Raw genomic sequence first — 56,514 nt, 5'->3', positions numbered from 1 at the left:
CATTACCATGGGTGCTGCACCGGGCGGCCAGGCCCTCCCGGTGTCCATGTTCTGGTGGTTCCTGTTCTGTGGGGTGGTGGTCGCGGTGGCGGTCGGAACGATTCTCAGCTTCGACGACGTGAAGGGTTACGGCTTCATCAGGCCGGAGGGCGGTGGTGAGGACGTCTTCGTACACGCGAACGACTTCGGTGACCAACGGCCGTCCGTGTCGGCGGGCATGCGCGTGGAGTTCGACTCGGTGGAGGGCAACCGCGGCGTCAAGGCGTTGTACGCGCGTCTGCTCAATCCCGGCGCGGGAGCGCCGGTGCGGTCGGTGACGGCGTCCGGCTCGACCTCCTCGACGAGGGTGGCGGCCGACGACCGGGGCGAGGACGACGAGTGCGACGTCCTGACCCCGGCCGCCTTCCGCGCCGCCATCACCGATCTGCTGGTGGAGCAGGTCCCGACGCTGACCGGCGGGCAGATCGGCCAGATCCGGCAGCACCTCGCGCAGTTCGCCCGCTCGCACGGGTGGATCGAGGACTGACCTGCCCGGCGTCACCCTGGGTCCACGGCGTGGACCCAGGGTGACGCCGGCTAGGCCGCGCGGCAGGGCCGAGGCCGGCCGCTCTCGCCGTCCTGCCAGGCCTTCACCATCGTCCGCCCGGCGGCCCGGGACGGCCGGCGGCGCACCTGGCCACCAGCCCGTGACGGGAGGCCGGGGACGGCCGGCGGCGCATCCCGCCTCCGGGCGTGACGGGAAGCGCGGGTCGTTTCGTCGATACTTGACGTCATCGATGTCAGCGATAACGTACGGGGGTCAGTGTCGCCCTGCCGCCCGCCCCGAGGTGACCCGTTGAAGCGTCGTACCCTGCTCTCCGCCACCGGCGCCGCCGTCGCCGGGGCGACCCTGTGGCGTCCCGGGGCCGCGTCCGCCGCCGCCGGTGACGGCTACGCCATGGCGTACTTCACCGAGTCGCCGAGCATGACCGCCGCCAGCTACGGCCTGCACCTCGCCGTCAGCACCGACGGCCTGAACTGGACCCCGCTGAACCAGAACCGGCCCGTCGCCACGCCGACGCTGGGCAGCCGGGGCCTGCGCGACCCGTTCATCCTGCGCCGGCAGAACGGCGGGTTCGTGGTGCTGGCGACCGACCTCAACGGCACCGACTGGAACTACCAGAGCCAGTACCTGCACGTCTGGGACTCCGCCGACCTGCGGACCTTCACCGGGTACCGGCTGCTGAAGGTGCACTCCCTCGCCACCCACGCCTGGGCGCCGGAGGCGTACTGGGACGCCGGCCGCGGCCAGTACGCGGTGGTCTACTCCGCGGTCACCGGCGGCCACAACGTGCTGATGGTGAACTACACCAGCGACTTCGTGACCGCCTCCGCCCCGCGGACGTTCTTCGACCCCGGTTACGACGCCATCGACGGCAGCTTCGTCAGCGTCGGCGGGGTCAACTACATGTACTTCAAGAACAACACCAACAGCACCCTGCTCGGCACCCGCTCCAGCACCCTCGACCCGGGCAGCTTCAGCGTCCACACCACGGCGATCGGCCCGGGTCGCGGGGTCGAGGCGCCGCAGATCGTCAAGTCCCACACCGCGAACACCTGGTACCTGTGGGGCGACACGTGGAGCCCGAACGGCAGGTTCTTCTGCTGGCAGACCACCAACGTGGCGGGCGGCTCGTGGAGCCTGCTCAACGACCGGTCGTACACCCAGCCGCTGAACTCGAAGCACCCGGGGATCATCCCGCTGACCGCGGCCGAGGTGACCGCGCTCACCGGCACCTGGGGCCTGCCCGCGTGGAACCGGGTGAAGTCGTACAACTTCCCGGACCGCTACCTGCGGCACGCCAACGGCGTCGGGCGTATCGACCCGTACCCCTTCGAGCCGTACCAGGACCAGTTGTGGACCCTGGTGCCGGGCCTGGCCGACCCGGCCGGGGTGTCGTTCCGCTCGGTGAACTACCCGGACCGGTACCTGCGCCATTACGACTACACGATCCGGCTGGCCGCGAACGACGGCACGAGCGCGTTCCGGGGTGACGCCACCTTCTACCGCACGGTCGGCCTCGCGGACGCCTCGTGGACGTCGTTCCGGTCGTACAACTACCCGGACCGGTACCTGCGCCACTACGACTACCTGCTGCGCATCGACCCGATCGGCACCGGCTCCCCGGCCACCGACAGGCAGGACGCCACCTTCCGGATCGGATACTGACCGCACCGGTCCCGGCCCACCCGAAGGGACCGGTGCGGTCGGCCCTATCCTGGCGCGGTGCCGTACGCCGATCTCCGTTACGACCAGTGGAACGACCTGTCCGACGAGGCCGCCGGCCGGCTGGCCCGGGAGATCGCGGCCCGGCACGGGCTGAGCCCGGTGGGCCTGCGGGACACCAGCTACGCCGGACGCGCGCACCGGACGGCGCTGTTCGACCGGGACGGGCTGCGGTTCGCGCTGGTCCCCGGCGGCCGGCCGACGCTCGGCCACGACGCGGCCCGGTTCCACCCCGGCGCGGGTCAGCTCGCCAGCTACACCGACAGCGCCGAGGAGTACGGCCTGCCGTCGCTGACCGAGCACGTCGACGCGATGACCTCGCCGGTGCGCGTCGTGGACCTGCCGGCGATGCTGGTCGCGGTGGAGGCGTTCGTCCCCGACGAGCTGCCGCTGCCCCCCGACGACCCCCGGGTCCGCGAACTCGTCGCGGCCACCGGGATCCGCGGCGGCGGGGCCGCCACGGTGCGCTCGGCCGACGGGTTGACCGTCGAGCTGGACCCGGCCGGCCGGGTGCTGCGGGCCTGGGTGGTGGAGGAGGCCGACCACGACCAGGCGATGGCCGCCCTCGCCGCCCTCGGCCTGCGCACCGCCACCGCTGACGAATGGGAGTGGGCCTGCGGTGCCGGGGCGGACACCCTGTTCCGCTGGGGCGACGACAGCCCCGACGACGGTTACCCGGTCGAGCACCCGACCGGGGCGCACCGTACGGCGAACCTCTGGGGGCTGGCCATCGGCCAGGACCCCTACCGGTACGAGGTGACGACCGATCCGACCGTGGTCTGCGGCGGCGACGGCGGTGTCACCGCCTGCGGCGGCAGCGGCTACTTCCTGGGCTGGCTTCCCCTCGCGACCGCCTACCGCGACGAGGAGTTCGGCCGGTGGCTCGCCTCCGCCGACGGGTACGCCGACGAGATCCTCACCCGGCCCGTACTCGACCTGGGCTGACCGCGACCGAACGGCGGTCAGCCCTTCAGCGGGTACGGGACGAAGGTGCTGCGGTTCTCGTCCAGGTCGAGCCGGCCGCTGATCGGCGCGGCGGCCCGCTGCGGGCAGGTCAGCCGGTCACAGGTCTTGCAGCCGGGGCCGATCGGCGTGACGGCGTCGGTGGCGTACAGGTCGATCCCGGTGGCGTAGACCAGCCGGTCGGCGTGCCGGGTCTCGCAGCCCAGCCCGATCGCGTAGACCTTGCCCGGTTGGTTGTAGCCGCCGTGGTGCCGGGTGATGGTGCGGGCGATCCACAGGTAGCGCTGCCCGTCGGGCATCGCGGCGACCTGCACCACCACCCGGCCGGGCGCGCCGAACGCCTCGTAGACGTTCCACAGCGGACAGGTGCCGCCGGTGAGCGAGAACGGGAAGCCGGTGGCGGACTGGCGTTTGGACAGGTTGCCGGCCCGGTCGACCCGGACGAAGGAGAACGGCACCCCGCGCGCTCGGGGCCGTTGCAGGGTGCTGAGCCGGTGGCAGACCGTCTCCCAGCCCATGCTGAAGTGTTGGGTGAGCAGGTCGATGTCGTACCGACGCTGTTCCGCCGCCGCCAGGAACGGCTCGTAGGGCAGGATCAGCGCGGCGGCGAAGTAGTTGGCCAGGCCGACCCGGGTGAGGATCTGGGTCTGCGGGTCGTCGAAGCGTTCCTCCTCGACGATCTCGTCGATCACGTCGGCGTACTCCAGCAGGGCGATCTGGGCGGCCATCCGCATCGCCTCCTGCCCGGCCCGCAGCGAGGTCGACAGGTGCAGGGTGCGGGTCTGCGGGCGGTAGCGGTGCAGCTCGTCGCCGAGCAGGGTGGCGTCGTCGTGACGGACCTGTACCCCGTGCCGTCGGGCGAGCCGCTCCCGCAACCCGGACCGGATCTCGCCGCGGCGCAGCCCGACGGTGGTGGCCAGCCGTTCCGCCGCCTCGTCCAGGTCGGGCACGTAGTTCTGCCGCCGGTAGAAGAACTCGGTCACCCGGTCGTGCGGGCTGCGGCCGACCGTCTCCCGGTCGCCCAGCAGCTCGGCGAGCTGCTCGTCGGCCTGCCGGTAGCGGCGGTGCAGGTCGAGGACGGCCTCGGCGACCTCGGGCAGCCGGGTGGCCAGCTCGGTGAGGTCGGCGACGCCCGGCCGGCCGGGCAACGCCTCGCGCAGCCCGGCGACCAGTCGTGGGGTGTCCCGGGGGGCGAACACCGTCGGGTCGACGCCGAACACCTCGGTGATCCGCATCAGCACCGGCACGGTCAGCGGCCGGGTGTCGTGCTCGATCTGGTTGAGGTAGCTGGGCGAGATGTTGAGCAGCCGGGCCAGCCGGGACTGGCTCAGGGCGCGGTCCTCGCGCATCCGGCGCAGTCGGGCACCCGCGAAGGTCTTGCTCACCAGGCCCACCTCCCATCGCTCTTCCCGCAGCCCAGCGCGCCCTTGGCAGAGTGCGAATATACCTGTTCGCAACTTCGCAAAAGTGGGGGTGAACTTCTCAGAACTTGGCTTCTTCCGTCCCTCGACCCGGCTCCCGACACCGTGTGACCGTGGGTGACACGCCGGCCGGGCGACACGCCGCACCACCGGGCGGAACGACGGTCCGGTGCCGGCGTCACGACATCCGAGGAGACGACATCATGCAGAACGCCGTGGAGCGGTTGCGGACCGAGTGGGAGACCGACCCCCGCTGGCGGGGAGTGCGCCGCAGCTACCGCGCCGAGGACGTGGTCCGGCTGCGCGGGGCCGTCCAGGAGGAGCACACCCTGGCCCGACGCGGGGCGGAACGGCTGTGGGAGCTGCTGCACACCGAGGACTACGTCCACGCCCTGGGCGCGCTCACCGGCAACCAGGCCGTGCAGATGGTCCGGGCCGGGCTCAAGGCCATCTACCTCTCCGGCTGGCAGGTGGCCGCGGACGCCAACCTCGCCGGGCACACCTACCCCGACCAGAGCCTCTACCCCGCCAACTCGGTGCCCGCCGTGGTGCGCCGGATCAACAACGCGCTGCTGCGCGCCGGCCAGATCACCACCGCCGAGGGCGACGACGGCGGCACCGACTGGCTCGCGCCGATCGTCGCCGACGCGGAGGCCGGCTTCGGCGGCCCGCTCAACGCCTACGAGCTGATGACCGCCATGATCGGGGCGGGCGCGGCCGGGGTGCACTGGGAGGACCAGCTCGCCGCCGAGAAGAAGTGTGGCCACCTGGGCGGCAAGGTGCTCGTCCCGACCGGCCAGCACGTCCGCACCCTGGAGGCGGCGCGGCTCGCCGCCGACGTGGCCGGGGTGCCGTCGGTGGTGATCGCCCGCACCGACGCGCAGGCCGCCACGCTGCTCACCACCGACGTGGACGAACGGGACCGGCCGTTCGTCACCGGCGAGCGCACCGCCGAGGGGTTCTACCGGGTGCGCAACGGCGTCGAGCCGTGCATCGCCCGGGGACTGGCCTACGCCCCGCACGCCGACCTGCTCTGGATGGAGACCTCCACCCCCGACCTGGCGGTGGCCCGCCGCTTCGCCGAGGCGATCAAGGCCGAGTACCCGGACCAGCTCCTCGCCTACAACTGCTCGCCGTCGTTCAACTGGCGCAGGCACCTCGACGACTCGACCATCGCGAAGTTCCAGCGGGAACTCGGCCACCTGGGCTACCGGTTCCAGTTCATCACCCTGGCCGGCTTCCACGCCCTCAACTACTCGATGTTCGACCTGGCCCGGGGCTACGCCGCCGACGGCATGTCCGCCTACGTGGCGTTGCAGGAGCGGGAGTTCGCCGCCGAGCCGGCCGGCTACACCGCCGTCAGGCACCAGCGTGAGGTCGGCACCGGCTACTTCGACCTGATCAGCACCGTGCTCAACCCGGCCGCCGAGACCACCGCCCTGCGCGGCTCCACCGAGGAGGAGCAGTTCGCATGAGATACGAGATCATCGGCCCGCTGGCCGACCGCTTCGACGAGGTCCTCACCCCCGACGCGCTGGCGTTCCTGGTCGCGCTGGACAGCGAGTTCGCCGCCCGCCGGGTGGCCCTGCTGGACACCCGCCGGGCCCGCCGGGACCGGTACGCCACCGGCCAGTTCCCCGACTTCCTGCCGGAGACCGCCGCGGTCCGCGCCGATCCGGACTGGCGGGTGGCCCCACCGGCACCCGGCCTGGTCGACCGCCGGGTCGAGATCACCGGGCCGACCGACCGCCGGATGACCGTCAACGCGCTCAACTCCGGTGCCCGGGTGTGGCTCGCCGACTTCGAGGACGCCACCGCCCCGACCTGGCACAACGTCATCTCCGGCCAGCTCAACCTGATCGACGCCCTGGACCGGCGGATCGACTTCACCGACCCGCGCGGCAAGCGGTACGCCCTCGGCGCGGAGCTGGCCACCATCGTCGTCCGGCCGCGCGGCTGGCACCTGGTGGAGAAGGGTGTCGTGGTGGACGGGCGGCCCATCTCGGCCAGCCTGGTCGACTTCGGCCTCTACCTGTTCCACTGTGCCCGCCGGCAGCTCGACGCGGGCTCCGGGCCGTACTTCTACCTGCCGAAGCTGGAGAGCCACCGCGAGGCCCGGCTGTGGAACGACGTCTTCGTCTTCGCCCAGCAGCGGCTCGGCCTGCCCCGGGGCACCATCCGGGCCACCACGCTGATCGAGACGGTCACCGCCGCCTTCGAGATGGAGGAGATCCTCTACGAGCTGCGGGAACACTCGGCAGGGCTGAACGCCGGCCGGTGGGACTACATCTTCAGCATGATCAAGAACTTCGGGCAGTGGGCGGACTTTGTCCTGCCGGACCGCGCCGAGGTCACCATGACGGTGCCGTTCATGCGGGCGTACACCGAGCTGCTGGTGGCCACCTGTCACCGGCGGGGGGCGCACGCGATCGGCGGGATGGCCGCGTTCATTCCGAGCCGGGATCCGCAGGTCAACGAGGCGGCCCTCGGTCGGGTGCGGGCGGACAAGCGGCGGGAGGCCGGCGACGGGTTCGACGGCTCCTGGGTGGCCCATCCCGGCCTGGTCGACACCTGCCGGGAGGAGTTCGACGCGGTGCTCGGCGACCGCCCCCACCAGCTCGACCGGCTGCGCGACGAGGTCAGCGTGACCGCCGTCGACCTGCTCGCCGTCGACAAGACCCCGGGCCAGGTCACCGCCGCCGGGTTGCGGGCCGACATCGCCGTCGCCGTGCGCTACGTGGACGCGTGGCTCGGCGGCACCGGCGCGGTGGCCCTGGAGAACCTGATGGAGGACGCGGCCACCGCCGAGATCGCCCGCTGCCAGGTCTGGCAGTGGCGGCACCACGGTACCCCGCTGGCCGACGGCGGTCGGGTGACCGACGAGCTGGTCCGGTCGATCCTGGCCGAGGAGCTGGCCGCCCTGCTGACCGGACGCGGGGGAGCCGACCGGGAGCGCGCCGAGCGGGCCGCGCGGATCATCGAGGACACCGCCCTCGGCGAGGACCTGCCGGCCTTCTTCACCACCGTCGCGTACGCCCGGCACCTCGATCCGACCCGCCGGCCCGCCGGGTCGGCCCGCTGACGATCCGGACCGGGCGGCCGGGACGGGTCGACCGGCCCGTCCCGGCCCGCCGACGGCTCCGTTGCCCGTGCGCCGCGCCGGGCCGTGCGGGGCGGGCCGGTCGCGGGTGGTGCTCAGCCGGGTTCCCGGCCGGCGGAGGTGCGGCGCAGCTCGCGCAGCACGCCGTGGCGGCGCAGCGCCCAGGTGAGGCGGGGGACGCTCGGGTGCCGGACGAACAGCACCACCGCCCGGCGGACCAGGCCGCCCCGGTTGTCGTCGACCTGCTGCTCCACCGCCTGCCAGACCAGCTCGCGCACGCCGGGGCTGTCGAGCACCGCCCGCACTCCGCGCCGTACCTCGGGATCCTCGGCCGCCGAGGCGATGGCCGCCGCCCGACCCGGCCGGCTGGCCAGCGACGCCGTGACCGCCGCGACGAGTGGCCGGCGCACCTCCTCGCGCTCCAGCGCCAGCAGCACCGCCTCCCGGATCTCGGTGGTGTCCAGGCCGGACCGCAGCAGGCCGAGCAGGCCGCGCTCCACCGCGCGGTCGTGCCCGGGGGCGGACAGCGCGGCCAGCAGCACCGCCACCTCGTCGAGATCGACGAGGTGGTGCACCCCGCTGCGGAACTCGGGCAGTTCCCAGACCGCCAGCAGGGCCGTGACGAGATCGCGGTTCACCCCCCTGCGCTACCCGGGGACGGCCGGCGGCGAAACCCGGCCGGCCGGGTGCACCGGGGAGGGCGGTACCGCCCGGCCGCCTGTGACGGCAGCCGGACCCGGTGCGGTCGGGCGGCTGTCGGGCCGGGTCAGGCGGGCGGGGTGCGGGGGATGCCGGCGAGCCGGCACACGGCGGCGAAGCCGTCCGGGCTGCCCGGCCAGTGCCGTCGCACCGCGTCGATGCCGGCGCGGCGGACCACGGAGCGCAGCACGGCCGCCACCACGATGGCGTCGTCGGCGTAGCCCAGCAGCGGGATGATGTCGGGGATCAGGTCGACCGGGCTGGCCAGGTAGGCGATCAGCAGGTAGAGCCGCACCCGTACGCCGGTCGGCAGGTCGGGGTCGGCGGCCAGGCGGCGTAGCGTCCGCAGCAGGTCGGGCAGGATCCGGATCGCCTCGGCGAGCAGGGAACCCTTCGGCCGCACCAGCAGCAGGCCGATCGTCAGCGCCGCCCAGGAGGCGGCGAGCGCGACGCCGACGCCCAGGACGACCTTCCACGTCATCAGCCGAGTATCCCCGCCGGCCCAGGCTGTCGTACGGACGGCCCGGTGGCGGGCTTTCGAATGTTTCGGCCCCGGTGACCCGGACGGTCGGTGTGCTCGTCCGCCACCCGCCGACCCCGGCCGGGTGGTGCCCGATCCCCTGTGTCCCACCTGCGCAAACGCTTTCCCCGGCGGGCCGGGAGTTTTCCGGAACATTTCCGAAAGTTGTTGACAGTGTGGCCGACCGGTATCGATACTGACCCTTCGATGGGAATACACGTGCATCGATTGTTGGCACCGGATGGCAGGGAGGCCCCGTGAGTAGCAGCCAGAGGCAGCGCAGGAGAGTACGCCGGTTGGCGCTACCGGCAGCGGTGTTGTTGCTGGTCGGCGGCGCGGTGACGATCCAGTCCACCGCCCCGGCTGCCGCCGCGGAGACCACGCTGCGGGCCGCGGCGGCCAAGGCCGGGCTGTTCTTCGGCACCGCGTCCTCACCCAACCGGCTCTACCCGATCCTCGCCCAGGAATTCGGCCAGCTGACTCCCGAGAACGACATGAAGCCCGACCGCATCGCCACGTCGAGCGGCGGGCTGCAGAACACCAGCGGCGCGGACCAGTTGGTCAACCACGCGCAGAGCAACAACATGGTGGTCCGGGGGCACACGCTGGTGTGGCACTCGCAGGCCGGCGCGCTGCAGGGCGCGAGCCAGTCGACGCTGAACACCTTCATCGGCAACGCCATCAACCGGTGGGGCAGCAAGATCGCCTACTGGGACGTGGTCAACGAGTCGCTGGAGGACAACAACACCGGCCGCCGCCGCAACCAGTGGCCGCACACCATGAACCGGGACGCCAACGGCGACGGTGACTACTTCGACGCCGGCGACACCGACGTCATCCGGGACTCGTTCATCCGGGCCAAGCAGGTCGTGCAGGCCGGCGGCTACTCCACCAAGCTCTGCATCAACGACTACGACGTCGAGGGGCTGACCGTCAAGGGCGGTGGCCCGAACCGCAAGGCCAACGCGCTGTACGACATCGTCCGCACCTACCGGCAGTACATCGACTGCGTCGGGTTCCAGTCGCACTTCAACGACAACCCGAACAGCATCATCACCAACGACCTCCAGGCCAACATCCAGCGCTTCGCCGACCTCGGCGTCGAGGTGCACCTCTCCGAGGTGGACATCGACGACGACCTGAGCAACAACGACATCGGCGCCGGCCAGGCGGAGAACTACCGCAAGGTCGTCCGGGCCTGCCTGAACGTGGCGAAGTGCACCGGCATCACCGTCTGGGGCATCTCCGACAGCGAGTCGTGGCGCTCCTCGGAGCGGGGCCTGCTGTTCACCGGCGGCAACGGCAACTACCAGAAGAAGTCGGCGTACTACGCGGTGCTCGACGAGCTGAACAAGGGCCGCGGCACCACCACTCCGCCGCCCACCACCACCCCGCCGCCGACCACCCCGCCCCCGACCACTCCGCCGCCGACCACGCCCCCGCCGACCACTCCGCCCCCGACGACGCCCCCGCCGACCACGCCCCCGCCGACCACGGGCTGCACGGCCACGGTCTCGCTGAACTCGTGGACCGGCGGTTTCGTCGCCACCGTGCGGGTCACCGCCGGCAGCGCACCGATCAGCGGGTGGAACGTCCAGCTCACGCTGCCCTCCGGCGCCGCGGTGACCAGCGTGTGGAGCGCCAACCGCACCGGCACCAGCGGCAGCGTGCAGTTCAGCAACGTCAGCTACAACGGCACTGTCACCGCCGGCCAGTACACCGAGTTCGGCTTCCAGGGCACCGGGGCCGCCAGCGGTCTGAACCCGGTCTGCACCGCCTCCTGAACACCACCTGTCCTGGACGGGCGCGGGCCGCCCGTCCAGGACAGGTCCGGCGCGTCGACCAGCGTCCCCCGCACTCCCGCCCGGCGGGACACCCGCCCCCAGCGCCCCGCCCCAGCACCCCGCACCGCCGGAACCGCTCGACCGGTCGTGGACCCCGGCGCGGGCGGGGGAGCGGACCACCCCGCCCGGGGCGCCGGTGTCGGCGGCGGGCGGAGCTGCCGGGGTTCTCTATATTGGTGAGGCCCGCCCCCGCCGGTGGAGTTGTCGTGCCGGGGCTCGACGGGTCGGCCAGAGGGGGACGTGGATGGCACTGACCGACGACGCGATCGCCAGAATCCGGAGCATGATCTCCAGCGGTGAGCTGCCGCCGGGCGCGCGTCTCCCCCCGGAGCCGCAGTTGGCCGCGCAGATGGGGTTGTCCCGCAGCGGCGTCCGGGAAGCGGTCAAGGTGCTCGAATCGGCCCGGGTGCTCGACGTACGCCGCGGCGACGGGACGTACGTCACCAGCCTCGCCCCCCGGCTGCTGCTGGAGGGCCTGGGTGTCGCGGTCGAGCTGCTGCGCGACGACACCCTGCTGGAGGTCATGGAGGTGCGCCGGATGCTGGAGCCGATGGCGACCGGGCTGGCGGCGCTGCGGATGACCGAGGCCAGGCTCGACGAACTCCGGCACATCCTGGCGGAGATGCGGGCCGCGGCCGACGACGCGGAGAAGCTGATCGGCTTCGACGCGGCCTTCCACCACACCGTCGTGGCGACCACCGGCAACGAGACCCTCACCTCGCTGCTCGACGGCCTGTCCAGCCGTACCCTGCGCGCCCGGGTGTGGCGGGGGCTGATCGAGGGCAACTCGGCGCACCAGACGATCGACGAACATCACGCGATCTATCTGGCGCTGCGGTCACGCGACCAACTGCTCGCCCAGGCGAGTGCGCTGATCCACGTCAACACCTCCGAGGCGTGGTTGCGCACCGTGCTCGCGGCCCAAGCGGCCGACGCCTGACCACCCCGGCGGCCCGGATCACCCGGGCCGGGCCCGGAGCAGCCGGCGGCCGGGTCTCACGCGGTCGACGCTCCGGCCGCCGCCACCGCCCACTGTGGGCCGTCCGGGAAGCGGAAGGCGGCCAGGGACGCCGGCAGGATCTCCGCGCTCATCCCCGGTGCGGTGGGGGCCAGGTACCGCCCTGCGCTGACCCGCGCCGGGTCGACGAAGTGCTCGTGCAGGTGGTCGACGTACTCGATGGCCCGGTCGTCGGTGCTGCCACTGAGCGCCACGAAGTCGAACATCGCCAGGTGCTGTACCAGCTCGCACAATCCGACCCCACCGGCGTGCGGACAGACCGGCACCCCGAAGCGCGCGGCGAGCAGCAGGATTGCCAGGTTCTCGTTGACCCCGGCGACCCGGCAGGCGTCGATCTGCACCACGTCGACCGCGTCGGCCTGGAGCAGTTGTTTGAACATCACCGCGTTGTGCACGTGCTCGCCGGTGGCCACCCGGATCGGGGCGAGCGCCGCGCGGACGGCGGCGTGCCCGAGCACGTCGTCCGGCGACGTCGGCTCCTCGATCCAGTACGGGTCGAACACGGCGAGTTCGCGCATCCACCGGATCGCGTCGGGCACCCCCCAGATCTGGTTGGCGTCGACGGCGAGGCGGATCTCCGGCCCGACGGCCCGCCGGGCGATGCCCATCCGGCGTACGTCGTCGGCGAGGTTCCCGCCCACCTTCAGCTTGATCAGTCGGTAGCCGTCCCGCACCGCCTCCGCGCAGAGCCGGGCCAGCTTCTCGTCGTCGTAGCCCAGCCAGCCCGGGGTCGTGGTGTAGGCCGGATAGCCCTCGGCCCGCAGCCGGCGCTCGCGGTCGGCCCGGCCGTCGCCGGCCCGACGCAGCAGGGCGAGCGCGTCGTCCTCGGTGAGCGCGTCGCGCAGATAGCGGAAGTCGACCTGGCCGACCAGCTGTTCCGGGGTGAGGTCGGCCAGCAGCTTCCACAGTGGCTTGCCCGCCCGCCGGGCCGCGAGGTCCCACACCGCGTTGACCAGGCCCCCGGCGGCCATGTGCACGACCCCCTTCTCCGGGCCCAGCCAGCGGATCTGGCTGTCGCCGACGAGCCGCCGCGCGAGCGCGCCCGGGTCGGCGGTCAGCTCGTCGACCGGCTGGCCGACCACCATCGCGGCGAGCGACCGGACGGCGGCGACCTGGATCTCGGTGCCGCGTCCCACGGTGAAGACCAATCCGTGCCCCTCCGCCCCGGCCGAGGTCCGCAGGACGACGTAGGCGGCGGAGTAGTCGGGGAACGGGTTCATCGCGTCGGATCCGTCCCGGTGGACGGAGGTGGGGAAGCGTACGTCGATCGTCTCTACCGACGAGATGCGCTCAGTCAACGGGACTCCTGGTCCTGGGTGGGAACGGTTGTCGGTCTGCCGCCCGGCTCGTGGGCGTGGCTCGCGGGTCCGGCCGACGGACCGCGCGGGTTCAGGTCTGTGCCCGGCCGCCGGTGATGCGCGACACCACCAGGGCGACCAGGATGACCGCGCCGTTGAGGAAGTTCGTCCACTGCGCGGGCACCCCGGCCAGGGTCAGCACGTTGATGATCATGAAGAGCAGCAGGACGCCGGTGAAGGCGCCGAAGACGCTGCCCTTGCCGCCGTTGAGGCTGACGCCGCCGATCACCGCCGCCGCGAAGACCTGGAAGATCGCGCCGTCGCCCTGGGCCGCCGGCACCGCCGCCAGCCGGCCGCTGATCAGCAGCCCGGCGAGGGCGGCGAGCACACTGGCCACGACGAGCGCGATCCACAGCACCCGGTCGGTACGGATGCCCGCGGCGCGGGCCGCGTCGACGTTGCCGCCGATGGCGTACAGCGACCGGCCGGCACGGGTGTGACCGAGGACCACGATCCCGACGGCGAACAGCAGCAGCGACAGCCAGATCGAGGCCGGTATCCCGAACCAGCTGGTGGAGCCGAGATACGTCATCGACCCGGGCAGCGCGAAGAAGGTCTGCCCGCCGGAGATCCCGGTGAGCAGCCCGCGCAGGATGATCAGCATGCCCAGCGTCACGATGAAGCCGTTGAGGCCGAACCGGACGATGAGCAGCCCGTTGAACGCCCCGACCAGGGCGCCGACCAGCAGCACCACCGGCACCGCCCAGGCCTCCGGGAGCAGGCCCAGCCCCAGCCCCCGGGTGAGCTCGGGGTCGACGACCAGCCAGGCGGCGATGCCCGGGGCGAGCCCGAAGGTGGACTCCAGGGAGAGGTCCATCTTGCCGGTGATCAGCACGATGGTCTGGGCCAGCACCAGGATGGCGATCTCCGACATGCTCTGCAGCACGTTGACGACGTTGTCGGTGCTGAGGAAGACCGGGCTGATGATCCACCCGACAATCGCCACCGCGACGATCGCCGGCACCAGCGCCAGGTCGCGCAGCCGGGCGAGCGCCAGGTGCCGCGACGGCGGGCGGGCCGGTGGCGGCGCCGGAGGCGACGCCTTCCCGGTGGACAGCGTCTCAGACATGGTGGAGGTCCACCCCTTCCATGGCGGCTACCAGATCGTTGTCGCGCCAGCCGTGGGCCAGCTCGCCGACCACCCGACCCTGGAACATCACCAGCACCCGGTCGCAGATGCGCAGGTCGTCGAGTTCGTCGGAGACCACCAGCACCGCGGCGCCCCGCCGTCGCACGTCCTCGACGACCCCGAGCAGGGTCTGCTTGGCCCGCACGTCGACCCCGGCGGTGGGTGTGACGAGCACCAGCAACCGCGGGTCGTTGGCCAGCGCCCGCCCCATGACGACCTTCTGCTGGTTGCCGCCGGACAGCTCGGAGACCGGCACCTGCGGGCCGGCCGCCTTGATCGTCAGGTCGGCGATCGTCCGCCGGGCCAGGGCGTCGCGGCGGGCCGACGAGATGAGGCCGTACCGCCCGACCCGGTGCGGCACCGTCATCGTGACGTTCTCCGCGACGGACAGGGACGGCACCAGACCCTCCCGGTGCCGGTCCTGCGGCACCAGCCCGACACCGGCGGCGAGGGCGTCGGGCACACTGCCCGGCCGCAGCACGCGGCCGGCGAGGGTGACCGTGCCGCCGGCCGGACGGGCGAGACCGACGATCGCCTCGGCGACCTCGACCTTGCCGCTGCCCCCGCTGCCGGCCAGGCCGACCACCTCGCCCGCCCGGGCCTCCAGCGACAGCTCGGCACCGGACGCGGTGACCAGGTCGCGCACCGCGAGCAGCACCGGCGCGTCGGCCGTCGGCGGCCGGTGGTCGGCCACCGGCATCGTCACGTCCTCCCCGGTCATCGCGGCGACCAGCGCCTGCCGGCTCAACGCGGCGACCGGCGCGGTGACGATGTGCCGGGCGTCGCGGAAGACCGTGACCCGGTCGCACAACTCGTAGATCTCCTGGAGGTGGTGGCTGATGAACAGGAACGTCACGCCGTGTGCCCGCAGGTCCCGGATCCGGGTGAACAGCCGGTTGATGCCCGCCGCGTCGAGCTGGGCGGTCGGTTCGTCGAGGATGATGAACCGGGCGCCGAAGGACAACGCGCGGGCGATCTCCACGAACTGCCGCTGCTCGACCGAGAGCGCCGAGGCCGGCTGGCGCACGTCGACGTCGACCGACCAGTCCGCCAGCAGCTGTTCGGCCTCCCGACGCAGCCGCGACCAGTGGATCAGGCCGCTGCGGGAGCGCGCGTGCCGGTGCAGGAACAGGTTCTCCGCCACGGTCAGGGTCGGGATGATCGTCGACTTCTGGTAGACGCACGCCACCCGCTGCCGCCAGGCGTCGCGGTCGCCCAGCGGGGGCGCCGGCCGCCCGGCGAAGGCCACCGCCCCGCCGTCGGCGGCCTGCAACCCGGTGAGGATGCTCACCAGCGTCGACTTGCCGGCGCCGTTGCGCCCCACCAGGGCGTGCGCCTCACCGCGGCGGACGGTGATCTCGGCCCGGGACAGGGCGAGGGTGGACCCGAACCGTTTGGTGATCTCCACGGCCTCGACGACCGGCGGGTCGTCGCCGACCGGCCCGCCGTCCGGGCGGCGCGCGCTGGCACTCATCCCTGACGACCCCACAGCGACGTGTCGTCGAACTTCACCGTGGGCTGGCCGCCGACCGGTGCGCCGTCCAACGTCACCAGCGGTGCGGGAAGCTGGTCCTCGAGCAGGCCCTCGCGCACCCGGATGATGGTGCTGCCGTGTTCGGTGGGGCCGGGTTGGAACGTCCTGCCCTCGATCGCCGCCTTGGCGTACTCCAGCCCATACCGGGCGTAGAGGTCCGCGGGCTGGCTGACGGTGGCGTCGATCAGGCCGTCGCCGATGTTCTTCAGCTCCTCGGGGATGCCGTCGTTGGAGACGACGAAGACGTGCTTCGGGTCGGTCGGCGGCACCTGGAGGCCGCGCTGCTTGAGGATCTGCAGGGTGCCCGACAGGGCGAACGAGGACTGCATGTAGATGCCCTTGACGTCCGGGTCGGAGGCGAACCGGGTCTGCAGCTTCGAAGCCGCCACGTCGGCCTTCCAGTCGGTCGCCTCACCGAACACCGTGATGCCGGGGAAGTCCTTGGCCATGCACTCCTTGAACGCCTCGGTGCGGTCCCGCCCGTTGATCGAGTCCAGGCCACCCTGGAGCATGACGACCTTGCCCCGACCGCCGAGCTTGCTGCCCAGGAACTGGCAGGCCTTGGTGCCGTAGGCCCGGTTGTCGGCGCGGACCACCATGAACACCGTGCCGGTGTCGGGGCGGGTGTCGATGGTGACCACCGGGATCTTGCGGCTCTCCAGCTGGCTCAGCGTCGGCGCGACGGCGGCGGTGTCCTGCGGGGCCATCACCACCCCCTTGACGCCCTGACTCATGAAGGTCTGGGCGTTCGAGATGAGGTTCGCGATGTCGTTCTGCGAGTTGGTGGTCTTGAGGTCCACCCCGAGTTCGTCGGCGGACTGCGGCACGTACCTGATGTAGGAGTTCCAGAAGTCGGTGTCGGAGCGCGGGTAGTCGACCCCGATCAGCGCCCGGCCGCCCCCCGCGGCTCCGTCGCCGTCCCGGTCACCGCAGCCGGCGGCGAGGGCGACCGTCGCGCCGAGCAGCACCGTCAACCCCGCGCTGAGCAGCTGTCTGTGGTTCATTGGGTCTCTCCGTTTCCCCGGGCGTGGTCCGCGCGCCTGCTGGGGCGGGACGGGTGGTGGGTGTCGTGCGTGGAGGATGACCCGCCCGGCGTCGATACATCAGACGTTAGAGTTTACAATGGTCAACGTCAATGCTTGCCAATTCCGCGCGGCGCATCTTGCGCGGTTGTCCCGTGCCGCGGTGCCGGTGCGTGGGAACGGGTAGACGTCAGACCAATGCCGGTGTCGTGCCCCGGGCGGAGCCGGCGGCCCCCGGGTTCCGTCGGCCCCCGCCCTTGTCGGCCCGACGGGGACCGGACCGGAGGTCCACCGTCCGGGTCGCCCACCTTCCATCCAGTGGAAGACGCCGTCCCCGCCGCCCACACCGCACGGGATGATGCGGTGACATCGACCCTCGTCAAGAAGGAGGTCCGTCGGATGGCGTTCGCCCGGGACCAGTGGTACGTGGCGGCCCACAGCGACGAGGTCGGCCGGGGGCTGCTCGCCCGCACCGTGCTCGACGAGCCGTTGGTGCTCTACCGCACCGGGGCGGGGCAGGCGGTGGTGCTCGCCGACCGGTGCGTGCACCGGCGCTACCCGTTGTCGCGGAGCCGGCTCGACGGCGACACGGTCGTCTGCGGCTACCACGGCTTCACCTACGATCCGACCGGCGCGTGCGTCCTCGTACCCGGTCAGCGGCGCATCCCGCGGACCGCGCGGGTCGCCGCCTACCCGGTGGTGGAGCAGGACACCTTCGTCTGGGTCTGGATCGGCGACCCGGACCGGGCCGACCCGGCCACCATCCCGCGCGCGCCGTGGCTGGCCGACCCCGGGTACGCGGTGGTCCGCGGGATGGCCCCGCTGGACGCGCGGTACGAGCTGCTGGTCGACAACCTGCTGGACCTGTCGCACGAGACCTACCTGCACGGTGGTCACATCGGCACGCCGGAGGTGGCGGACACCCCGATCACCACCGAGGTGGACGAGGACCGGGCCATCGTCTACGTCAGCCGGCACATGGACGACGCCGAGTGCCCGCCGTTCTACGCCCGCTCGACCGGGATCCAGGGCCGGATCACCCGCTGGCAGGACATCGAGTACCACCCGCCCTGCCTCTACCTGCTGCACAGCCGGATCGCACCGCAGGGGGTGCTGCCGCCCGCCGAGGGGGCGGACAGCCAGGCCTTCCACGCCGAGATCGTGTACGCCATCACCCCGTCGACCGCGCACACCACGTACGACTTCTGGGCGGTGGCGCGTGACTTCGCGGTCGACGACGAGTCGGTCAGCGAGTACCTCCACCAGAGCAACCACACCGTGGTCATGCAGGACGTGGCGGCGCTCAACATCCTGGAGCGGGTGATCGCCGCCGAGCCTGACGGCTACCGGGAGCTGAGCATCAACATCGACACCGGTGGCCTGGCCGCCCGGCGGTTGCTGGCCCGGATGGTCGGGTCCGCAACGGTGGGAGCGCCCCGGTGACCTCCTTTCCGGCCGGGCCGCCCGCCGGGGACCGCGTCCACCGGATCCACTGGCTGCCGGGCACGGACACGCTGCGCGGGGTCTGCCACTGCGGCGCGGAGCGGGTCGCCGTCGAGCCGGTCGCGTTGTGGGAGTGGCTGCTCGGCCATCCGCGGGACCACCAGGATCCAGCGGTGCCGGGGGACCGACCGGTGGCGTCGGCGGGGGACCGACCGGTGGTGCGGGCGTGACCGAAGAGGCGGTGACCGAAGAGGCGGTGGCCGGGGAGGCGGTGACGGACGAGGAGCCGGCCGGGGAGGCGGTGGCCGGGCTGGAGTTGACGGTCGTGGCCCGCGACCGGGTGGCGGCGGAGGTGGTGGCGCTCACCCTGGGCCGCCCGGACGGCGGTGAGCTGCCCGGCTGGACCCCGGGCGCGCACGTCGACCTGGAGCTGGGGCCGGGACTGGTCCGTCAGTACTCGCTGTGCGGCGACCCGGAGGAGCGGACCACGATGCGGATAGCCGTGCAGCGTGAACCGGACGGGCGCGGGGGTTCCCGGCTGGCCCACGAGCGGCTCACCGTCGGCGCGACCGTCCGGGTGCACGGCCCCCGCAACACCTTCCCGCTGGTCGCGGCCCGGCGCTACCTCTTCGTCGCCGGTGGCGTCGGCATCACCCCGATCCGGCCGATGGTGGCCGCCGCCGACGCCGCGGGCGCCGACTGGCGACTGGTGTACGGCGGACGCAGCCGGGCCACCATGGCCTTCGCCACCACCCTGCGGCAGCGCTACGGCGACCGGGTGAGCCTGCACCCGCAGGACGAGACCGGGCTGCTCGACCTGGCCGCCGTGCTGGCCGGTCCCGACGTCGGCACGGTCTACTGCTGCGGCCCGGAATCCCTGGTCACGGCGGTGGAGGAGCACTGCCGTGGGTGGCCGCCCGGCAGCCTGCACGTCGAGCGGTTCGCCCCGCGCGGCGGCGGGTCGGCGACGGCGATCGAGGACGACGGCGGACCAGCGGGGACGACCGACGGCGGCGGGTCGGCGGCGACGTTCGAGGTCGAGCTGGCGCTGTCCGGGCGGACGGTGACCGTGCCCCCGGGCACCTCGATCCTGCGGGCCGTCGAGGAGGCCGGCGTGCCGGTGCTGTCGTCGTGCCGGCAGGGCACCTGCGGCACCTGCGAGACCCCGGTGCTGGCCGGGGTGCCGGAGCACCGCGACAGCCTGCTCGGCGCCGCGGAACGGGCCGCCGGGGACGTCATGCTGATCTGTGTCTCCCGGGCCCGTACGCCCCGGCTGGTGCTGGAGCTGTGAGCCGCCGTCGTCGGCGGGGAGGAGGGCGGGGTGCGCGGGCAACCGGGACGGTCGGTGACCAGCAGGGTGCTGGCGCTGCTCGACGCGTTCACCCCGGCCGGTCCGGCGCTGACGCTGAGCGAGCTGGCCCGGCGCACCGGCCTGCCGCTGTCCACCGTGCACCGCCGGGTCGCCGAACTGCTCGCCTGGGGGGCGCTGGAGCGCGGCGACGACGGGCGGTACCGGATCGGCCTGCGGCTGTGGGAGGTGGGCTCGCTCGCGCCACGCGGGCTGGGGCTGCGGGAGGTGGCCCTGCCGGTGCTGGAGGACCTGTACGAGGTGACCCACGAGAACGTCCAGCTCGCCGTCCGGCAGGATCTCGAACTCGTCTTCATCGAACGCATCGCCGGGCGGCACGCGGTGCCCGTGCTCACCAGGGTGGGTGGCCGCTTCGCGTTGCACGCCACCGGGGTCGGGCTGGTCCTGCTCGCGCACGCGCCGGCCGGGGTCCAGGAGCGGGTGCTGGCCGCGCCGCTGGAGCGCTACACCGCGCTGACCCTCACCGACCCGGCGCGGCTGCGCCGCTGTCTGGCCGAGGTGCGCCGGGTCGGGTACGCGGTCAGCGACCGGCAGGTCACCATGGACGCCCTGTCGGTGGCCGCCCCGATCCGTGCGGCGGAGGGGGTGGTGGCGGCGATCTCGCTGGTGGTCGCCCACGACCGGGCGGATCCGGTGGCGCTGGCCCCGCTCGTCCAGGCGGCGGGCCGGGTGCTCTCCCGGGCGCTGGGCGGCAGGTACCGCTGAGCGTCGGGCGCGGTGACGGCTCCGGCCGTCAGTCGGGGAAGGCGAGCAGTCGCAGCAGGCGGGCCAGCCGTTCGTGTTCCCGGGGCGTCACGGCGGGCAGCGAGCCGAGCCCCACGGCGCGGACGCTGTCCTGGGCGCGGGCGAACAGTTCCCGGCCGGCGTCGGTGGCGACCAGCACGTTGGCCCGGCGGTCGGCGGGGTCGGCCCGGCGCTCCACCAGTGCCCGCTGGGCCAGCCCGTCGATGAGGGCGACGACCTGGCTGGGGTCGAGCCGCAGGAACTCGGCGAGTTCCCGCTGGGTCGGGCGGACGTCGTCGGCGGCCAGGGCGAGCACCGAGTAGGAACGGGCCTTCAACCCGTGCTCGGCGAGCGCGGCGTTCGCCGCGGCGAGGGCCAGGGCGTTGGCGCGGGCCAGCAGGAAGCTCAGGTCCCCGGCGAGCACGCTGTCCCGGAGCCGGTCGCGTCCGGTCGACCGGGTCCTGTCGACAGGGGACATGGCGCGATGGTAGCAAGCATCCCGAATAATTGACATTCTCAACGGTCCGTGCTCAGATCGCATCGACGAAAGGGAGTGCCCATGTCACTGGACGGCAAAGTCGCCATCGTCACCGGATCCGGGCGGGGGCTCGGTCTCGCCTACGCCCAGGAGTTGGCGCGGCGCGGCGCGGCCGTCGTGGTCAACGACGTCGACGCCGAGGCCACCGCCGGGGCCGTGGCGGCGATCGAGGCGTCCGGTGGCCGGGCCGTCGCGGTGACCGCACCGGTCGGCCCGACCGCGACGGCGGAGGCACTCGTCAGGGCCGCGGTGGAGCACTTCGGGCGGTTGGACATCCTGGTCACCAACGCTGGCGTGCTGCGCGACACGGTGCTGTGGAAGATGAGCGACGACGACTTCGACACCGTGGTCAACGTGCACCTGCGCGGCACCTTCACCACGGTGCGCGAGGCGGTGCGGCAGATGCGGCAGGCCGGCGGGGGCGGCCGGATCATCTGCATCGGGTCGCCCACCGGCCAGCGCGGCACCTTCGGCCAGACCAACTACGCGGCGGCCAAGGCGGGCATCGTCGGCATGGTCCGCACCTGGGCGCTGGAGCTGAAGCGGGCCGGCATCACCGCCAACACCGTCGTCCCGGTCGCCGCCACCGCGATGACCGCCACCGTCCCCTACTTCGCCGCGGCGGTACGCGCCGAGGCGGACGGCGACCCGATGCCGACGTTCTTCCGGCACGATCTCGGCTTCGGCACCGCCGCCGACGTCGCCGGGCTGGTCGCCTTCCTCGGCTCCGACGCGGCGGCCCAGGTGACCGGGCAGGTGATCGGGGTCGGCGGTGACCGGCTCCAGATCTGGACCCATCCGGAGGCGGCGGTGACCGCCTACCGGGAGGGCGGCTGGACGTACGACGCGCTGGTGCAGGCCTGGCCGGCGACGTTCGCCGGGGCGACGCAGAGTGTCGGCGAACGCTTCCCGGAGCTGCCCGCCCAGTTCCAGCCGGCCACCCCCTGACCCACCCGGCCCGCGAACCGACCCCCGGCCCGCCGGACCACGGACCCGCCCGACGGAGGCTGCCGCCGATGTACCAGCCCGCGATCGACCTGGCCACCGTCACGGCGATCGACATGCACGTGCACATCGAGGTCGACGACCACGGTCACACCTCGCTGCCCGAACCGCTGGTGGCGGCGGCGTCGAGGTACTTCCGGACGGACGGACCCCGGCCGGCGGTCGACGCGGTGGCGCGGTACTACCGCGAGCGCGCCATGGCCGCCGTCGTCTTCACCGTGGACGCGGGCACCCAGCTGAGGCACCCGCCGCTGTCCAGCGTCGACATCGTCCGGGCCGCCGCCGAGCACGCCGACGTGCTCATCCCCTTCGGGTCGGTCGATCCGCGCACCGGCGGGGCGGCCCTCGAACTGGCCGACCGGCTGATCACCGAGGAGGGGGTACGCGGCTTCAAGTTCCACCCCACCGTCCAGGGCTTCGACCCCGGCCGCGACGAGTACGCCCCGCTGTGGGGCCTGATCGAGCGGGCCGGGCTCCCGGCGATCTTCCACACCGGGCAGACCGGCATCGGCGCGGGCACCCCCGGCGGTCACGGCCTGCGGCTCGGCCTGTCCAACCCGATGCTGCTCGACCCGGTGGCGGCCGACTTCCCGGACCTCCAGATCGTCATGGCCCATCCGTCGGTGCCCTGGCAGGACGAGGCGCTGTCGGTGGCCACGCACAAGCCCAACACCTGGATCGACCTGTCCGGCTGGAGCCCGAAGTACTTTCCGGCAGAGCTGGTGCGGCACGCCAACTCGGTGCTCCGGCACCGGGTGCTCTTCGGCACCGACTACCCGTTGCTCACCCCCGACCGGTGGTTGCGCGACGTCACGACCACCGACCTCAAGCCGGACGTGCTCCCGGGCATCCTCAAGGACAACGCGGTCCGGCTGCTGGGCCTCGCCGGGGAACGACGAGAGGAAGCACCATGACCACGACCATCAGCTACGACCAGCTCCCCGACCTCGCCGGCACCGATCTGGGGCACACCGGGTACCGGACGGTCACCCAGGACCAGGTGAACCTGTTCGCCGACGCCACCGACGACCACCAGTGGATCCACGTCGACCCCGAGCGGGCGGCGGCCGGGCCGTTCGGCGCACCGATCGCGCACGGCTTCCTCACGCTGTCACTGGCCGTGCCGTTCTGGACCGAGCTGCTCGAGGTCAAGGGCGTGTCCACGAAGGTGAACTACGGGCTCGACCGGGTGCGCTTCCCCGCGCCGGTGGTGGTCGGCGCGCGGGTGCGGATGCGGGCCGCCGTCGCCGAGGTGACCGGGGTGCGCGACGGCTACCAGCTCACCGTCGACCAGACCATCGAGATCGAGGGCGTGGCCAAGCCGGCGGTCGTCGCGCGGGGGTTGTACCGCTTCCACGCCTGAGCCGGGGGCGTCCTCCCCGCCTGAACCCCGTGGGGGGCGTCCGGGCCGGCCGCGCACACCACCACCAGGAGGCTGCTGATGCACCAGCACGGGATCGGCGCGTGGGTGGCCAAGCGCCGGCTCACGTCCCCGGACCGGATCGCCCTGATCCACGGCGAGGGGTCCACCGTCACGTACGCCCAGTTCGCCGACGCGGTGGACCGCGTCGGCGCGGTGCTGCGGGAACACGGCGTCGGCGTCGGCGACGCCGTGGCCTACCTGGGCGAGAACAGCCCGGAGTTCCTGGAGGTGATGTTCGCGGCGGCCCGACTCGGTGCGGTGTTCGTGCCGGTGAACACCCGGCTGGCGCCCCCCGAGATCGGCTACCTCCTGGCGGACTGCGACGCCCGGGTGCTGGTCCACGACCCGGAGTTCGCGGCGTCGGTGGCCACCGCCCTGCCGGCCGCCCGGGTCCGGCAGGTGGTGGTCACCGGCGAGGGCACCCCGGACCGGCCGGGGCTGGCCGCGTTGGTGCGGGAGGCCGACCCGGAGCGCACCGGCCGGGCCGACCCGGGCCTGGCGGACCCTGCGGCGATCGTCTACACCTCGGGCACCACCGGTCGGGCCAAGGGCGCGGTGCTGACCCACGGCAACCTCACCTGGGTCGCGCTCAACTGCGTGGTCGACTACGACGTCGTCTCGACCGACGTGGCGCTGATGATCTCGCCGCTGTTCCACGTCGCCTCGCTGGGGATGGGTGCCCTGCCGGTCATCCTCAAGGGCGCCACGATGGTCGTCGAGCGGGGCTTCGAGCCGGGGCGGGCGCTCGCCCAGATCGCCCGGCACGGCGTCACCATGCTCAGCGGCGTGCCGACCACCTACCAACTGCTGGCCGACCATCCCGCCTGGGCCTCGACCGACCTGTCCACGCTGGCCAAGCTGACCTGCGGCGGTTCGGCGGTGCCGACCCGCATCCTGGACGCGTACGAGGCGCGGGGCCTGTCCTTCTCGCAGGGGTACGGCATGACCGAGGCGTCGCCGGGCGCGACCGCGCTGCCACCCGCGTTGACCCGGGCCAAGCAGGGCAGCGTCGGCCTGCCGCACTTCTTCACCGACGTGCGGATCACCGACCCGACCGGTGCCGTGCTGCCCGCCGGTGCGGTCGGCGAGATCGAGGTGGCCGGTCCCAACGTCTTCCCCGGCTACCACGGCCTGCCGGCGGCGACCGCCGAGGCGTTCACGGCCGACGGGTGGTTCCGCTCCGGCGACCTGGGCCACCTGGACGCCGACGGCTGCCTCTACGTCACCGGCCGGCTCAAGGACATGATCATCTCGGGCGGCGAGAACATCTACCCGGCCGAGCTCGAACTGCTGCTCGGCGAGATCGACGGAGTGGTCTCGGCGGCCGTCATCGGGGTGCCGGACGACCGCTGGGGTGAGGTGCCGTGGGCGATCGTGACCGTCCGGGAGGGGGCCGCCGTGGACACCGACGCCGTGCGCGCGTACCTCGACGGCAGGATCGCCCGCTACAAGCTGCCGAAGAACGTGGTCATCGTGGACGAGCTGCCGCGGACCGCGTCGGGGAAGGTGCGGAAGGCGGAGCTGCGGGCCCGGTTCGCCGGCTGACCGTGGGCCGGGCCGCGACGAGCGCGGCGAACTCCGCCGTGGACGCCTGGGCCAGCGCGCGGTGCGCCCGGCGGTAGGTCTCCACCGACCGGGCGGCCGGCCACTGCGCGTCCATGAACTCCGCCGGCAGCCGGGGGTCGGCCCGCAGCAGGGCGAGCCAGTCCGCCACCAGCATCGTCCGTACGGTGAGGGCGCTCGTCGCCGTGGCCGTCGCGGCCGGGTCCGCCCACCGCTCGATGAACGCCAGGTGCTCGCGGCGGATCGCCTCGATGTCCCAGGCGGCGCGGACGCTCCCGCCGATCGGGAAGCCGGCGAGCTCCCGGGCGTGGAAGGCGACCACGGCGTGCGGTGCGAGATCCTGCCGCAGCGGCTCCAACGACCCGGCCAGGTCGACCTCGCCGGGTGCCAGCCACAGCCCGTCGCGGATCGGCGCGAAACCCTCCCAGGTGAGGGTGGACCGCAGTCGGTGCCGCAACCTGCGGTGGTCCTCGGGGATCGAGAAGGTGACCAGCGTCCAGCCGCCGCCCTGCGGGTCGAACGGCCGTGGCCCGCGTACCCGGTGGGTCGCCTCGCGCAGCACCGCCGTCCCGTGCTCGGTCAGCGCGAACAGCGTCTCCCGGCCGCTGCGGCCGCGGGCGAGGACGCCGCTGCGCACGAGCCGGTCGAGGGTGGCCCGGGTCGCCGGTGCGGCGACCCCCGCCCCCTCCAGCACCGTGATCAGGACGCTCGCCCGGATCGGCCCGGTGGCGTCGTCGACCACGTGCTCGCCGAAGAAGGCGAGCAGCAGCTGCTTCGGTTGACGCCGACCCACGGCTGTCCCTCTCGGTGCGTTCGTCGTCCGGGCGTCGCTCACGGCGCGGACCGCTCCGCCGGCTGCCCCCCGCGCTTGGCCCGCTGGATCTCGCCGTAGACGCGCGTACGCAGCTCGGTGAAGCGAGGCAGGGCGCGGGTGGTGATCTGGTCGCGCTCCGGCGGCAGGTCGACCGTCAGGTCCTCCCGGACCCGGGTCGGGGCGTGGGAGAGCACGAGCACCCGCTCGCCCAGGTACACCGACTCGTCGATGTCGTGGGTGACGAACAGGATCGACATCTGCCGGCGGGCGTGCAGCTCGCGGACCAGATCCTCCAGGTCGGCCCGGGTCTGCGCGTCGACGGCGGCGAACGGCTCGTCCATGATCAGGATCTCGGGCTGGTAGGCGACGGCCCGGGCGATCGCCACCCGCTGCTGCATCCCGCCGGAGAGCTGCCACGGGTGGCTGCGCGCGGCGTGCCCCAGGCCGACCGCGTCGAGCGCGTCGGCGACCAGTGTGCCGCGCGCGGCGCGGGAGAGCTTCTTGTGCCGCAGCGGCAGCTCGACGTTTCCGCGCACCGTCAGCCACGGGTAGAGGCTGCGCCCGTACTCCTGGAACACCACCGCCATGGCGGGGCTCGGGCCGGTCACCGGGGCCCCGTGCATCTCGACCACCCCGCCGGTGGGCCGCAGCAGACCGGCGAGGCACTTCAGCAGGGTGGTCTTGCCGCACCCGGACGGCCCGACGATGCAGACCAGCTCACCGGCGTCCATGGTGAAGCTGAGGTCCCCGATCGCCTCGACGTCGCCGGTGGGGGACTCGTAGACCTTGCGCAGGTGCTCCACCCGCAGCAGGGTGCGCCGGTCAGACACGGTTGACCTCCCTGATTCCGTGGTACCAGCGCAGGACGCGCCGTTCGACGAGACCGAACACCACCGCGAGCAGCACGCCGACCAGCCCGAGCAGCAGGATGCCGCTCCACATCTCGGCGACCAGGTAGTTGCGCTGGAAGTAGGCGATCCGGTAGCCGAGCCCGGCCGACGAGGCGAACATCTCGGAGATGACCATCAGGATGAGGCCGACCGACAGGGCCTGCCGGACCCCGGCCATGATCCGTGGGCTGGCGGCCGGGAGCACCAGGAACCACAGCCGTTCCCACCAGGTGACCCGGAACGACCGCGCGGTCTGCGTCATGACGCTGTCGGTGGACCGGACCCCCTCGATCGTGTTCAGCAGGATCGGCCAGACCGCGCCGGAGACGATCACCACGACCTTCATGGTGTCGGTGATGCCGAGCAGGAGCATCATCACCGGGATCAGCACCGGCGGCGGGATGGCCCGGAGGAACTCCAGCAGGGGTTCGAGCAGCTCACGCAGCCACCGGGTCAGGCCGATGACGGTCCCGGCGGCGGTGCCGAGCACGATCGACGCGCCGAGGCCGAGGCCGAGCCGGGCGAGGCTCGGCAGCACGTCCCCGGTGAACGCCGGCCCGATCCAGGTGTCGACGAAGGCGTCGGCGATGGTCACCGGGTCGGGGAAGAACCGGTTCGTCGCCCTCGTCGCCACCAGGCCCCAGAGCACCAGGAGCAGCAGCGGCAGCCCGAGGGCGTGCAGCAGGCCCGCCGCCAGCCGGCCGCCGGTCCGGCGCCGGGGCGGTCGGCCGGCGGTTCCGTGCCCGGTCACGGCGTCTCCTCGCCCCGTACCGACTGGTGCCAGGACAGCGTCCGCCGCTCGACGAACCGGAAGACCAGGTTCACCGCCAGCCCGAGCAGGCCGGTGACCACGACCAGGGCGTACAGGCCGACGGCGTCCCCGGCGGACCGGGACAGCTCGATCATGCGGCCGAGGCCGGGGTTGCCGATCACCATCTCCGCGGTGACGGCCAGGATGAGCGCCACCGCCGCGGCGAGCCGCAGCCCGGTCATCAGGTACGGCAGGGTGGTCGGCAGGACGAGATGGGTCAACCGCTCGCGGCGGCGCAGCCCGAAGCTGCGGGCGGTGTCCCGGGCGACCGCATCGACGTCGGCGACCCCGTAGATGACCTGTACGAACACCTGCCAGAACGACGCGTAGACGATGATCACCAGGGCGGCCTCGCGCTGGATGCCGAACATCAGCACGGCGAGCGGGATCAGGGCGACCGACGGGATGGGACGCAGGAACTCCACCGTCGTGTGGGTCGCGCGCCGCAGGAACGGCACCAGCCCGACGACCGTGCCGAGGACGACGGCGGCGACCGTGGCCACCGTCACCCCGATCGCCCACGACGTCATGGTGCTGCCCAGTCGCCGCCAGAACGCGAGGTCGACGAGCTGCTCGGCCAGCCGGGCGAGCACGTCGGTCACCCGGGGCAGGTACTGCGGGTCGACCAGGCCCAGCGTGGGGACCGCCTGCCAGCAGACGAGGAAGCCGGCCAGGCCGAGGCCGCCCAGCAGCACCCTGCGTGCCGTGCGCAGGCGTCGGGTGGGGGGCACGCGCATGTCACCTCCGTGGTGGCGCGGACGACGCCGCCCGCCCGGGGTCGGGCGGGCGGCTTGCCGGCTACTGCTGGTGGACGAGGCGGTCGAGATCGGGCTGCCGGTCGAGTACCCGGTACTTCTGCGCGAGTTCGGCGAGCTTCTGCAGGCTCGCCCGGTCGACGTCCCAACCGAACGCCGGCAGCCGGACCGATTCCGCCACCGGCGGCGGCAGTTGCAGGTTGTCCTTGATGGCCTGCCGGACGGCCGGCTCGTTGGCCGGGTCGCCGGCCCACTCCAGGGTCTTCTTCATCGCCGCCGAGAAGTCCTCGACCAGTGCGGCGTCCTTGTCGGTGCGTTCGGTGGTGGTGATCGTGGTGAGGGTGGCCAGGCCGGGCACGACCGCCTGGTAGGGCGCGACGACGAAGGTGTCGCCCCGGCTCTTCAGCTGGGTGACGAACGGCTCCGGCACCCAGGCGGCGTCGATGTTGCCCGCCGCGAGCTGGGCCGGCGCGTCCGGGAAGGCCACCTCGACGAACTTGATCCTGGTCGGGTCGCCGCCGTCCTTCTCCACCGCCGCCATGATCGTGACGTCGCCGGCCGCGCCCAGGCTGTTGACCGCGACCCGTTTGCCCGCCAGATCGGCCGGCCGCCGGATGCCCGACTTCGCCGAGGCCACCACGGCGTTGATGTCGTCGCCGTCGGCGTACGAGGAGGCGTAGTTGCCGATGATGACGACGCCGAGCTTCTGCAGGTCGGCCCGGAACGGACCGAAGGGCTGACCGATGGCGAAGTCGATGTCGCCGTTCATCAGCGCGGGGATGGCCTGTGCGCCACCCTGGGCGGGCAGCACCTCGACCTGGAGCCCGCGCTCGGCGAAGATCCCCGCCCTGATGCCACCCCACAGCGCGGCGGTCTCGGTGATGGGCAGCGCCGCGACCCGGACCTTGCGCAGGTCACCCGAGGCCTGCGGGGACGGGCTGGACGCGTCGGAGTCGGTACATCCGGTGAGGGCGATCGCGGTGACGGCGATCAGCCCGAGAGCCATGACCTTCTTCATTGACGAGGCCCTTCCTGGGCGGGGGTGGTGGGGTGCGTCGGAAGTCGGCGGTACGCCTCGGTTCTGCGGGGGATCGGTGCTGCGGGGAAGCGGTGCTGCGGGGGGAGCAGAGCTGCGGGGGAACGGTGCTGCGGGGGAACGGTGCTGCGGGAGACCGGTCGCGGCGTGGGGACGTACGCCGCCGTGCTGGCCATGGTCGGCCACCACGGCATCGAAAGTCAATAATTTCTGACGCCCGTCATGAATGAGTTGAACAACGCTGCGTCGTGGTGGCGTCGCTCCGGCGCGTACCCGGATGGCGGTGGGCCAGGCGGCGCGACGGCCACCGGGTGGCCGCGCCCCCGTCCGGGCGGGTCCACGGTGGTCAGACCTCGGCCAGACCTACGTAGTTCTCGGCCAGGCTGGTGGCGTAGGCGCGGGAGGTGGCGACGTACCGCAGGGTGGCGGTCTGCAGCTTCGCCTCGTACGGGTCGTCGGTCGCCAGCCGGTGCAGCATGGAGGTCATCCACCAGGAGAAGTGCTGCGCCCGCCAGACCCGGCGCAGCGCGGTGGCCGAGTAGCCCGCCAACAGGTCGGTCCGCCCGTGGCCGTACCAGGCGGCGAACGCCTCGCCGAGCAGCGCGACGTCGGCCAGCGCCAGGTTCATGCCCTTCGCGCCGGTCGGCGGGACGATGTGCACCGCGTCGCCGGCCAGGAACAGCCGTTCCCACTGCATCGGCTCGACCACGAAGCTGCGCATCGGGGTGACGGACTTCTCCAGCACCGGCCCCTCGGTGAGCGACCAGCCCGGCACCGTCTCCAGCCGGGTCCGCAGCTCCGTCCAGATCCGTCCGTCCGGCCAGTCGGCGACATCCGCGTCCGCCGCGACCTGGAGGTACAGCCGGGAGACCTCCGGTGAGCGCATGCTGTAGAGGGCGAAACCCCGGTCGTGGTGGGCGTAGACGAGTTCCCGCACCGCCGGTGCGGCGGCGGCCAGCACGCCGAGCCAGGCGAAGGGGTACGCCCGTTCGTGGCTGGTCAGCACCCCCTCGGGCACCGCGGCCCGGCTCACCCCGTGGAAGCCGTCGCAGCCGGCCACGAAGTCGCAGCGCAGCTCCTCCGCGCGCCCGTCGCGTCGGTAGTGGACGACCGGCGCGTCGGAGTCGAGCCCGGTCAGCCGGACGACGTCGGCGTCGAACAGCAGCGTGCCGCCGGCCGCGAGTCGGGCGGCGATCAGGTCCTTGACCACCTCCTGCTGGCCGTAGACGGTGATCGCCCGGCCGGTCAGCTCGGTCATCGGCACCCGGTGCGACTCACCGGCGAAGCGCAGCTCGATACCCTCGTGCCGCAGTCCCTCCCGGCGCAGCCGCTCGCCGAGACCGGTGCGGCAGAGCAGGTCGACCGAGCCCTGTTCGAGGACGCCGGCCCGGACCCGCTGCTCGACGTGGCTGCGGCTGCGGGTCTCCAGCACCACCGAGTCGATGCCCTGCCGGTGCAGCAGGTGCGACAGCATGAGTCCCGCCGGCCCGGCGCCGACGATGCCGACCTGGGTACGCATCTGCGACCTCCTCGTTCCCCGTGCGGCCCCGGTCCAGACGGGAGTGTGCGGGGTCCTCCCGGGAGGCTGCGGGCTGCGCCCGACGGGTGTCCGGCGGTGTTCGGTGACCGAACGGCCGTTCTCCCTATGAACGTTGGCACGCGGTCCGGCCGCCGTCAACGCGTTGACGTACGTCGTTGTCCGTCGTACGTTCGACATGAGTACGGCGGTCCGCATGGCGCACAGCCGGCGGTGCCCGGTTCGCGGCAGGCGGGGGAGGCTGATGGCGCGGCTCGTCTCGCTCGCCGACGGCGTGGCGGAGCTGGTCCGCGACGGCGACACGGTGGCCCTGGAGGGGTTCACCCACCTCATCCCGTTCGCCGCCGGTCACGAGGTCATCCGCCAGCGACGGCGGGAACTCACCCTGGTCCGGATGACCCCCGACGTGGTCTACGACCAGCTCATCGGGGCCGGGTGCGCCCGTCGCCTGGTCTTCTCCTGGGGCGGCAATCCGGGGGTGGGCTCGCTGCACCGCTTCCGGGACGCCGTGCAGCAGGGCTGGCCGCGCCCGCTGGAGCTGGAGGAGCACAGCCACGCCGGGATGGCGAACCGCTACCTGGCCGGGGCGTCCGGGCTGCCGTTCGCCGTGCTGCGCGGCTACACCGGCACCGACCTGCCCCGGCACACGGCCAACGTCAGCTCCGTCACCTGCCCCTTCACCGGGGAGACCCTCACCGCCGTGGCGGCCCTGCGCCCGGACGTGACGGTGGTGCACGCGCAGCGCGCCGACCGGGCCGGCAACGTGCAGATCTGGGGCATCACCGGGGTGCAGAAGGAGGCCGTGCTCGCGGCGCACCGGTCGCTGGTCACCGTGGAGGAGATCGTGGACGAGCTGACGCCGGTGCCCGGCCAGGTCGTGCTGCCCGGCTGGGCGGTCACCGCCGTCGCCGAGGTGCCCGGCGGCGCGCACCCCTCCTACACGCAGGGCTACTCGGTCCGGGACAACGACTTCTACCGGGCGTGGGACGCCGTGAGCCGGCACCGCGACACCTTCCGGGCCTGGCTCGACGAGCACGTGCACCGGGCCGGGGTGGCGACGTGAGCGGGGCGGACGCGACGACGGACTGGACCGCCGACGAGATGATGACCGTCGCCGCCGCCCGGCAACTGCGCGACGGCACCGCCTGTTTCGTCGGGATCGGGTTGCCCAGCACGGCGGCGAACCTCGCCCGGGCGACCCACGCCCCGCACCTGGCGCTGGTCTACGAGTCCGGCTGCCTCGGCGCGAAACCGGACCGGCTGCCGCTGTCCATCGGCGACGGCATCCTCGCCGACACCGCCGACGCGGTGGTGTCGGTGCCCGAGGTGTTCAACTACTGGCTCCAGCCCGGCCGGATCGACGTCGGCTTCCTCGGCGCGGCGCAGCTCGACCGGTACGGCAACCTCAACACCACCGTGGTCGGCGACTACGACGCCCCCCGGGTGCGGCTGCCCGGCGCCGGTGGCGCACCGGAGATCGCCGCCTCCTGCCGCGAGGTGGTGGTGATCGTCCGGCAGAACCTCCGCACCTTCGTCGAGCGGGTCGACTTCGTCACCTCGGTCGGGTACGGGGCGGGACCGGGCGACCGGGAACGGCTCGGCCTGCGCGGCGGCGGTCCCCGCCTGGTGATCACCGACCTGGGCGTGCTCGAACCCGATCCGGTCAGCCGCGAGCTGACCCTGACCCGGCTGCATCCCGGGGTGACCCAGGAACGGGCCCGGGCGGCCACCGGCTGGGACCTCGCCGTGGCCGAGCCGCTGACCACCGGTGACCCGCCGACGCCGCACGAGCTGGCGGTGCTGCGGACGTTGGCGACGACCACACGGGAGGGACGATGACCGGGGAGGCCGGCGGTGCGCCGGTGCTGCCGGCGTACCGGCGCGACGACGTCGACACCCACCCACCGCTGCTCAGTCCCGGCTACCGGTCGACCGTGACGCGGGCCCCCCGGCAGCCGCCGGTCCACCTGCCGCAGCGGCTGACCGAGGTCACCGGGCCGCTGCTGGGCGAGGGACGACTCGGCGACCTCGACCACGACCTGACCCGCCAGCACGACGGCCCACCGCAGGGGCAGCGGATCATCGTGCACGGCCGGGTCCGGGACGGCGACGGTCGCCCGGTGCCGCACACCCTGGTCGAGATCTGGCAGGCCAACGCCGCCGGGCGCTACCGCCACGCGAGCGACACCTGGCCGGCCCCGCTGGACCCGCACTTCGACGGGGTGGGCCGGACCCTCACCGACGACCGGGGGCGCTACCGGTTCGTCACCGTGCGGCCCGGCGCGTACCCCTGGCGCAACCACGACAACGCCTGGCGGCCGGCGCACATCCACTTCTCGCTGTTCGGCCGGGCGTTCACCCAACGGCTGGTCACCCAGATGTACTTCCCCGACGACCCGCTCTTCTTCCAGGATCCGGTGCTCCACGCGATCCGTGACCCGGACGCCCGGCAACGGCTGGTCGCCCGCTACGACCACGCCGGCACGGTGCCGCAGTGGGCGCTGGCGTACGGGTTCGACATCGTGCTGCGGGGCCGGGAGGGCACCCCCTTCGAGGACGGCGACGACGATGAGTGAACGGCTGGGCGTCACCCCGGCACAGACGGTGGGGCCGTACCTGAGCATCGGTCTGCACTGGCCCGACGGCCCGTACGTCGTCCCCGAGGGCACCCCGGGGGCGTTCTGGATCCGGGGCCGGATCCTCGACGGCACCGGAACGCCGGTGGTCGACGCGCTGGTGGAGAGCTGGCAGGCCGACCCCGACGGCCGGTTCGACCATCCGGACGACCCGCGCGGGGCCTGGCCGCCCGCGCTCGCGGGATTCCGGGGGTTCGGCCGCAGCGAGACCGACGAGCGGGGGCGGTACCGGCTGCTGACCGTCCGACCGGGGGCACTGCCCGCCCTGGACGGCGGCACCGAGGCCCCGCACCTCAACCTGTCGATCCTCGGCCGGGGGCTGCTGCACCGCCTGGTCACCCGGCTCTACTTCCCCGACGAGCCGGCGGCCAACGCCGTCGACCCGGTGCTGCGCGGTCTCGACGCCGACCGCCGGGCCACCCTGCTGGCCACCACCGCGCCGGACGGGTTCCGCTTCGACATCCGCCTCCAGGGTGACCGTGAGACCGTCTTCTTCGCCGTCTGACGGCCTGCTCTCCGGCCTCTCCGGCACCCCGGACGTGGACGCCGAACTCGGCGACCCGGCCCTGTTGCGGGCGCTGCTGGACGGGGAGGCGGCGCTGGCCAGGGCCGGGGCGGACGCCGGTGTGCTGCCCGGGTCGGCGGCCGACGCGATCGTCGCCCGGTGCCGCCCCGAGCGGTACGACCCGGTTGCCCTCGGCCGGGCCGCCGACGCCGCCGGGAATCCGGTCGTCCCGCTGGTGCGGGAGTTGACCGCCGCCGTGCCCGCCTCGGCCCGGCCGTGGGTGCACCTCGGGGCGACCAGCCAGGACATCCTGGACACCGCGCTGAGCCTGGTGGCGGTGCGGGCGCTCGGTCCGCTGCTGCGCCACCTGGACGCCGCCGTCGACGCCGCCGCCCGGCTCGCCGCCACCCACCGGGACACCGTGCTGGTCGGCCGGACCCTCGGGCAGCAGGCGGCACCCACCACCTTCGGGCTCAAGGCCGCCGGGTGGTCGACCGGCCTGGCGCAGGCCCGGGACCGGCTCCGGCAGGCGGGTGCCGGGCAGCCCGCCCAGCTCGGCGGCGCGGTCGGCACCCTGGCCGCCCTCGGCCCGGCCGGTCCGCGGGTCGCCGAGCGGTTCGCGGCCCGGCTGGGGCTGCCCGCGAGCCCGCTGCCCTGGCACACCTGCCGGCAACCCCGCCTCGACCTGACCGCCGCCCTCGGTGCGGCACTCGCGGCGACCGGCAAGGTCGCGCTCGACGTGGGACTGCTCGCCCAGACCGAGATCGGCGAGGTCGCCGAGGGGGGCACCGGCCGGGGCGGCTCCTCGGCCATGCCGCACAAGCGCAACCCGGTGGACTCGATCCTGATCGGGGCCGCGGCGCGCCGCGGCCCCGGCCTGGTCGCCACCCTGTTCGGCGCGGCCGTACAGGAACACGAAAGGTCCGCCGGCGGCTGGCACGCCGAGTGGGAGCCGCTGTGCGAGCTGCTGCACCTGGCCGGCGGTGCCGCCGGCCGGTGCGCCCGGCTACTGACCGGGTTGCACGTCCGTCCGGAACGGATGCGGGCGAATCTCGACGCGACCGGCGGGCTCGTGCTCGCCGAGGCCGTCGCCGCCCGGCTGGCCCCCGCCGTCGGGCGCAGCGCCGCGCACGACCTGGTCACCCGCGCCGCCGCCGCACCCTCGTTCCGGGCCGCGCTGCTCGCCGACCCCGAGATCCGCGCCCATCTGTCCGAGGCGCAGCTCGACGAGGCGCTCGACCCGCACCGGTGGCTCGGGTCGGCCGGCCCGCTCGTCGACCGGGCGCTGGCCGCCGTCCGGGGCGCGGGCCGGTGACCTCCCGGCTGCACGTCACCGTCGACGGTCCGGCCGCCGCGCCGGTGCTGCTGCTCGGCAGTTCCCTCGGCACCACCGCAGCGATGTGGGAACCCCAGGTCCCGGTGCTCGCCGAGCGGTTCCGGGTCATCCGGTACGACCACCTGGGTCACGGCCGCTCGGCGGTGCCGGACGGGCCGTACACCCTGGACCTGCTGGGCCGGGAGGTGCTGCGGACGCTGGACGCCCTCGCGGTGCCGTGGGTGCACTACGCCGGGCTGTCCCTCGGCGGGATGGTCGGGATGTGGCTCGCCGCCCACGCGCCCGAGCGGGTGCGGCGGCTGGCGCTGCTGTGCACCGCGGCGTGGCTCCCCCCGCCCGCCCCGTGGCGGGAGCGGGCGGCGACGGTACGGGCCGGCGGCCTGTCGACGATCGCCGACGCGGTGGTGGCCCGCTGGTTCACCCCGGCGTTCGCCGTGGCCCGCCCGGACGTGGTGGCCGGGTGCCGGGAGCTGCTCACCGCGACGCCCCCCGCCGGCTACGCCGCCTGTTGCGAGGCGATCGCCGCCATGGACCTCCGCCCCGACCTGGGTCGGATCGGCACGCCGACGCTGGTCGTCGCGGGCGCGGACGACCCGGCGACCCCGGTCGCGCACGCCCGGGAGATCGCCCGGGGTATCCCCGGGGCACGGCTGGTCGTCCTCGACGCGGCGGCGCACCTGGCCAACGTCGAGCAGGCCGGGCCGGTGGGTCGGCTCCTGCGTGAGCACTTCGAGGAACCGGGTGAGCGATGAACGACCACGAGCGGCACGAGGCCGGCATGGCGGTACGCCGGCAGGTGCTCGGTGACGCGCACGTCGACCGCGCGGTCGCCGGCACCGACGAGTTCACCGCCGACTTCCAGGACTTCATCACCCGCTACGCGTGGGGGGAGGTGTGGAGCCGGCCGGGTCTCGACCGGCGTACCCGTAGCTGCGTCACCCTCGCCGTGCTGGCCGCCCTGCACCACGACGAGGAGCTGGCGATGCACGTGCGGGCCGCGCTGGGCAACGGGCTGAGCCCGCAGGAGGTGGCGGAGGTGCTGCTCCAGGTCGGCGTCTACGCTGGCGTACCGGCGGCGAACCGGGCGTTCCGGGTGGCCCGGGAGGTCCTGCGGCAGGAGGCGGGGTGAGCGTGGGCGGGGAGGCGGCGCGGTCGCCGGACTTCGTGCAGTCGCTGGAGCGCGGACTCGCGGTGATCCGGGCCTTCGACGCCGAGCATCCGCGGCTCACGCTGAGCGAGGTGGCCCGTCGGACCGGGCTGACCCGGGCCGCCGCCCGCCGGTTCCTGCTCACCCTGGTCGAGTTGGGTTACGTGCACACCGACGGCCGGTTGTTCTCGCTGCGGGCGCGGATCCTCGCCCTCGGCTACGCGTACCTGTCGGGGCTGAGCCTGCCCGAGATCGCGCAGCGGCACATGGAGGCCCTGGTCGCGCAGGTGCACGAGTCCTGTTCGGTGTCGGTGCTCGACGGCGACGAGGTGGTCTACGTCGCCCGGGTGCCCACCAAGAGGATCATGACGGTGGGGATCAACGTGGGCACCCGGTTCCCCGCGTACGCCACCTCGATGGGACGGGTGCTGCTGGCCGCGCAGCCGGCGGACTGGTTGGACGGCTACCTCGCGACCGCGTCGCTGCGGCCGTTGACCCGGCGTACCGTCACCGACCCGGCGAGGTTGCGGGCCGTCCTGACGAAGATCGCCGGCCAGGGCTACGCCATCGTGGACCAGGAGCTGGAGGAGGGGTTGCGCTCGCTGGCCGCACCGATCCACGGCGAGGACGGCACGGTCGTCGCGGCGGTGAACCTGTCCGCCCACGCCAGCCGGGGGTCCTTCGAGCTGATCCGGCGGGAGCTGCTGCCACCGCTGCTGGCCACGGCGCGGCGGATCGAGGAGGACCTGCGGGGCGCGGCCTGAGCCGGCCGGACCGCCGTCACCCCACCCGGTAGAGCCGGTCCGCCGGGTCCACGACGGCGTTCAGCAGCGCGCCGGGCACGAGCGCCGGGTCGTCGGGCCGGACGGTGTCGGCCTCGAAGGCGGCGAACCCGGGTCCGTGGATCCGCAGGTGGAGCAGGAGCCCCGGGTCCTCGCCGCCGAGGTGGTGCGCCACGGTGAGGATCTCCGCCGTCGCGGCGACCCCGGTGGCGTCGAGCTGGCGCGCGTCGCGGCGGGACCGGTCGACCACCCGCCAGCCGAAGAGGCCGAAGCCGACGCTGACGACGGTGGTGAACACCCCGCCGGCGAGCAGGCCCCAGCGCTCCCCGGTCGACACCGGCAGGTCGCCCAGCAGGTCGGCGGCGAGCAGGGCCGGCCCGGGCAGGCAGATGGCCAGGAAGACCAGCCGGCAGAGGAAGGCGCCGACCGGGCCGATGCGGTTCTCGGCCTCCCGGGGTGCGCTCGTCATGTCGGCACCCTAGAACACCCCTCGGCGGGCCGGTACCCGGTACCGGCCCGCCGCGCGGTCTGATCCGCCTGCCTCCTCGGGCGGTCGGTCAGCTTCCGGTGCAGGTGGCGGTGGCGCCGGCGCCGGTCCCGGTGCCCTGGAATCCGAAACTGGTGGCCTGCCCGGCGGCCAGCCGTCCGTTGTAGCTCTGGTTCGTGACGGTGACGCTGCCGCTGGTGCCGCTGCCGACGCCGTTCCACAGCGAGGTGACCGACGCTCCGCTCGGCAGGTTCAGGGTGACCCGCCAGCCGGTGAGCGCGCTGGTTCCCGCGGTGACGCTGACGTTGGCGACGAACCCGCCGTTCCACTGGTCCTGCACGGCGTAGACCGCGGTGCAGCCGCCGTTCCCGCCGGGCGGCGTGGTCGGCGGGGGAGTCGTCGGTGGGGGAGTGGTGGGTGGGGGAGTGGTGGGCGGTGGCGTGGTCGGTGGCGGCGTGGTGGGCGGGGGAGTGGTGGGCGGCGGGTCGCCGAGCGTCAGGTTCTTCTGCTGGACGGTCCACTGGGTGCGGCAGAGCCCGCAGTTGGCGCCGACGAAGTTGCCGCCGGCGGTGGTGTCGCCCTTGAGCCGCCACTTGAGGTAGAGCACCGCCACCCGGCCGAACTCGCCGCCGTTGGGCTGGTCGTAGGTGCCGCCGTGCCCGACGTTGAGGTTGCCCATGAAGGCGGGCAGCCCGGCCGGCAGCTTGCCCCAGTCGTCGATGGCGTTCGGGTAGGCGATGTCGCTGGGGCCACCGACGAAGTAGGCGATCGGCTTGGTCAGCCGCCGGAGCTGGTAGTCGTCGGCGTCGTTGAGCAGGCCGCTGCTGAAGATGCCGGTGGTGGTCACCCGGGGGTCGTTGGAGACGGCGTACGCCTCCAGGCCGCCGCAGGAGAAGCCGGCGACGGCGACCTTGCCGGTGTCGATCCGGTTGTAGTACTTGCTGCCCTGGCGGGAGTTCTCGGCCACGGCCCAGTCGATGGACTGGGTGAGCATCTGCGAGTTGGTCGAGCCGGAGGCGTTCGGCCCGCCGTTGGCGATGGCCAGGAAGCCGTGCGAGGCGATCTCACGCAGGAAGTTGCCCTGCGAGAGGCCGTTGGCCGAGCAGCCGCCGTTGCCCCAGACGAGGATCGGCAGCCGCTCGGACGGCAGCGTCTGCGGCCGGAAGATGGTGTGGTTGGGCAGGCTGGTCGAGGTCTCGTAGTCGGCGGGATAGGGCCCCGATCCGCCGACCGCGGCGTCGGCCGGTGTCGCGCCGAGGGTCATCAGCACGGCGGCTGCCGGCACGAGCGCGGCCGTCAGGCCGGCGTAGAGCTTCGATCTGAGTGGCATGCACCCTCCTGCGGGTGTCGGCGGTGGCACCCCCTGCGGTGGCGGGTCTACCGCCGGCCCGACCAGGGTGGTCAGCGCCGGTGACGGGGCGGGTCGACGTGGACGCGTCGACCGCCCTGCCGCGGTCCCACAGGCGGTCGCGGTATGCAGTTACTATCACTGTGGTAACGAAAAGTGTCAATGTCTTGCCTGTCTGGCGGGCCGGGTCCGACGCCCGTCCGTGCCGGTCAGTCGGTACGGCGTGGGACGCCGGGCGGGCCGTCGGCCGGTTCCGGGCGGGTGGCGTCCCGGGTGGCGTCGAAGTGGGTGATCCAGCCGGCGGCGGCCGGCCAGTGCGGGGCGGCCACCTCGACCAGCCGGGCGCGGGCGAGCGCGCCGAGCGCGCCGTGGACGTCCAGGAAGGTCTCCCGGGCCTGCTGGCGGGGCCAGGGCTGCGGTAGCAGGTGGGCGGGCAGGTCCGGGTCGGTGTCGGCGAACCGCCGCCAGGAGTCCATCGCGGAGGTGCGCGCCACCAGCGCCGTGGCCGGGTCGACCGAGCCCCGGCGGGCGGCCGCCCGCAACGGCGCGTAGCGCGCGACGAAGGCCGTGTAGCCGGCGGCGAGGCCGGTCAGGTCGTACGCGGCGGCCGGGCCGTGCGGGCCGGACTCCTCGTCGAACCGGGCGTGCAGCACCGACCAGCGCGCCCCCTCGACGGCGTGCAGCAGCGCCGTCAGCTCCGCCCGGACCGCTCCGGCGTGGCTGCCCGGCCGGATCCACACGCTGTCGTAGAGGCCCACGAAACCGTGGCCGGTCAGCGCCCGGCGCACCGCGTGCCGGGCGGCCTGGCCGGAGCTGGGGACCGAGAAGGAGACCACCACCCAGTCCCCGGTCCAGTGCGGTGGGCGTGCGCCGAAGTCCAGGAAGTACCGCATCCGGGAGCGGTGCCGGGCGATCGCCGCGGGCGTGAGGTGGTAGACCGGCGGCCGGGTGTTACCCCGGGCCGCGATGAGACCACGCTTGACCAGCCGGGACAGGGCGGCACGGGCGCTCGGTTCGGTGATCCCGAACTCCCGCAGCATCGCGATGACCGCCGCCGACGGCAGGTCGGCGTCCGCGGAGTCGAGGTACTCACCGAGCAGGGTGGCCAGCAGGTGCTGCGGGCTCGACCCGAGCTGGGCCCGGGGGGTGCGGACGTCGTCGGTGGGCTGTTCGGCGTTCACCCCGTCAGATTGTCCCACCACGGTGGGGCCGCGCCCGGCCGCCGGGGTCGGGCGCGACTTCTCCTCCGGTTCCGGCCCCGACTCCGGCGGGAGGCCGCCGGGCCGGTCCCGTGGCCTCCCACCGGTCGGTCAGTGGCCCATGACGAGGTCCATCACCTCGCTGCGCAGCTTGCCGAAGAGCGGCTCCTGCTTGGTGTGGATCTGGTCGCGGTCGCGGGGCAGCGGCACGTCCACCGTCGCCTTCACCGTCGACGGACCCTTGCTGAGCACCACCACCCGGTCGGAGAGGTAGACCGCCTCGTCGATGTCGTGGGTGATGAACAGGACGGACTTGTTCCACTCCCGCCACACCCGCAGGGTGAGATCCTCCAGGCTGATCCGGGTCTGCGCGTCCACCGAGGCGAACGGCTCGTCCATCAGCAGGATCTTCGGCTTGTTGATCAGCGCGCGGGCGATGGCCACCCGCTGCTGCATGCCGCCGGAGAGCTGCCACGGGTACTTCCCGATCACCGAACGGGGCAGCCCGACGGCCTCCAGCAGGCTGTCCACCGCGCTGCCCACCGCGGCCCGGCTGGCCCCGGTCCGGCGCAGCGGCAGTCCGATGTTGCGCTCGACGGTGAGCCACGGGAACAGCGAGCGGCTGTAGTCCTGGAACACGATCGCCATGTCCTCGGACGGGCCGTCGCCGATGGTCTCGCCGAACGACCGGACCTGGCCGGCGCTGGGCCGCATCAGTCCGGAGATGCAGTTGAGCAGCGTCGTCTTGCCGCTGCCCGACGGCCCGACGATGGAGACGAACTCACCGGCGCGCACCTCCAGGTCCACCTGCTCGATGGCCAGGTGGTCGACCCCGTTGGTGGTGTACGTCTTGGACAACCCCGCGACGACCAGCGCGGCCGAGGTGTCTTCCGGGTCGCTCATGCCGATCTCCCTACCGTCGGTCGCCCGCGGAGCGCCCACCGCTCGTACAGGCCGAAGAGTGCGTTGAACAGGATGCCGATCGCGCACGCCATCACCACGCCGGCGAACATCCGGGGGGTGTCGAACTTCTGCTGCTGGAGCAGGATCTGGTAGCCGACGCCGGAGGTGGAGGCGTACAGCTCGGAGCTGACCATCAGCACCACCGCGATGCCGAGGCTGACCCGCGCGCCGGCCAGGATGCGCGGCAGCGCCGCCGGGAGCACGACGAACCGGAAGCGGTCCACCCGGCGCAGCCCGATCGCCCGGGCGCTGTTGAGGGCGAGCCGGTCGACGTTGGCCACCCCGTCCATCGCGTTGAAGACGACCGGCCAGACCGAGCCGAACGCGATCACGAAGATGGGCATCCGGTCGTTGATCCCGAGCAGCACGATCGCGATCGGGATGAGCACCACGGCGGGGGTCGCGACGCCGAGCCGCACCACCGGCGCGCACAGCCACTCCAGACGTCGGCTGCGTCCCAGCGCCACACCGACCAGGGTGCCCACCGCCACCGCCAGCGCGTAGCCGATGCCGAGCCGGAACATGCTCGCGCCGACGTCGGCGACGAACGCGTCGGAGGCGAAGAGCCGGTACGCCGGTCCGCTCCACCACAGGTCGACGAACGCGCCGGCCACCCGGCTCGGTGGCGGGGTGAACGACGAGTTGCGCCAGCGCAGCAGCACCTCGGCCACGAGCACCAGGGCGAGCACGAGCCAGGTGTAGGAGACCACCCGGATGAGGAATCTGCGCACTGTCTACTCCTGCCTGGACGGACGCCAGCGGATGACGCGGCGCTCGGCGAGCTGGGCGGCGATGTTGAGCACCATGCCGGTGATGCTGACCGCGAGCACCCCGGCGTAGACCGCGTCCGCCCGTTGCGCCTCCTGGTAGCTGACCAGCACCGTGCCGACGCCGGTGGTGGCCCCGAGCAGCTCGGCGCTCAGGGTCACCACGAAGGCGATGCCGGTGGCGATCCGGATGCCGGTCACCACGTACGGCAGGGTGGTCGGCAGCAGCACCCGGCGCATCGTCTCGATCCGGCCGAACTTCAGCGCCTGGGCGACCCGCAGCGTGAGCGGTTCGACGCTGCGTACCCCGTAGATGGTGTTGACCAGGACGATCCAGAAGACCGAGAAGGTCACCACCGAGATCTTCATCTGCGGTCCGAGGCCGATGAGGACGATCGCCACCGGAATCAGCGTGACGACCGGCATGGCCCGCCCGATGTCGATCACCAGGGAGCTGGCCCGGGCCAACGGGGCGAGGTAGCCGACCACCAGGCCGAGCGGGATGCTGATGGCCACCGCGAGGCCGAGGCTGACCGCCCAGGTGGCGAGCGTGTCGAAGTACTCCCGGACGAAGTCGGCGTCCCCGAGCAGACCGCCGAACGCCCGCCCGACCGCGACCGGGCCGGGCAGCCCGGACGCGGGCACCACCCCGGCGGCGGCGACGGCGGCCCAGCCGGCGACCAGCAGACCGAGGCCCGCCGCCCCCCAGATCACCGGCTCGCCGCGCCGCAGCGCGGTGCGGAGGGCGGCCATCAAGCCGACTCGTGGACGAGGCCGGAGGTGTCGACCTTCGTGCTGATCGCGCCGAACTCGTGGGCGATGTCGGCCATCTTCTGCAACGCCGCCCGGTCCACCTCGCCGGACAGCTCCTCGAACTGGCTGGCCCGGATCGCCTCCACGGTCGTCTTGCCGAAGTCGGCCGCCATCTTCTGCCACTCCGCCTCGTTGGCCGGGTCCTGGATCTGCCGCAGCGACTCGTCCATGGCGGCCCGGAACTTGGCGATCCGGTCGGCGTTGCCGGCGACGAACTTCTCCGACGCGACGTAGCCGGCGTAGTTGATCCGTCCCTGCACGTCCGCGTACGGCTCGCCGAGCCAGGTCGCCCCGCCCTCGCGGACCAGGGTCTGGCCGATCGCCCCGCTGGCGTTGATCGCGTCGACCGCGCCGCCCTTGATCGAGGTGGCCATCTGCGCGCTCGGGATGTTGACGTACTTGATCTTCTTGTCGTCGCAGCCGGCCTTGCGGACGGCCGCGCTGGTGTAGACCTGGCCGGGGCCGTTGAGCTCGGTGACCCCGACGGTCTTGCCGACCAGGTCGCAGTAGGTCTTCGCGCCGCTCTTCGTGCTGGCGAAGACGCCCCGGCTGCGGGTCGGGTCCGGCGGCGTGGGATTGAAGTACGCACCCATCACGATCTTGACCTGCACCCCCTGCGAGGCGGCCACGATGGCTCCCCATCCACCGGAGAAGGCCAGGTCGACCTGGCCGGAGTCGGCCGCGGCGACGGCGGACGAGGCGGACGCGAGGGTGACCGGTTCGACGGCGACGCCGTGCTTGGCGAAGATGCCCTTCTGGAGCGCCCAGACCAGGGTGATCTCGTTGGGGAAGCCGATCTGGGTGACCTTCAGCGGCGCTCCCAGCGACGGGTCGGCGGGGGCGCTGGACCCGCCGTCGGAGAAGCAGCCGGACAGGGCGAGCGCGCTGACGGCGGCCAGCGCGATGCCCAGCCGCCCGCGCCTGGTCGGTCCGCCGTGCCGGCGGCGGTGCGGGGCGCGGTCGTGCGCCCGACGAGGTGCTGCGGCGGCCCGGTCTCCCGGGGTGCGCGCCTCGGGGTCCACAAGAAAAGCCATGGGGATGTCCTCCAGGGAATTGACAGGCATCCCGGACGGGCGGCCGAACCGACCCGCGCGGAGTCGCCATCGACGCGGACGCCGACCGGTGGGCCGGTGGCGGTGCTCCGCGTGCGCTGACGGGACCTGATAGGGGGGTGAGGAGGGTACGGCGGTGTCCGATCGGGTTTGCCGATCGGACGTGGTGGGTGACGCGGGCCGGTGTCGCCAGGACTTCACGACAGGCGGCGGGATGACCGGCGCCTCGGTCACGGGCACGAGGAAGGGTGGCGGCCGTGCCGACGGTGGAGCTGCGTTGACGGGTGACAAAATCCTCTATGCGAGATGGCATCTTGTCAAGCGATCCATACTCGGTCTTGACGAGTTCGCGCACCTCGCGGCGGGTGTCGCTGCCCCGGACGACGCGGAGTGCGGGGTTGACAGTGCCGACAGGATGGGTAAATCTATCGCTATCCGAGATGGCGTCTCTCTTGTTGATACAGACTGCCCCGGCCGACGACCCGCACGAGCACGACGCGATCCGGGACGCAGGAAATCTGGCGAACGAACAGCGAGGTTCAGCCGTGACCAACCAGCAGGACGTGGACGTGACGATCACCGGCGGACCCACGCCGGGATCCGAGCGGATACTGACCCCGGAGGCGGTGGCGTTCCTCGCCGGACTGCACCGCCACTTCGGGGCCCGACGCGACGAACTCCTGGCGCTGCGCGACGCACGGCAGGCCGAGCTGGACGCCGGGGCCGTGCTCGACTTCCTCCCCGAGACCGCGCGGGTACGCGACGGGGACTGGCGGGTCGCGCCCCCGGCCCCCGGGCTGGTGGACCGGCGGGTCGAGATCACCGGCCCGACCGACCGGAAGATGACGATCAACGCGCTGAACTCCGGTGCCAAGGTGTGGCTCGCCGACTTCGAGGACGCCATCACCCCCACCTGGGAGAACGTCATCTCGGGTCAGCTCAACCTCGTCGACGCGCTGGACCGCACCATCGACTTCAGCACCCCCGACGGCAGGTCCTACGCCCTCGGCGACGACCTCGCCACCATCGTCGTGCGGCCCCGGGGGTGGCACCTGGACGAGAAGCACCTGCTCGTGGACGGGCAGCCGGTCGCCGGTGCGCTGGTCGACTTCGGGCTCTACTTCTTCCACTGTGCGCGGCGGCAGCTCGACGCCGGCCGTGGCCCCTACTTCTACCTGCCCAAACTGGAGGGTCACCGGGAAGCCCGACTGTGGAACGACATCTTCGTCTGGGCACAGCGCGACCGGGGCATCCCGCAGGGCACCATCCGGGCCACCGTGCTGATCGAGACGATCCCGGCGGCGTTCGAGATGGACGAAATCCTCTACGAGCTGCGGGAGCACTCGGCCGGCCTGAACGCCGGCCGGTGGGACTACCTGTTCAGCATCATCAAGAAGCACCGCAACCGGGGAGCGGACTTCGTCCTGCCCGACCGTAACTCGGTCACCATGACCGCGCCGTTCATGCGGGCGTACTGCGAACTGCTGGTGCGGACGTGCCACGCGCGGGGCGCGCACGCCATCGGCGGCATGGCGGCCTTCATCCCCAGCCGGCGCGACGAGCAGGTCAACGCCACCGCCCTGGCCAAGGTCCGGGAGGACAAGACCCGCGAGGCGTCGATCGGGTTCGACGGGTCCTGGGTGGCGCACCCGGACCTTGTGCCGCTGTGCCGGGAGGTCTTCGACGGCGTCCTGGGCGACGCGCCGCACCAGCTCGACCGCACCCGCGACGACGTCAAGGTCGACGCCGCCGCGCTGCTGGACGTCCGGTCGGCCGGTGGGCAGGTCACCGAGGCCGGGCTGCGCAACAACGTCAGCGCCGCGCTGCAGTACCTCGCGGCCTGGCTCGACGGCCTGGGCGCGGTCGCGATCTTCAACCTGATGGAGGACGCCGCCACCGCCGAGATCGCCCGGTCCCAGGTGTGGCAGTGGGTACGTAACGACGTCGTCCTGGCCGACGGGCGGCAGGTCACCCGGGACCTGGTCGAGCAGGTGGTCGACGAGGAGATCGCCAGGATCTCCGCCGACCGGGGGCCGACCTTCGACGCCGCCGGTTACGCCGCCGCCCGGGACCTCTTCGTCGAGGTCAGCCTCGCCGACGACTTCGTCGAGTTCCTCACCCTGCCGGCGTACGAGCGGATGTCGTGAACAGTCATCGAGAAGGGATCTGATGTGGTCGATATCGTGGGTGGCCCCGCGGCATGGCGGGGTCCGGAGATCGTGGACAGTCCGGACTGGAAGATCGAACTGACCGACGCGCACGTCGGTGAGCTGATGGCGGCCCTGGCGGCGGTGGACCGGCCCGGGGCCGGGCTCCGGGACGTCACGAAGGAGAACTTCGTGCTGCCGACGCTCGCCCCGGTGCTGTCGGGCGTGGTCGACAAGCTGGTCGACGGTCGTGGCTTCGTGCTGGTGCGCGGCGTGCCCGTCGAGCGGCTGACCGAGCGGCAGGCGGAGCTGATGTACTGGGGCATCGGGCTGCACGTCGGCATCCCGATCCACCAGAAGACCGAGGACGACCTGCTCATCCACATCCGCGACCAGGGTGTCGACCGCGACGACCCGCTGGTGCGCGGCTTCCAGACCAGTGCCCGGCTGGACTACCACGCCGACTCCTCGGACGTGGTGGGCCTGCTGTGCATCCGTCCGGCGATGTCCGGCGGGGTCAGCACGATCGTCAGTTCGGTCGCCGTCCACGACGAGATCGTCCGACGCCGCCCCGACCTGGCCGAGGCGCTGTACGCGGACTGGTGGCACGACCGCCGGTCCGGCAACGGGCCGGAGAGCTTCTTCCAGTGCCCGATCTTCGGCCGCAACGCCGACGGCAAGCTGTTCGCGCACTACGGCCGGGCGTACATCGAGTCGGCACCCCGGGGCGAGGGCGTGCCCGACCTCACCCCGACCCAGATCGAGGCGATGGACCTGCTCGACGAACTCGACAACTCCGACGAGTTCGTGCTCAACATGAACTTCGCCCCCGGCGACATCCAGTTCCTCAACAACTACACCATCATGCACGCGCGCACCGACTACCAGGACCACCCGGAGCCGGAACGCAAGCGCGACCTGATCCGGCTCTGGCTGGTCATCGACCGTGACCTCGGCCTGCCGCCGGCCTTCGACGCCGGGGGCATCGTGCCCCGCGCGGTCGCGCTGGCCCGGTGACCACGCCGCCCACCACGGTCGACCGGCGCGTCCGGCGACCGGCCGGCCGTGGTGGGCGGTCACCTTCCCGCGCGGACGGCACACCCGGTGCCGTCCGCCGCACCGGCACCCGGGTCGCTCGGCCGGGCGGGGCGGGCGCGGGAGCCGTACCGGTGGCCGGCTCAGCCGACCCGTCGTGCGCGGGCCAGCGCCAGCGCGCCCAGGCCGGCGGAGAGTAACCCCACCACCAGGGCCAGGTATCCGCCACCGCGTCCGTTGCCGGTGCCGACGCCGCTGTCCGACGTGGCCACCACCAGGCCACCCAGGGCCATGCCGGCCACCCCCGCCGTCAGGGCCAGGACGGCGCCGCGCCGTCCGACGCCGCGCCGGCCCAGCGCCAGCGCACCGACGACCGACCCGGCCAGCCCCAGCAGCGCGGCCAGGGTGGCCCCGAGCCGCCCGGCGCTCATGGTGGTGACACCGACGGGATCCTGCTGCGCCGCGAGGTGCGCCGACGCCGGGGCGGCGTACCCGGTCCCGCCGAGGACGGCGACGACGACCGCCGTCACCAGTCGGGACGACCGGAACGTGCCTGCTGGACGCATGATGCTCCTCCTGTCCGCGCGACGTGTCCCCCACGCCGCTCCTGCCGATCATGTCGCCGGGCGCGGCCGTGGTCGTCCGCCGAACGTGGACGGTGTGCACTGCCGCCGTGGCGTACCCGGCCACCGCCGGGGCGGTACGGATACCGCGTCCGTGGTAGCCGACGCGTCGTCCTTCGGCAGGAGTCGCCCGGCGCCGCCTTCCGGCTAGGGTGCGCGCATGGACACCACCCGCTGCGGTGTCCGGGACTGGGCGACCGCCGGTGCGGTGGCGGTGACGTTGACGGTCGCCGGGCTGGCCGGTCACGCCGGTGCCCCGGATCGCGCCCCGGTCGGCTACGCGTTGCTGGCGGCCGGCGGTCTGGTCCTCGCCGCCCGCCGCCGGGCCCCGGTCGCCGTGCTGGTCGGCACCGGGTCGTGCGCGGTGGGATGCCAGGCGGCCGGCTTCGACGTGCCCGCCGTCGCCTTCCTGTTCGCGGTGTACGCCGCCGTGCGGGCGGGGCACCGCACGGCGACGGTGGTGGCGGCGGTGACGATGCTGGTGGCACTGCCGCTCGTCGCTCTCGGGCCGCCGCAGGAGCTGGCCCTGGGCGCGGCGCTCGCCCGTTCCCGGGGGGTGCTCGAACTGGCCTGGCTGGTCGCCGCCGGTGCGGCGGGTGAGGCGCTGCGCCAGGCCGAACGGCGGGCGGACGAGGCCGAGCGCACCCGGGAGGAGACCGCGCGGCGTCGCGCCGACGAGGAGCGGCTGCACATCGCCCGCGAGCTGCACGATTCGCTCACCCACCAGATCTCGGTCATCAAGGTGCAGGCCGAGGTGGCGGTGCACCTGGCCCGCAGGCGCGGAGAGGAGGTGCCGGAGGCGCTTCTGGCGATCCGGGCGGCCGGCCGGGAGGCGACCCGGGAGCTGCGGGCGACCCTGGAGGCGCTACGGGACGACGGTGAGACCACGCCGCGCGGTCTCGCCCACGTCCCGGAGCTGGTGCGTCAGGTCCGTGCCGGCGGTCTGGACACCACCCTGACGATCGGGGGAGACCGGCACGACGTGCCGGCGGCGGTCGATCGCACGGCCTACCGGATCGTCCAGGAGTCGCTCACCAACGTCACCCGGCATGCCGCCGCCGCCACCGCGTCGGTCCGGATCGACTACCGTCCGGGCGCGCTCGCGATCCGGGTCGACGACGACGGCAGCGCCCTCCCGGCCGGCGTGCCGACGCGCGGTGTCGGACTGCTCGCCATGCGCGAACGGGTGGCCGCGCTCGGTGGCCGGCTGCGCGCCGGACCACGCCGGGACGGCGGGTTCACCGTCCACGCCGACCTTCCCACGGGCGGTACGCCGTGATCCGGGTCCTGCTGGTCGACGACCAACCGCTGCTGCGCAGCGGCTTTCGTGCGTTGCTCGACATGGAGGACGACATCGAGGTGGTGGGGGAGGCCGCGGACGGCCTGGCGGCATTGGCGCTCACCCGACGGCACCGGCCGGACATCGTGCTGCTCGACATCCAGATGCCGGTGATGGACGGCATCGAGGTGACCCGGCGCATCGTCGCGGACCCGACCCTGACCGTGGTGCACGTCGTCGTCCTGACCAACTACGGCCTGGACGAGTACGTCTTCGACGCGTTACGCGCCGGGGCGGCCGGATTCCTGGTCAAGGACATCGTGCCGGAGGACCTCCTGCACGCGGTCCGGGTCGCCGCACGGGGGGACGCCCTGCTCGCACCGTCGATCACCCGCAGGCTCATCGACCGGTTCACCTCCGCGCGCCCCCGGGTGGACGTCGGCGTCGGGCCCGCCGGGCTGACCGCCCGGGAGCGCGAGACCGTCGCCCTGGTCGCGCGGGGCCTGTCCACCACGGAGATCGCCGACCGGTTGGTGATCAGCCCGTCGACCGCGAAGACCCACATCAACCGGGCCATGGCCAAGCTCCATGCCCGCGACCGGGCCCAACTGGTGATCTTCGCCTACGAGTCCGGCCTGGTCGCCCCCGGTGGCGGGTGAGTGCCGGGGCGACCCGCGGGTGACGTGCGGACGGGACCGGGCGGGCGACGGGCCGGGGCGGCGGTCGGCCTCGCGGCGTCCGCTGCGGCCCGTGACATGATGACGCCCATGGGCGAGCAGCAGGATGTCGGCGGGACCGACCGTCACCGTGGGTCGGGCGCCGCGGCGCAGGAGGCGACGGGCGGCGGGGTCGAGGCCCGGCTCGCCCTCGCCGGAGACCCCGGCACGACCCACCTGACCCTGATCGACCTGGCCGCCGACCCGTCGCCGGTGGTCCGCCGGGCGGTCGCCAGCCGGCCCGACGCGCCCGCCCAGGCGCTGCGACCGCTGACCCGCGACCATGACCGTGAGGTGCGGGAAGCGGTGGCGAGGAACCCGTCGACCTCGATCGCCAACCTGCTGCGCCTGGTCCGGGACGCCGACCGGTGGGTCCGCTGGGCGGTCGCCGGCAACCCGGCCTGCGACACGTCGGTACGCCGGGTGATGGTCCAGACCGCGGACAAGGAACTGCGTGGTCTGCTCGCCGAGTCGCGGGAACTGGAGCCCGAGCTGGCCGCGCGGCTGGCCGACGACGTCTCACCCGAGGTGCGGGAACGGCTCGCCGCGCACACCCACGACCCCGAGGTGATCACCGCGCTGCTGGCCGACCGGACGGCCCGGGTGCGCAAGGGGTTGGCCCGCAATCCGCGTACCACCGCCGTCCAGCGGGGCGCGCTCGCCGGGGATCCCGTGCCGGACGTCCGTGCCGCGCTGGTGGCCGCCGTCGCGCTGGACGAGGCGGACCTGCGCCGTCTGGTCGACGACCGTTCCGTGCAGGTACGGATGGCGGCGGCGACGTCGGAGCTGGTCCCGGCCGATATCCGGCAACTGCTCACCGACGATCCCGACGAACTGGTGGCCCGGGCGGCCCGGGAGTTCCGCTCCGGACCGGCGACTTCTCCGGTGGTACGCCGACCGCGCGTCGGTCACCGGGGCGCGGGAGGCGGTCGGGACCGGTCGGACCGCGCCCGGCACTGAGCCCAGCCCCGCACCGGCGGTCCGCTCTGCCGCGGCCGGCAGCCCCGCCTTCCGGTCCCCCCGGTGCCGATCATCGGCGGTCCGGACGACCGGCGTCGTCGGAGGTGTCCCGACGGGCGGAAGATCCGCGTACATTCTCGGGCGGATTGACCAGGGTGGCTCTCTTCGATTCCTTCCGACCGGACGGTAGCATTGTGGGGCTGTACAGGGGATAGGAGGCCACCAATGGCGCGTGCGACGTCCCGCCCGGAGTCGACCCGACGCCGGCAACGCTGGCCCGACGGGTACGACCCGGAGAACACCCGCAACTCGTTGATCACGAGTGCGCTGGGGCTGATCGAGCAGCGTGGCTTCGACCGCACCTCGGTGCAGGAGATCGCCGATCAGGCGCAGCTCACCAAGGGTGCCTTCTACCACCACTTCGCCAGCAAGGACGACCTGCTGCGGCACATCCAGGAGGAGTACCTGGAGGCGCAGCTCGCCGCCATCCAGAAGATCGAGGTCGACAGCGACGACCCGACCGTCCGGGTACGGGAGCTGATCCGGTTCAGCCTGACCAGCGTGGCCGAGTACCGGGCGCACGTGACGATCTTCTACCAGGAACGGCGCTACCTCACCGGTGACCTGTTCGCCGAGGTGACCCGCAAACGTGGCCTGGTGGAGGCGGCCTTCGCCGGGATGGTCGCCGACGGGGTCGCCCGGGGGGCGTTCCGCCCGGACGTCGACCCCCGCATCGCCACCTTCGGGCTGGTCGGGATGTGCGCCTGGGCGTACCAGTGGCTCAACGTGGGTGGTCCGCTCAGCGTCGACGAGGTGGCCCGCCAGTTCAGCGCGATGGTGCTGGAGGGCCTGTCCGCCCGGCCCGTCGGCTGACTTGGCGGCTGGTCGGGACGGGAGGCGGGGGTCGGCTGGCCTCCCGGATCGCCGGTCGGCACGGTTGTTCCCCGGCGGTGCAACCCCGGTCGGCTGACCGTCCGGTGGAGGACCGTCCGGCGGGGGAGCCTCAGCCGGCGAGGAGCTGGCGGGCCATGACGATCCGCTGGACCTGGTTGGTGCCCTCGTAGATCTGGGTGATCTTGGCGTCGCGCATCATCCGTTCGACCGGGTAGTCACGGGTGTAGCCGTAGCCGCCGAGGAGTTGCACGGCGTCGGTGGTGATCTCCATCGCCGCGTCGGAGGCGAAACACTTCGCCGCCGCCCCGAAGTAGGTCAGGTCGGCGTCGCCGCGCTCGGACTTCCCGGCGGCGGTGTAGGTGAGCTGCCGGGCCGCCTCCAGCTTCATGCCCATGTCGGCGAGCATGAACTGGATGCCCTGGAACTCCGCCACCGCCTTACCGAACTGCTTACGCTCCCGCACGTACCCCTTGGCGTAGTCCAGCGCCCCCTGGGCGATGCCGACGGCCTGCGCGGCGATGGTGACCCGGGTGTGGTCCAGGGTCCGCATCGCGGTGCCGAAACCGGTGCCGGGCTCGCCGATGATCCGGTCGGCGGGGATGCGGACGTTGTCGAGGTAGACCTCCCGGGTCGGCGAACCCTTGATACCCAGCTTCTTCTCCGGAGCGCCGAAGCTGACCCCCGGGTCGGACTTCTCCACCACGAACGCCGAGATCCCCCGCGACCGCGCCGCCGGGTCGGTCGCCGCGAACACGGTGTAGAACTCGGAGACGCCGGCGTTGGTGATCCACCGCTTGACGCCGTTGAGCACCCAGTGATCACCGTCACGCACCGCCCGGGTGGTCATCGACGCCGCGTCGCTGCCGGCCTCCGGCTCCGACAGGCAGTACGAGAACATCGCCTCCCCGGCCGCCACCGGCGGCAGGTACCGCCGCTTCAACTCCTCCGACCCGGCCAGGATCAGCGGCATCGTGCCCAGCTTGTTCACCGCCGGGATCAGCGACGACGAGGCGCAGGCGCGGGCCACCTCCTCGATCACGATCGCGGTGGCCAGGGCGTCCGCGCCCGCACCGCCGTACTCGACGGGGATGTGCGGGGCGTGGAAGTCGGCGGCCCGCAACGCCTCGTACGACGCCCGGGGGAACTCACCGGTCTCGTCGGCCTCGGCCGCGTACGGGGTCACCTTCGCGGCACAGACCTCACGAACCGCCGCACGGATCGCGTCGTGCTCCTCGGGCAACCGGTAGACGTCGAACACCGTAAAACCCCCTCGTCGCCACGCGTCACAGCAGCATACCACCTGGTCGGTATGAAATGTGTCCTTGAACTGTCCCGTCGGCCGGTGTTAGATACCCGCCAGTCGGAATGGGGAGAACCGGATCGCCCGCCCGGGGCCGCCCCGGACCGACACCCTGGACCCGCCGCCTGGAACGGAGCCCCGCCGATGCGCGCCCTGCGACGAACCACCATCGACACCCCGGACGACCTGCTGGAGCTGGTCGGTGCGGAGCTGGGCGTCAGCGCCCCGCGGGTGGTGACCCAGCAGCAGATCGACCAGTTCGCCGACGTCACCGGGGACCACCAGTGGATCCACGTCGACGTGGAGCGGGCCCGGTCCGGGCCGTTCGGCTCGACGGTGGTGCACGGGTTCCTGACCCTGGCCCTCGTTCCCCGGCTGCTCGCCGACATCCTGGCGGTGCGGACCTTCTCGATGGGGGTCAACTACGGTCTGGACCGGGTCCGCTTCGTCCGGCCGTTGCCCCCGGGTGTCGAGATCCAGGGCACCGCCACCCTCGTCGCGGCGAAGCCGATCGCCCCGGTGGGGGAGGGTGCCGCCGGTGTGCAGGCCAAGGCCTCGGTGGTGGTGGAGTTCGCCGAGACGTCGCAACCCTGCTGCGTGGCGGAGATCGTGTTCCGCTACTACGGCTGAGCCGGGCGGGCGGCGCTCACTCGGTCGCCGTGCGGGACGGCGTGACGAACCGGCCCCGGTAGAACGACAGCGCCGGCACGTCCGTCTGCTTCAGGTGCACCTGGTCGACGTCGATCAGGACGATCACGTGGTCGCCGCTGGTGATCACCTGGTCGCGTCGTCCGGTGAGGATCGCCGGGGTGTCGGGCAGCAGCGGCACACCGTCGAGGCCGGGCACCCAGGACACCCCGTCGAGCCGTTGCGCCCCGGACAGCCCCGAGGTGGCGAACCGCCGGGCCACGTCCTGCTGGTCCTGGCTGAGGATGTGGATCGCGATCCGCTCCGACCCGAGCAGGACGGGGAAGCTCGACGAGAAGCTGGTGACGCAGAACAGCACCTTCGCCGGTTCCAGCGAGACCGAGGTGAACGAGTTCACGGTCAACGCGGCGACGGTGCCGTCCGCGGTCACCGCCGTCACCGCGGTCACGCCGGTGGGGAAGTGCCCGCAGACCTGGCGGAACTCGGCGGAGTCGAACAGGGGCTCGGCCATCATCGGGTCACCGCCGGATCGCAGGAGTGGTGGTCGGGGCGGAGCCCGGCTTCGAGCTGGATGAGGCACAGGGTGTGGCCACCCGGGTCCTTCACCAGGTGCAGCCGTCCGTGCGGGCTGTCCACCGGCCCGACGGTCGGCAGCCCGCCGAGGGCGGTCACCCGGGCCAGCGCGTCGTCGAGGGACGCGACGGTGAAGTAGGTGATCCACGTCGAGGGGATGAGGTTGGGCCAGGCGTTGTCGAGTTCGAGGACCCCGGCGACCGGGACGTCGCCGAGCGTCAGGACGGTGTAGGGCCGGGCCGTCGGCGAGTCGTTGCGCTGCTGGGCGGTGTAGCCGAACAGGGCACGGTAGTAGGCCACCGCTGCGGCCGGCTCGCCGGTGTCCAGCTCGTTCCAGCACAGTGCCCCGAGCGAGTTGACCGTCTGCACGCCGACGCGGGACTCGCCCTGGTAGAGGCCGAAGGCCGCGCCGAACGGGTCGACGACCGCCGCGCCGGTGCCGGCCGCCGGCAGGTAGCGCGGGGGCGTGACCAGTTCGCCGCCGAGCGCCACCGCCTGTCGCGCGGAGGCGGTGACGTCGTCCACGGCGAAGTAGGTGAGCCAGCCCCGGGGGCGGTCGCCGTGCAGGGCGGCGGCGTCGGAGATCCCGGCGACGTCCCGCCCGTCGACGCTGCACATCCGGTAGGTGGTGGCACCGAGGCGTTCGGCGCGTACCGTCCAGCCGAGCAACGCGGCGTAGAAGGTCTCGGCCCGTTCCGGGTCGGGGGTGCACAGCTCCACCCAGACCGCTTCGCCGGGCTGGAATCGTCGGGTCATCAGGCTGCTCCCCGGGTGGCCGGGCCCGCGACGATCGTGCGGGCGGAGATGTCGTACGCCCGGTCGGCGGTGCCGGTTTCCAGGCTGGACTCGACCACCTCGACCACCGCCCGCAGGGTGGACCCCGGCACGGCCAACAGGGTGTCGAGGAGGTGGTCCACCGCCCGGTCGAGGTCGTCGTCGGCGACCACCCGGGCGACCAGACCCCAGTCGAGCAGTTGCCCGGCGGTCGCGGTCGCCGCGCCGGTGAGCAGGTGGTAGGCGTGCGGCCGGGGCAGCGACCGGGCGACGGTGTGGCCGACGCCGGCCGGGGCGAAGCCGTAGCGCGCCTCCGGGAGGGAGAGCTGGGCGTCCGTGGCGGCGACCGGCAGGTGGACGGCGGCGAGCAGGCCGACGCCGAACCCGATGATCCGGCCCCGGACGCCGGCGACGACGGGGACCGGTAGCCGCCGGATCCGGTGCAGCGCGTCGTCGCTGGCCCGCAGGTCGGCGGCGACCGACTCCCGGGTGGCGCCGGCCAGGGTGGCGAAGGAGGAGGTGTCCCAGCCGGCGCAGAAGTTCTTGCCGGCCAGGTCGAGGTGGATGACCGCACAGCTGTCGTCGGCGGCGGCGGCGGTCTCCAGGGTGTCGACGAGGTGGTGCAGTGCGGTGGTGTCGAAGCAGTTGCCGCGCGCCGCGTTGTCGTAGCGGACCCGGGCGAGGCGGCCGTCGTGCCCACGGGTGAGGGTGATGGTCACCGCGGTATCATACATACCGGTCGGTATGAATACAACGCCGCTGGTCGGCGGCCCTGCGTCACATGAATGTCATGAACGGGATACCCGGTCGACCCGTTGACTTGATACCGGCTGGTCGGTACTTTGTGGCGAACGTCACCGCCGCCTCACGCGGAGACATGACGGGTCCATCGCAGTGAAGGACACCACGATGATCATGAAATCCCTGCGCTCCCGGCGCTCCTTGGCACTGGCCGCCGCGCTGACCGTCGTGGGCGCCGGCCTCACCGGGTGCGGCGGCTCCGACTCCGACTCCACCGGCTCGTCCCGCACCGCCCCCGTCCGGGCGCTGCTCGCCGCCCAACCGGCGACCCTCGACCCGATCGTCGGCGCGCGCTCCGCCCAGATCGTCTGGGCGACCATGCTCGAACCCCTGATCAACACCGGTGGCGACCTCGCGCCGACCGACACCGGCCTGCTGACGGGCTGGACCCGTACCGACCCGACGACCTGGACGTTCACCGTGCGGCCCGGGATCAGCTTCAGCAACGGCGAGCAGGCCGACGCGGCGGCGGTGGCCAACACCATCACCCTCACCCGCGACAACCCGGCCTCGCAGCTCAAGTCGTACTTCGGCAACGTCACCGCGATCGAGGCGCCCGACGCCACCACCGTCGTGGTCAAGACCAGGACCCCGCAGTACGACATCCCCGACCTGCTCACCACCGTCTACCTGGTGCCGCCGAAGTACTACCAGGAGAAGGGTTCGGAGGGCTTCGCCGCCGCCCCCGTCGGCACCGGCCCGTACGTCTGGTCGGGCGCGAACGCCGGACGGGACATCTCGGTCAAGCGCAACCCCGACTACTGGGGCACCAAGGCGACCAACGAGGGCGTCACCTTCACCTGGGCCAACGAGGCCGCCCAGCGGCTCGCGCTGATCCAGAGCAAGAGCGTGGACGTCTCCTTCGACCTGCCCCCGGCCCAGGCGAGCGCGGCCAAGTCGGCCGGGGTCGAAGTGGTGAGCACCGAGACCGCCATGAAGATCATCGCC

At 73.0% G+C, this 56,514-nt stretch carries 57 protein-coding genes (1 of these 57 running past the window's edge); 31 read left to right on the top strand and 26 right to left on the bottom strand.

From position 1 onward, the window contains the following. The first annotated feature begins 85 nt into the window (after positions 1-85). The 3 genes from O7625_RS25460 to O7625_RS25450 all read left to right on the top strand — a co-directional run bounded on the left by O7625_RS25460 (position 86) and on the right by O7625_RS25450 (position 3,211). Complete coding sequence (locus tag O7625_RS25460) at positions 86-526, top strand: cold shock domain-containing protein (protein ID WP_282347086.1); 441 nt, start codon at positions 86-88, stop codon at positions 524-526. A gap of 309 nt (positions 527-835) precedes the next feature. Beyond that, positions 836-2,209: a glycoside hydrolase family 43 protein gene (locus O7625_RS25455; protein WP_282342189.1), complete on the top strand. Its 1,374-nt coding sequence runs from the start codon at positions 836-838 to the stop codon at positions 2,207-2,209. A gap of 57 nt (positions 2,210-2,266) precedes the next feature. After that, positions 2,267-3,211 (top strand): hypothetical protein, encoded by a 945-nt coding sequence (locus tag O7625_RS25450; protein ID WP_282342187.1) that lies wholly within the window; start codon positions 2,267-2,269, stop codon positions 3,209-3,211. Positions 3,212-3,228: 17 nt separating this feature from the next. On the opposite strand, the gene O7625_RS25445 is transcribed toward O7625_RS25450, so the two are convergent. Then, positions 3,229-4,614: a short-chain fatty acyl-CoA regulator family protein gene (locus tag O7625_RS25445; protein ID WP_282342185.1), complete on the bottom strand. Its 1,386-nt coding sequence runs from the start codon at positions 4,612-4,614 to the stop codon at positions 3,229-3,231. Positions 4,615-4,853: 239 nt separating this feature from the next. Here O7625_RS25445 and aceA point away from each other — a divergent pair, with 239 nt between their 5' ends. Together aceA and aceB (O7625_RS25435) are read left to right on the top strand one after the other, a co-directional pair. Next, positions 4,854-6,125 (top strand): isocitrate lyase, encoded by a 1,272-nt coding sequence (aceA, locus tag O7625_RS25440; protein WP_282342183.1) that lies wholly within the window; start codon positions 4,854-4,856, stop codon positions 6,123-6,125. Further along, entirely contained in the window at positions 6,122-7,732 is a 1,611-nt protein-coding gene (gene aceB / locus O7625_RS25435; RefSeq protein ID WP_282342181.1) for a malate synthase A, read from the top strand. Before aceA ends, aceB (O7625_RS25435) begins: the two co-directional genes overlap by 4 nt. A 113-nt stretch (positions 7,733-7,845) precedes the next feature. On the opposite strand, the gene O7625_RS25430 is transcribed toward aceB (O7625_RS25435), so the two are convergent. Then, on the bottom strand, positions 7,846-8,388 hold the full coding sequence (locus tag O7625_RS25430) for a hypothetical protein (RefSeq protein WP_282342179.1): 543 nt from the start codon (positions 8,386-8,388) through the stop codon (positions 7,846-7,848). A 128-nt stretch (positions 8,389-8,516) separates the two neighbouring features. Beyond that, complete coding sequence (locus O7625_RS25425; protein WP_282342177.1) at positions 8,517-8,930, bottom strand: DUF1232 domain-containing protein; 414 nt, start codon at positions 8,928-8,930, stop codon at positions 8,517-8,519. 296 nt (positions 8,931-9,226) lie between these two features. On the opposite strand from O7625_RS25425, the gene O7625_RS25420 reads away from it, so the two are divergent. Both O7625_RS25420 and O7625_RS25415 read left to right on the top strand, forming a co-directional pair. Further along, positions 9,227-10,753, top strand: coding sequence for an endo-1,4-beta-xylanase (locus O7625_RS25420; protein WP_282342175.1), 1,527 nt, complete (start codon positions 9,227-9,229; stop codon positions 10,751-10,753). A gap of 304 nt (positions 10,754-11,057) precedes the next feature. Continuing rightward, positions 11,058-11,753 (top strand): FadR/GntR family transcriptional regulator, encoded by a 696-nt coding sequence (locus O7625_RS25415; RefSeq protein ID WP_067312180.1) that lies wholly within the window; start codon positions 11,058-11,060, stop codon positions 11,751-11,753. Positions 11,754-11,809: 56 nt separating this feature from the next. Here the strand turns inward: O7625_RS25415 and O7625_RS25410 are convergent, their stop codons facing one another. From O7625_RS25410 to O7625_RS25395, 4 genes are all read right to left on the bottom strand, one after another. After that, positions 11,810-13,129, bottom strand: a complete 1,320-nt coding sequence (locus O7625_RS25410) for an enolase C-terminal domain-like protein (RefSeq protein ID WP_282342172.1) — start codon at positions 13,127-13,129, stop codon at positions 11,810-11,812. 91 nt (positions 13,130-13,220) lie between these two features. Beyond that, a complete protein-coding gene (locus O7625_RS25405) occupies positions 13,221-14,258 on the bottom strand; it encodes an ABC transporter permease (protein WP_282342169.1) in 1,038 nt (345 codons plus the stop codon). Beyond that, on the bottom strand, positions 14,251-15,792 hold the full coding sequence (locus O7625_RS25400) for a sugar ABC transporter ATP-binding protein (protein WP_282342167.1): 1,542 nt from the start codon (positions 15,790-15,792) through the stop codon (positions 14,251-14,253). The genes O7625_RS25405 and O7625_RS25400 overlap by 8 nt, the downstream gene beginning before the upstream one ends. Next, positions 15,789-16,856, bottom strand: a complete 1,068-nt coding sequence (locus O7625_RS25395; RefSeq protein ID WP_282342164.1) for a sugar ABC transporter substrate-binding protein — start codon at positions 16,854-16,856, stop codon at positions 15,789-15,791. Before O7625_RS25395 ends, O7625_RS25400 begins: the two co-directional genes overlap by 4 nt. Before the next feature lie 381 nt (positions 16,857-17,237). On the opposite strand from O7625_RS25395, the gene O7625_RS25390 reads away from it, so the two are divergent. The 4 genes from O7625_RS25390 to O7625_RS25375 are packed head-to-tail and all read left to right on the top strand — an operon-like array spanning position 17,238 to position 20,391. After that, positions 17,238-18,317 (top strand): aromatic ring-hydroxylating dioxygenase subunit alpha, encoded by a 1,080-nt coding sequence (locus O7625_RS25390; RefSeq protein ID WP_282342163.1) that lies wholly within the window; start codon positions 17,238-17,240, stop codon positions 18,315-18,317. After that, positions 18,314-18,547 (top strand): hypothetical protein, encoded by a 234-nt coding sequence (locus O7625_RS25385; RefSeq protein WP_282342161.1) that lies wholly within the window; start codon positions 18,314-18,316, stop codon positions 18,545-18,547. The genes O7625_RS25390 and O7625_RS25385 overlap by 4 nt, the downstream gene beginning before the upstream one ends. Next, on the top strand, positions 18,544-19,608 hold the full coding sequence (locus O7625_RS25380; RefSeq protein ID WP_348773969.1) for a PDR/VanB family oxidoreductase: 1,065 nt from the start codon (positions 18,544-18,546) through the stop codon (positions 19,606-19,608). Before O7625_RS25385 ends, O7625_RS25380 begins: the two co-directional genes overlap by 4 nt. 54 nt (positions 19,609-19,662) lie before the next feature. Next, positions 19,663-20,391 carry an IclR family transcriptional regulator gene (locus tag O7625_RS25375; RefSeq protein WP_282342159.1) on the top strand — a complete coding sequence of 243 codons (729 nt, stop codon included), beginning with the start codon at positions 19,663-19,665 and terminating at the stop codon, positions 20,389-20,391. 28 nt (positions 20,392-20,419) lie between these two features. Here O7625_RS25375 and O7625_RS25370 read toward each other — a convergent pair whose 3' ends face one another. Beyond that, positions 20,420-20,887, bottom strand: a complete 468-nt coding sequence (locus O7625_RS25370; protein ID WP_067312204.1) for a MarR family winged helix-turn-helix transcriptional regulator — start codon at positions 20,885-20,887, stop codon at positions 20,420-20,422. Between the two features lie 81 nt (positions 20,888-20,968). On the opposite strand from O7625_RS25370, the gene O7625_RS25365 reads away from it, so the two are divergent. The 4 genes from O7625_RS25365 to O7625_RS25350 all read left to right on the top strand — a co-directional run bounded on the left by O7625_RS25365 (position 20,969) and on the right by O7625_RS25350 (position 24,920). Further along, positions 20,969-21,895 carry an SDR family NAD(P)-dependent oxidoreductase gene (locus O7625_RS25365; RefSeq protein WP_282342157.1) on the top strand — a complete coding sequence of 309 codons (927 nt, stop codon included), beginning with the start codon at positions 20,969-20,971 and terminating at the stop codon, positions 21,893-21,895. 68 nt (positions 21,896-21,963) lie between these two features. Then, positions 21,964-22,866, top strand: a complete 903-nt coding sequence (locus tag O7625_RS25360) for an amidohydrolase family protein (protein ID WP_282342155.1) — start codon at positions 21,964-21,966, stop codon at positions 22,864-22,866. Beyond that, positions 22,863-23,315, top strand: a complete 453-nt coding sequence (locus O7625_RS25355; RefSeq protein WP_067312214.1) for a MaoC family dehydratase — start codon at positions 22,863-22,865, stop codon at positions 23,313-23,315. The genes O7625_RS25360 and O7625_RS25355 overlap by 4 nt, the downstream gene beginning before the upstream one ends. 78 nt (positions 23,316-23,393) lie before the next feature. After that, a complete protein-coding gene (locus O7625_RS25350; RefSeq protein WP_282342154.1) occupies positions 23,394-24,920 on the top strand; it encodes a long-chain fatty acid--CoA ligase in 1,527 nt (508 codons plus the stop codon). On the opposite strand, the gene O7625_RS25345 is transcribed toward O7625_RS25350, so the two are convergent. The 6 genes from O7625_RS25345 to O7625_RS25320 form a co-directional block, all read right to left on the bottom strand. After that, positions 24,844-25,731 (bottom strand): PaaX family transcriptional regulator C-terminal domain-containing protein, encoded by an 888-nt coding sequence (locus O7625_RS25345; protein ID WP_282342153.1) that lies wholly within the window; start codon positions 25,729-25,731, stop codon positions 24,844-24,846. The genes O7625_RS25350 and O7625_RS25345 overlap by 77 nt on opposite strands. Positions 25,732-25,769: 38 nt before the next feature. After that, entirely contained in the window at positions 25,770-26,582 is an 813-nt protein-coding gene (locus O7625_RS25340; protein ID WP_282342151.1) for an ABC transporter ATP-binding protein, read from the bottom strand. Continuing rightward, a complete protein-coding gene (locus O7625_RS25335; protein ID WP_282342150.1) occupies positions 26,575-27,393 on the bottom strand; it encodes an ABC transporter permease in 819 nt (272 codons plus the stop codon). The genes O7625_RS25340 and O7625_RS25335 overlap by 8 nt, the downstream gene beginning before the upstream one ends. Continuing rightward, complete coding sequence (locus tag O7625_RS25330) at positions 27,390-28,190, bottom strand: ABC transporter permease subunit (protein ID WP_282342148.1); 801 nt, start codon at positions 28,188-28,190, stop codon at positions 27,390-27,392. Before O7625_RS25330 ends, O7625_RS25335 begins: the two co-directional genes overlap by 4 nt. A gap of 61 nt (positions 28,191-28,251) precedes the next feature. Continuing rightward, positions 28,252-29,226: an ABC transporter substrate-binding protein gene (locus tag O7625_RS25325; RefSeq protein ID WP_282342146.1), complete on the bottom strand. Its 975-nt coding sequence runs from the start codon at positions 29,224-29,226 to the stop codon at positions 28,252-28,254. A 364-nt stretch (positions 29,227-29,590) separates the two neighbouring features. Continuing rightward, positions 29,591-30,763 carry a 4-hydroxybenzoate 3-monooxygenase gene (locus O7625_RS25320; protein ID WP_282342144.1) on the bottom strand — a complete coding sequence of 391 codons (1,173 nt, stop codon included), beginning with the start codon at positions 30,761-30,763 and terminating at the stop codon, positions 29,591-29,593. Between the two features lie 262 nt (positions 30,764-31,025). On the opposite strand from O7625_RS25320, the gene O7625_RS25315 reads away from it, so the two are divergent. The 8 genes from O7625_RS25315 to O7625_RS25280 are packed head-to-tail and all read left to right on the top strand — an operon-like array spanning position 31,026 to position 37,169. After that, complete coding sequence (locus O7625_RS25315; protein ID WP_282342142.1) at positions 31,026-31,844, top strand: CoA-transferase; 819 nt, start codon at positions 31,026-31,028, stop codon at positions 31,842-31,844. Between the two features lie 38 nt (positions 31,845-31,882). Further along, a complete protein-coding gene (locus O7625_RS25310) occupies positions 31,883-32,620 on the top strand; it encodes a CoA-transferase (protein WP_348774025.1) in 738 nt (245 codons plus the stop codon). Continuing rightward, entirely contained in the window at positions 32,617-33,357 is a 741-nt protein-coding gene (gene pcaH / locus O7625_RS25305; protein WP_282342138.1) for a protocatechuate 3,4-dioxygenase subunit beta, read from the top strand. Before O7625_RS25310 ends, pcaH begins: the two co-directional genes overlap by 4 nt. Continuing rightward, positions 33,350-33,922 (top strand): protocatechuate 3,4-dioxygenase subunit alpha, encoded by a 573-nt coding sequence (gene pcaG / locus O7625_RS25300; RefSeq protein WP_282342136.1) that lies wholly within the window; start codon positions 33,350-33,352, stop codon positions 33,920-33,922. Before pcaH ends, pcaG begins: the two co-directional genes overlap by 8 nt. After that, the gene (gene pcaB / locus O7625_RS25295) at positions 33,897-35,237 is read left to right on the top strand and encodes a 3-carboxy-cis,cis-muconate cycloisomerase (RefSeq protein ID WP_282342134.1); all 1,341 of its coding nucleotides are present in this window, start codon (positions 33,897-33,899) and stop codon (positions 35,235-35,237) included. Before pcaG ends, pcaB begins: the two co-directional genes overlap by 26 nt. After that, complete coding sequence (gene pcaD / locus O7625_RS25290; RefSeq protein WP_282342132.1) at positions 35,234-36,010, top strand: 3-oxoadipate enol-lactonase; 777 nt, start codon at positions 35,234-35,236, stop codon at positions 36,008-36,010. Before pcaB ends, pcaD begins: the two co-directional genes overlap by 4 nt. Then, the gene (pcaC, locus tag O7625_RS25285; RefSeq protein ID WP_282342130.1) at positions 36,007-36,387 is read left to right on the top strand and encodes a 4-carboxymuconolactone decarboxylase; all 381 of its coding nucleotides are present in this window, start codon (positions 36,007-36,009) and stop codon (positions 36,385-36,387) included. Before pcaD ends, pcaC begins: the two co-directional genes overlap by 4 nt. Further along, positions 36,384-37,169: an IclR family transcriptional regulator C-terminal domain-containing protein gene (locus tag O7625_RS25280; RefSeq protein WP_282342128.1), complete on the top strand. Its 786-nt coding sequence runs from the start codon at positions 36,384-36,386 to the stop codon at positions 37,167-37,169. The genes pcaC and O7625_RS25280 overlap by 4 nt, the downstream gene beginning before the upstream one ends. A 16-nt stretch (positions 37,170-37,185) precedes the next feature. Here O7625_RS25280 and O7625_RS25275 read toward each other — a convergent pair whose 3' ends face one another. From O7625_RS25275 to O7625_RS25245, 7 genes are all read right to left on the bottom strand, one after another. Continuing rightward, a complete protein-coding gene (locus tag O7625_RS25275) occupies positions 37,186-37,656 on the bottom strand; it encodes a hypothetical protein (protein WP_282342126.1) in 471 nt (156 codons plus the stop codon). Between the two features lie 88 nt (positions 37,657-37,744). Then, positions 37,745-39,004, bottom strand: a complete 1,260-nt coding sequence (locus O7625_RS25270) for a cellulose binding domain-containing protein (RefSeq protein ID WP_282342125.1) — start codon at positions 39,002-39,004, stop codon at positions 37,745-37,747. Positions 39,005-39,231: 227 nt separating this feature from the next. After that, on the bottom strand, positions 39,232-40,203 hold the full coding sequence (locus tag O7625_RS25265) for a PaaX family transcriptional regulator C-terminal domain-containing protein (RefSeq protein ID WP_282342123.1): 972 nt from the start codon (positions 40,201-40,203) through the stop codon (positions 39,232-39,234). Between the two features lie 129 nt (positions 40,204-40,332). Continuing rightward, a complete protein-coding gene (locus O7625_RS25260) occupies positions 40,333-41,124 on the bottom strand; it encodes an ABC transporter ATP-binding protein (RefSeq protein WP_282342121.1) in 792 nt (263 codons plus the stop codon). Then, the gene (locus tag O7625_RS25255; RefSeq protein ID WP_282342119.1) at positions 41,121-41,915 is read right to left on the bottom strand and encodes an ABC transporter permease; all 795 of its coding nucleotides are present in this window, start codon (positions 41,913-41,915) and stop codon (positions 41,121-41,123) included. The genes O7625_RS25260 and O7625_RS25255 overlap by 4 nt, the downstream gene beginning before the upstream one ends. 3 nt (positions 41,916-41,918) lie before the next feature. After that, positions 41,919-42,704 carry an ABC transporter permease subunit gene (locus O7625_RS25250; protein WP_282342117.1) on the bottom strand — a complete coding sequence of 262 codons (786 nt, stop codon included), beginning with the start codon at positions 42,702-42,704 and terminating at the stop codon, positions 41,919-41,921. Continuing rightward, positions 42,704-43,798: an ABC transporter substrate-binding protein gene (locus O7625_RS25245; RefSeq protein WP_282342116.1), complete on the bottom strand. Its 1,095-nt coding sequence runs from the start codon at positions 43,796-43,798 to the stop codon at positions 42,704-42,706. The genes O7625_RS25250 and O7625_RS25245 overlap by 1 nt, the downstream gene beginning before the upstream one ends. 581 nt (positions 43,799-44,379) lie before the next feature. Between O7625_RS25245 and aceB (O7625_RS25240) the strand changes: the two genes are divergently transcribed. Both aceB (O7625_RS25240) and O7625_RS25235 read left to right on the top strand, forming a co-directional pair. Next, positions 44,380-45,963: a malate synthase A gene (gene aceB, locus O7625_RS25240; protein WP_348774024.1), complete on the top strand. Its 1,584-nt coding sequence runs from the start codon at positions 44,380-44,382 to the stop codon at positions 45,961-45,963. Positions 45,964-46,035: 72 nt separating this feature from the next. Next, positions 46,036-46,980 carry a TauD/TfdA family dioxygenase gene (locus O7625_RS25235; protein WP_282342114.1) on the top strand — a complete coding sequence of 315 codons (945 nt, stop codon included), beginning with the start codon at positions 46,036-46,038 and terminating at the stop codon, positions 46,978-46,980. A 161-nt stretch (positions 46,981-47,141) separates the two neighbouring features. Here O7625_RS25235 and O7625_RS25230 read toward each other — a convergent pair whose 3' ends face one another. Then, positions 47,142-47,564, bottom strand: coding sequence for a DUF6223 family protein (locus O7625_RS25230; RefSeq protein WP_282342112.1), 423 nt, complete (start codon positions 47,562-47,564; stop codon positions 47,142-47,144). A 217-nt stretch (positions 47,565-47,781) separates the two neighbouring features. On the opposite strand from O7625_RS25230, the gene O7625_RS25225 reads away from it, so the two are divergent. From O7625_RS25225 to O7625_RS25210, 4 genes are all read left to right on the top strand, one after another. Next, entirely contained in the window at positions 47,782-48,900 is a 1,119-nt protein-coding gene (locus O7625_RS25225; RefSeq protein WP_282342110.1) for a histidine kinase, read from the top strand. Further along, complete coding sequence (locus O7625_RS25220) at positions 48,897-49,559, top strand: response regulator transcription factor (protein WP_282342108.1); 663 nt, start codon at positions 48,897-48,899, stop codon at positions 49,557-49,559. The genes O7625_RS25225 and O7625_RS25220 overlap by 4 nt, the downstream gene beginning before the upstream one ends. A 108-nt stretch (positions 49,560-49,667) precedes the next feature. Next, entirely contained in the window at positions 49,668-50,576 is a 909-nt protein-coding gene (locus O7625_RS25215) for a DUF2336 domain-containing protein (RefSeq protein ID WP_282342107.1), read from the top strand. A gap of 225 nt (positions 50,577-50,801) precedes the next feature. Continuing rightward, positions 50,802-51,449, top strand: a complete 648-nt coding sequence (locus O7625_RS25210; protein ID WP_282342105.1) for a TetR/AcrR family transcriptional regulator — start codon at positions 50,802-50,804, stop codon at positions 51,447-51,449. A 130-nt stretch (positions 51,450-51,579) separates the two neighbouring features. Here the strand turns inward: O7625_RS25210 and O7625_RS25205 are convergent, their stop codons facing one another. Further along, positions 51,580-52,728, bottom strand: coding sequence for an acyl-CoA dehydrogenase family protein (locus O7625_RS25205; RefSeq protein WP_282342104.1), 1,149 nt, complete (start codon positions 52,726-52,728; stop codon positions 51,580-51,582). A gap of 186 nt (positions 52,729-52,914) precedes the next feature. On the opposite strand from O7625_RS25205, the gene O7625_RS25200 reads away from it, so the two are divergent. Continuing rightward, the gene (locus O7625_RS25200) at positions 52,915-53,400 is read left to right on the top strand and encodes a MaoC family dehydratase (protein ID WP_282342103.1); all 486 of its coding nucleotides are present in this window, start codon (positions 52,915-52,917) and stop codon (positions 53,398-53,400) included. 16 nt (positions 53,401-53,416) lie between these two features. Here the strand turns inward: O7625_RS25200 and O7625_RS25195 are convergent, their stop codons facing one another. The 3 genes from O7625_RS25195 to O7625_RS25185 are packed head-to-tail and all read right to left on the bottom strand — an operon-like array spanning position 53,417 to position 55,484. Beyond that, positions 53,417-53,932, bottom strand: coding sequence for a flavin reductase family protein (locus O7625_RS25195; protein ID WP_282342102.1), 516 nt, complete (start codon positions 53,930-53,932; stop codon positions 53,417-53,419). Then, positions 53,929-54,747: a VOC family protein gene (locus tag O7625_RS25190; RefSeq protein ID WP_282342101.1), complete on the bottom strand. Its 819-nt coding sequence runs from the start codon at positions 54,745-54,747 to the stop codon at positions 53,929-53,931. The genes O7625_RS25195 and O7625_RS25190 overlap by 4 nt, the downstream gene beginning before the upstream one ends. Next, positions 54,747-55,484 carry an enoyl-CoA hydratase/isomerase family protein gene (locus O7625_RS25185; RefSeq protein ID WP_282342100.1) on the bottom strand — a complete coding sequence of 246 codons (738 nt, stop codon included), beginning with the start codon at positions 55,482-55,484 and terminating at the stop codon, positions 54,747-54,749. The genes O7625_RS25190 and O7625_RS25185 overlap by 1 nt, the downstream gene beginning before the upstream one ends. 190 nt (positions 55,485-55,674) lie before the next feature. On the opposite strand from O7625_RS25185, the gene O7625_RS25180 reads away from it, so the two are divergent. Further along, positions 55,675-56,514 carry the 5' portion of an ABC transporter substrate-binding protein gene (locus O7625_RS25180; RefSeq protein WP_282342099.1) on the top strand. Its footprint extends 684 nt past the window's final position, so the window shows 840 of its 1,524 coding nt (coding positions 1-840); its start codon is at positions 55,675-55,677; the stop codon falls past the right edge of the window.

It is taken from the genome of Micromonospora sp. WMMD714 (assembly GCF_029581315.1).
In the GTDB taxonomy this organism is placed as follows: domain Bacteria; phylum Actinomycetota; class Actinomycetes; order Mycobacteriales; family Micromonosporaceae; genus Micromonospora; species Micromonospora rifamycinica.
This window is presented reverse-complemented; position numbering and strand designations above follow the sequence as displayed.

Coding starts and splice junctions, on each gene's coding strand:
- aceA (WP_282342183.1), top strand. CDS start 4,854: ATGCAGAACGCCGTGGAGCGGTTGCGGACCGAGTGGGAGACCGACCCC.
- aceB (WP_282342181.1), top strand. CDS start 6,122: ATGAGATACGAGATCATCGGCCCGCTGGCCGACCGCTTCGACGAGGTC.
- O7625_RS25425 (WP_282342177.1), bottom strand. CDS start 8,930: ATGACGTGGAAGGTCGTCCTGGGCGTCGGCGTCGCGCTCGCCGCCTCC.
- O7625_RS25415 (WP_067312180.1), top strand. CDS start 11,058: ATGGCACTGACCGACGACGCGATCGCCAGAATCCGGAGCATGATCTCC.
- O7625_RS25405 (WP_282342169.1), bottom strand. CDS start 14,258: ATGTCTGAGACGCTGTCCACCGGGAAGGCGTCGCCTCCGGCGCCGCCA.
- O7625_RS25400 (WP_282342167.1), bottom strand. CDS start 15,792: ATGAGTGCCAGCGCGCGCCGCCCGGACGGCGGGCCGGTCGGCGACGAC.
- O7625_RS25395 (WP_282342164.1), bottom strand. CDS start 16,856: ATGAACCACAGACAGCTGCTCAGCGCGGGGTTGACGGTGCTGCTCGGC.
- O7625_RS25370 (WP_067312204.1), bottom strand. CDS start 20,887: ATGTCCCCTGTCGACAGGACCCGGTCGACCGGACGCGACCGGCTCCGG.
- O7625_RS25365 (WP_282342157.1), top strand. CDS start 20,969: ATGTCACTGGACGGCAAAGTCGCCATCGTCACCGGATCCGGGCGGGGG.
- O7625_RS25360 (WP_282342155.1), top strand. CDS start 21,964: ATGTACCAGCCCGCGATCGACCTGGCCACCGTCACGGCGATCGACATG.
- O7625_RS25355 (WP_067312214.1), top strand. CDS start 22,863: ATGACCACGACCATCAGCTACGACCAGCTCCCCGACCTCGCCGGCACC.
- O7625_RS25350 (WP_282342154.1), top strand. CDS start 23,394: ATGCACCAGCACGGGATCGGCGCGTGGGTGGCCAAGCGCCGGCTCACG.
- O7625_RS25330 (WP_282342148.1), bottom strand. CDS start 28,190: ATGCGCGTGCCCCCCACCCGACGCCTGCGCACGGCACGCAGGGTGCTG.
- O7625_RS25325 (WP_282342146.1), bottom strand. CDS start 29,226: ATGAAGAAGGTCATGGCTCTCGGGCTGATCGCCGTCACCGCGATCGCC.
- O7625_RS25320 (WP_282342144.1), bottom strand. CDS start 30,763: ATGCGTACCCAGGTCGGCATCGTCGGCGCCGGGCCGGCGGGACTCATG.
- O7625_RS25315 (WP_282342142.1), top strand. CDS start 31,026: ATGGCGCGGCTCGTCTCGCTCGCCGACGGCGTGGCGGAGCTGGTCCGC.
- O7625_RS25310 (WP_348774025.1), top strand. CDS start 31,883: ATGATGACCGTCGCCGCCGCCCGGCAACTGCGCGACGGCACCGCCTGT.
- pcaH (WP_282342138.1), top strand. CDS start 32,617: ATGACCGGGGAGGCCGGCGGTGCGCCGGTGCTGCCGGCGTACCGGCGC.
- pcaG (WP_282342136.1), top strand. CDS start 33,350: ATGAGTGAACGGCTGGGCGTCACCCCGGCACAGACGGTGGGGCCGTAC.
- pcaC (WP_282342130.1), top strand. CDS start 36,007: ATGAACGACCACGAGCGGCACGAGGCCGGCATGGCGGTACGCCGGCAG.
- O7625_RS25275 (WP_282342126.1), bottom strand. CDS start 37,656: ATGACGAGCGCACCCCGGGAGGCCGAGAACCGCATCGGCCCGGTCGGC.
- O7625_RS25270 (WP_282342125.1), bottom strand. CDS start 39,004: ATGCCACTCAGATCGAAGCTCTACGCCGGCCTGACGGCCGCGCTCGTG.
- O7625_RS25260 (WP_282342121.1), bottom strand. CDS start 41,124: ATGAGCGACCCGGAAGACACCTCGGCCGCGCTGGTCGTCGCGGGGTTG.
- O7625_RS25250 (WP_282342117.1), bottom strand. CDS start 42,704: ATGGCCGCCCTCCGCACCGCGCTGCGGCGCGGCGAGCCGGTGATCTGG.
- O7625_RS25245 (WP_282342116.1), bottom strand. CDS start 43,798: ATGGCTTTTCTTGTGGACCCCGAGGCGCGCACCCCGGGAGACCGGGCC.
- O7625_RS25230 (WP_282342112.1), bottom strand. CDS start 47,564: ATGCGTCCAGCAGGCACGTTCCGGTCGTCCCGACTGGTGACGGCGGTC.
- O7625_RS25225 (WP_282342110.1), top strand. CDS start 47,782: ATGGACACCACCCGCTGCGGTGTCCGGGACTGGGCGACCGCCGGTGCG.
- O7625_RS25215 (WP_282342107.1), top strand. CDS start 49,668: ATGGGCGAGCAGCAGGATGTCGGCGGGACCGACCGTCACCGTGGGTCG.
- O7625_RS25210 (WP_282342105.1), top strand. CDS start 50,802: ATGGCGCGTGCGACGTCCCGCCCGGAGTCGACCCGACGCCGGCAACGC.
- O7625_RS25200 (WP_282342103.1), top strand. CDS start 52,915: ATGCGCGCCCTGCGACGAACCACCATCGACACCCCGGACGACCTGCTG.
- O7625_RS25195 (WP_282342102.1), bottom strand. CDS start 53,932: ATGATGGCCGAGCCCCTGTTCGACTCCGCCGAGTTCCGCCAGGTCTGC.
- O7625_RS25190 (WP_282342101.1), bottom strand. CDS start 54,747: ATGACCCGACGATTCCAGCCCGGCGAAGCGGTCTGGGTGGAGCTGTGC.